This window comes from Empedobacter sp. GD03739 (assembly GCF_029843245.1).
In the GTDB taxonomy this organism is placed as follows: Bacteria; Bacteroidota; Bacteroidia; order Flavobacteriales; family Weeksellaceae; genus Empedobacter; species Empedobacter falsenii_B.
Genome location: NZ_JAOCHX010000001.1, coordinates 1 through 57,671 on the forward strand (window position 1 = coordinate 1; position 57,671 = coordinate 57,671).

Consider the following 57,671-nt stretch of genomic DNA (forward strand, 5'->3'; position numbering starts at 1 on the left):
CAATTATATCAGGATAAGCTGCTAATCTCTTCTTTTCTTGCTCTGATAACAAGCTTTTCCCTTCATATTCAACTTTATAATTTTGAGCGAATAATGAAACAAATGGTAATAAAAAAAGTATAAATATCTTCATGATTGATTCTCTTGATGTTATGTCTATATTTAAATTTATAAAATCAATTTCATTAATCCTAATTTTATTTTACGACTTACTATAACAATCAGAATATTACAATCAAAGGAAATTAAAAATAGATTTGAAGTTCGATTTGAAAGCCTTAATTTTGTGCAAAATCATTTTTAGTGAACGTTTATCAATCCTTAGAAGAAATCAAACCAATCAAACGTCCTGTCCTTACTTTAGGCATGTTTGATGGTGTGCACATTGGACACCAATCTATTCTAAAACAACTCAATACAATTGCAAAAGAAATTGATGGAGAAAGTGTTTTGATTACTTTTAATCCACATCCCAGAATGGTTTTACAGCCAAATTGTGATCTTAAATTTTTGAACACTTTAGAGGAAAAAGAAAATGTTTTACGTCAATTTGGGTTAGAACATTTGATTATTCAAGCGTTTACAAAAGATTTTTCACAAGTAACTTCTGTAGAATTTGTCAAAAATTTATTGGTTGATAAAATCAATATTGATACGTTAGTCATTGGTTACGATCATCATTTCGGGAAAAATAGAGAAGGAAATTTCGAGCAATTACAAGTTCTTTCGAAAGAATATGGTTTCAATTTGATTCAATTGCAAGCTGTCGAAGAAAATGATGTGGCGGTGAGTTCTACAAAAATTAGAAATGCACTTATCGAAGGAAATATCGCATATGCGAACAAAGCGTTAAACTATCATTATCCACTTTCTGGAGAAGTTGTTCATGGTGATAAAATTGGGCGTACACTTGGTTTTCCTACCGCTAATTTACAAGTTGATCCTAATAAATTGATTCCAAAAGATGGTGTTTATGCGGTTGATGTTTTTGTAGATAATCAAAAATATTTAGGTTTATTAAGTATCGGATTTAGAGAAACGGTTACCAATTCTCGCGAACATCGAGTAGAAGTGAATATATTGGATTTTGATCGAGAAATTTATGGAGAAACAATTCGCCTTGAATTTTTAGGTCATTTGCGAGATGAAAAGAAATTTGATTCTTTAGATGATTTAATCACCGCGATGAATCAAGACAAAGAAAATGCAATAAAATTATATGGAAATAATTAAAAAAAGGTTCGCTAAAAGCGAACCTTTTTTTAATCTCTATTTATTATAATATTTAAATATTTCTTTTTTATTTTTTTCCAAAACTCCCAAAAGCGTTGCATCAACCTTTGGTTCGTTTGTTGTTAAAACAATTTTATCATTTACTTTTTCGAATGTAATGACAAGATTATTCGTTGTACTTTCAAACGAAATTTTATTTTTTGATTTCTTTTGTAATTTAAAATTAGTACGTAGAATATCCGATTTTACTGTAAACTTTAAAGGTTTATAAACAATTGCATATTTGTCAATTTCAGATTTTTTTGGAGAAACATCCATCATCGAAGCTGTTTCTAACGAAGCATTTGCAGCTCGTGTTTCTGCAACAACCGTCATTTTCATCACATCAGAAGTATCTTTCATTTTAGAAACACCCCTAATCACGACACCTGAAGCTTTTCCTGCTAACTTATCTGAGATAGCAGAATCTTTCAAATATCCCAAATTTTGACTATTTGCTTTAGCATATTGACCTTCTTTTTCTATCGAATCTAAAACCTTAGAACGAGCTTCCATTGCTTGCGGTGCTGATAAAGTAACTGGAGCATTTGGAGCGGACGCTTTAGATAATTGAGGAAAATATCCTTTATCATCAATTGCACCAGCAGAATGCCCTTCCATTACTTTATAAACAGGCTCTTTTGTAACTTTATCATTCTTTACTATTTCTAGAGGTTTTTCCAAATCTTTATCTTTCGATTCTAAAACCACTATTTCTTCTTGTTCAGGAGGTGATTGCTCAATAACTGGGACATTTGTTTTAACAATTTCAAGTGAATTTTCTCTATTTTCAGTATTAATATTCTCGATAAAAAGTACAAAGTAAGGAATCGCAATCAACGCGAAAACTGCAGCAGAAAACCATACACTTGAAACAAATTCGCGAATAGGTTTCTTTTTCTTTTCCTCGTTCTGCAAACCAGATTCAATACGTTTCCACACCAAATCTCTCGGCTTTTCGCCGACAGTTTCGGTACTTCTTGATCGAAATAAATCTTCTATTGGATCGTTTGTGTTCACGATAAACTTGATTTTATATTTTCATTCTTACTTAACATTTCCTTCAATTTCGTCTTCGCTAAATTAAGTTGCGATTTCGATGTTCCTTCTGTAATGCCCAAGCTTTCGGCAATTTCTTTGTGTTTATACCCCTCAATAACGTAGAGGGTAAACACGAGACGACAGCCTTCGGGTAGATAATCGAGGAGTTTCATCACATCATCTTCTTCTATTTGTTGCGAAGCTTCTTGGTTAGATGAAATGGAAGAGGAGTAATCGTCAACATTGAGATGAAAAATTTTATTTTTCCGCAACTCCATCAAACATTCATTAATCATAATTCTTCGCATCCATCCTTCAAAACTTCCTTCGAACGAATAATTCTCAAGATTCTGAAAAATTTTCAAGAATCCTTTTACCAACGCATCTTCCGCTTGTTGTATATCGGTAAAATAACGTTTACAAACCGCAAAAAATCGCGCATCATATTTTTCATAAAGCAGCCGCTGTGCTTTCGAATCATTGCTGATACAAGCTTTTATGAGTTGTTTTTCGTCCAAAATACTTTTTCTTTCTTATTATTTAGATGCGAAAATTACGCTTCTGGTTGCTTTGATAGCGTAAAATATTTGTTAAAGTTCTGAAAACTTATTCATTAAACATAAAAAAAAGTCGCTACAAGAGCGACTTTATATTCATTTTTAATTGATTTTTTTATCCAACTAAATTATGTTTTACTAGATATTCAGCAATTTGAACTGCATTTGTAGCTGCACCTTTGCGTAAATTATCTGCAACAATCCAACAATTTAATGCATTTGGTTGAGATAAATCACGACGTATACGTCCTACAAAAACATCGTCTTTTCCTTCTGAATAGAAAGCCATTGGATAAGTATTTGTGTCTGGATTATCTTGTACTGTTACACCTTCCTGTTCTGCTAATAATTTGCGAACTTCGGCTAAATCAAAATCATTCTCAAATTCAATATTCACCGACTCCGAATGTCCTCCTTGCACAGGAACACGAACCGCAGTAGCAGTGATATTCATTTCGTCCACACGCATAATTTTACGAGGCTCACGCGTTAATTTCAATTCTTCTTTTGTATAACCTGTTTCTTCATCAAAAACATCACAATGAGGCAATGCATTTTTGAAGATTTGATATGGATAAACTTTCGCAACATCACGTCCTTCAATTTCTCCATTCAATTGTTCAACTGCATCTTTACCAGTTCCTGTAACCGATTGATACGTAGAAACAACAACACGTTTAATTCCATATTTTTTATGCAAAGGATTTAACACCATTACCAACTGAATTGTAGAACAGTTAGGATTTGCGATAATTTTATCATTTGTTGTTAAAATATCTGCATTGATTTCTGGTACAATCAACGGACGATCTGGATCCATTCTCCAAGCCGATGAATTGTCAATTACAGTTGTTCCGACTTCTGCAAACTTAGGCGCCCACTGTTTGGAAGTTTCTCCACCTGCTGAAAAGATTGCGATATCAGCTCGCATTTCTACAGCATCCTGCATTGATACAATTTTGTATTCTTTTCCTTTGTATTCAATAGTTTTTCCTATTGATCTTTCTGATGCTACTGGTATAATTTCAGTGATTGGAAAATTTCTTTCTTCCAAAACTTGGAGCATAACTCTGCCGACCATTCCGGTAGCGCCTACGACTGCTATTCTCATTTGTTTATTAAATAATATATTAAAAAATTTCGAATTGCTAATTTACAGATTATTTTGATACATTTTTCTCTATTTCATAGGTTTAGCAATCAATTTGATATGATATATTTTATGTTATGATGTTAATTCAGGTTTTTAAACTTTTCCTCGAATTAAAATTTATAAAACTCTTTTTTATAAGAATTTTGAACACAAAAAAAGTGGAACAAATTGCTCCACTTTTTAAAATATTTTTGAAATAACCTTCAAATTTAGTCTTAAGCAAACTCGTTGTAAGCTGCTTTTAAGTTTTCTGCAATAGCTGCTGCAGAGTGCCCTTCGATGTGGTGACGCTCTAACATATGTACTAATTCACCATCTTTGAATAAAGCAACTGCTGGAGAACTTGGAGGAAATGGAGCAAAAAATTCACGTGCTTTTGCTACAGCATCTTTATCAAATCCTGCGAAAACTGTTGTTAAGTGTGTAGGAACTTTATCATTATCTAATGACATTACAACTCCTGGTCTTGCAGCACCTGCAGCACAACCACAAACACTATTTACCATTACCAAAGTTGTTCCTTCTTGTTTTATTGCTGCTTCTACTTGTTCTGGAGTAGTTAAATCTTCAAAACCATTAGAAGTCAACTGAGCCTTCATTGGCATTACTATTTCTGCTGGATACATATTGTTCTTTTTTTGTTTTAAATAAAAATAAATTATTTTCAAAGTTACATAATTCTAAAACTTTTTAGAATACTTACTTTTGCAGCAACAAATTTACATAGAATTTTGCAATATGAAATTGACTTTTGGTAAGAATGAGAAACTTAAAAGCAGAAAAGCATTCGATGAATTGTTTTCTGATGGAAAAACATTTGTTTCTCATCCGATTAGATTTGTCTACAAAATCAAGCCGAAAGCGGATTACAATATAAGGGTAGGAGTAAGTGTTGGAAAGAAAAAATTTAAATACGCAGTTGACCGAAATTTATTGAAACGCCGTGCTAAAGAAGCTTACAGATTAAATAAATTGTTACTTGAACCTAATGAAAACTATTCGGTTGATTTAGTGATGATTTATACTTCTACAAAACATCAACCTTTTGAAGTAATCGAACAATCTGTCAAAACTTTATTAGAAAAATTAAACGAAGCGATACAAACAAAAAAAGATTAATCCGAGGATTAATCTTTTTCATTTATTATAAGTTGTAAAACTGTTTATTTCTTAAGATTTGCCTGCAATCTGAAAAAACTAAAGTATACAGATACTAAAATTAATCCACAAACCGATGCTCCAATTCCTAAAACGCTACGAAAGTTTTCTTCAGCCATAAAACCAGCTTTATAATCCATCTCATATAGGTTGTAACCTAAACCTATCAACAAAACGATTGTCGCGATATAAATATATGTTTTCATTAGATAATGAATTTTTAAATTTTAATTTCATTCATAAACAATGCACCGATATTTGACGTGAATAATTTGATTGCGATTGACAATAAAATTACTCCAAATACTTTTTTCAGCACCGATAAAACGCCAGGTCCCATCCATTTTTCGAGTTTTCCTGCGAATTTCAGCACCAAATATACGATTAACATATTTAATATAATCGCAATCACAATGTTAATATCTGCAAACTGCGAACGAAGCGAAAGTACAGTTGTCAACGAACCTGCACCCGCAACTAACGGAAACGCAATAGGAACGATGGATGCAGAGTTGGATTCGACTCCTTTCTGGATTTCAATTCCCAAAATCATTTCGATAGCGATGATAAAAATCACAAAAGCTCCAGCAACGGCAAACGACTGAACATCAACACCAACTAATTTCAAAATTTTTGTTCCGAAAAATAAAAACGAAATCATCAAGATTCCTGCTGCGATAGACGCTTTTTCAGACTGAATATGCCCAACTTTGCTTCGAATTCCTACAATAATTGGAATACTTCCTAAGATATCGATAACTGCAAAAAGTACGGCGAAAGTTGTTCCGATTTGATTGAAAGAGAATTTCTGAAAAAATGATATTATATTTTCCATTCGTATTTAGTGATAATTAATTGGTTGATGCAAAAATAAAAGTTTTTATGAACAAATTTTCATAAAAAAGCAAGAAATCAATCTTAATCCAACCAATTCTTAAAATCTGTCACTTTTTCGCGACTCACAATCATATCTTGTTCGTTGTAAGTATTTAAAATTATTTTTAATCTAGAATTAGAATACATTGTAATTTCTTTAATCGAATCGATTTGAATAATTTGACTACGATTAATTCTAAAAAACTTTTTCGGGTCGATTTGTTCTTCCACTTTATCCAACGAAAAATCTACCAAATAATTTCGATTTTCTTTTGTATGAATATATGTTGCTTTGTTTTCACTAAAAAAACATTCAATATTATCGATTTCTATAATTTTGATTGATGTTCCGATTTTGATCGAAAAACGTTCTTTAAATTTTTCGGTTTGATTATTTGAAAAAAAATTTTTCAATTCATTTAGATTAAAACTTGAAGATGCTTGCTGAAATTGTTTTTCAAATTTTTCAATTGCAAACTTCAATTCCTCTTCATCAACAGGTTTCAACAAATAGTCAACCGAATTTAATTTAAACGCTTTCAATACATATTCGTCATAAGCCGTCGTAAAAATAATCGCAGACGAAACATTAACTTGATTAAAAATCTCAAACGACAAACCGTCTGATAACTGAATATCCAGAAAAATTAAATCTGGATTTGGATTCGTTTTCAACCACGCTACACTTTCTTCTACAGAATGCAACATTTCATGTATTTGATAACCCAATTTTTCTACACGTCGCTTTAATAAACGCGCAGCAGGCTTTTCATCTTCTATAATTAATATTTTCATCTTTTTTTAAGTTAGTTCACGAGTCGGTTTTCTCATAAAAATTTTATTCCAAACAAATAATAAAGCAAGTATAATGACAAAAATGATCAATGTTGCGAGATTTGTTTTTGCCATTAAAGCATGAATTGTTGCTGGAACAATAATCGATTTTGTTCGAATCGTTGAAAAGGTTAATACAAAAGAAAAAACAATGCACAATAACATGAAAATTCCAAAACCTCCAAATTGATCGAAATCTTTAAAAATTAGTAAATGCCAAACAGCCCAAAATACTCCTGTTACAATGCTTTTTATTATCCAAAATATATTGCCTAAAACATCGTTCAAATAACCTCGTCAAGTATATTCTTCCATTATATCATAAAGCAACGTCACAGAAATAAAAATCGCTGCCCACAAATGTTTATTAATTCCGTAATCGTTATTTATCCCATAAATTGAATAACCAACGAGTAATATAAATGGAAAAATCAATGTTTTTAAACTTTCTTTTCCCAAAAGAGAAACTTCTTTTTTAACTTTAGAGAATTTATAGAAAAGTAAACTAATTAGAAAAATAATCAACCCATGATTCATATTCCAAGGCAGTTGAAAATCGACTAAACCTCCAAAAATCAATTGTAAAAAATTAGGACATTTACGAATCAGAAAAGTTCCGATTAATATCAATCCATAAAAAATAATTATTCTAACCCAATTTGTTTGCTTTATTTGATTTATAAAATTCATTTATTGCCACTTTTTATTTTGCTCTTTTTCCAAGATTTCTTTGGCTTTATTCTCTTCCCAACCAGAACCATACGCAAAAACTTTTACAGCATTTAGTGCAACGCCCAATCCCCAACCTAAAACTGGCCAATAAAACCACCAATGTCCATTATTTGTAACTAAATTCAGAATAAAAAAGAATAAACTCATTACAACATAAGTTCCTAAATGCGCATAAAACTTTTTCAATTCTTTTGCACGCTCTATTGCACGTAAATAAGCTTGTTGTTCGTCAAAATTTTGTGTATTCATAGTTGTATTTTTTTGTGTTAATATGGGAAGTTCTACACGAAATAGTTGTTCATTTTTTTCGATGTTCACTTCTCGGTTAGAAATTAATTGATAACGATTAATAATATTTTTCAGCCCAATTCCTGTCGAATCTTTAATGGTTTCTTTTGGTTGAAAAGAGTTTTCAATTATCAAATAATTATCTTTTTTATAAATTTTAATTTTCAAAGGTTTTTGATCAGATACAATATTGTGTTTAATCGTATTTTCTAATAAAATCTGCAAAGAAAGTGGCACAATAAATTCGGTTTCAGAGAAAGTTATTTGTTCAATTTCGAAATCGATGCTATTTTCAAATCTTAATTTTAGAAGGTTGACATAGGTTTTTGCAAAATTTATTTCTTCTTGAATCGACACAACTTCTTTGTCTTTTTGTTCTAAAACATATCGATAAATCTTAGAAAGCGATGTTGTAAAATCTATCGCATTATCTGGATTTTCTTCAATCAAACCAGTTAAAACATTCAAACTATTGAATAAAAAATGTGGGTCTAATTGATTTTTTAAAGTTTCGAATTGTGCCGTTGCTGTTTCTGCTTTTGTTGATTCTATGACAATTTTACGTTCTAATTTATTTTTCTTTCGATCGATAATAAAGAATAAAAACAAAAAGAAAACCGTGATAACTGCAACTAAAAGATAATTGATCGATTGATCGTAAAAAATATATTTCTGCAAAAGGAGATTCGCAAACTCCACGAATACATAATACAATACCAACGTATAAATAATAGAACGTAAAAAATACTTTCTTAAAACTTTTTCTGGTTTAGGCGAATCTGGTACATCTGTTCTATATTCATTAAAAACGCTTGTATTCACAAAAGATGCTGCAACACTGAACGAAAAATATCCGATAAAATATTTGATAGCTTCTGGATGAAAAAATTGATTGAATGATACATTTGGAGATGTAAAAAATATCACGCTATAAATCAAAACATTGATTACAAATAGAATCAAAATATTACGAACAATTAACTTTTTGTCAGAAACAATAATTCCTTCTAAGAATTTTAAAAAGACCAACCCTAAAGCAACAAATTTTAGAAAGTTTCCTGTTAACAAGCCTACTTCTACACCTAAATCAAAATTTGAATTATTTTGAAAATTAATTGTACTAAAATCAAATACATATACTAAAATTGCAAATGAAAATACAAATGAAAATAATCTCAAATATCCTTTATAATACTTATCCATATCAAGCAATCAAATTAATTAACCAAAAAATAATTTCGTGAATAAATTGTGCAACTAAAGCTATCATTATAGTACGTTTTTACATTCGTTATTCAACAAGGCTTCGGCACGATTTTTTCCCCATATCGGTTCATTATTTTTTGGCTTTTCAGCATTAAATAAAGCTAAAGATTTTTTTACATTTTTACAATCTTGTGTAATATCCATTCCTCTATATTTTGCAGCATTGATATTAAACTCAGCCAAACCTAAAACAGAACGCGGATTAGTTGGATTTAACATCAACGATTTTTGATAGATTTGTACTACTTCTGGATAATAAATTGCTCCATTTTGCATTGGATTCTGCACAATTTCTGCTGTTAAATACAAGGCTTTCAAATTGAGAATTTCTACATTTAATGGATTATTTCTGACTAAATCATCGATTTGAGTTTTTACATTCAAAAGAATTTTTTCATTTTTAGTAATATCTTTTGATTCGAACGTTTTCAAAACTTCAGAAAAAGTCAAGTAATATTTTGGTAACCATTCATTTGGATAATCATTTATTAATTGCTTAAAATTAGCTTCAGAAGAATGATTTCCTTTGTTCCATTCCGTTAAAGTTTTATTCATATCTGATTCAAAATTCTTTTGTGCAAAAGTTGATACAGTGAATAAAATTGCGATTGTTAAGAAAATTGTTTTCATCATTTGTGTTTTTTTATTTGTTGAGTCAAAGTTCTTACAAACACTTTTCGTTTGAAATTATATGTTACCGAATTGTCAATTTTTGAGGATGAGTTGTAAGAGCAAAAATAAAAGGGACAACTCAAAACTGAGATTGTCCCTTTTACTATCTAAAAAACTTGAAATTTATTTTCGTAATAATTCTTCGGAAATATTTTGCGTAGCTTCGAAAACTTCTTCTAAATTTTGATGCAAACCACCAAAGGCATATTTAGCTTGTCGTGCGTTGTTCAGCAACAATTTCCATTGTTCTACGGCTAATTCACTAACACCATTTTCGATCAATTTATTTGCAATCACCTCGTCAGAAAAATGAGCTAAATCTGTATTCGTTTTTAATAGCGCGGCATTACACAAAATATTTTCTTGTAATTGATAAAAATCTTTTTGGTCTTCAACGTTTATTTTTTGCTTCAATTCATCTAATTCAGCAGAAATTTGACTTGAATTTATCGTTGGTTTTTCAACCAAAGTAAACTTTTGGGTTTCTGTTTTTGGTTGATATGATTCAAAATTATTTTGCTCGTTAAGAGGTTTTATTTTTGGTTCAATTTTTTGTTTTTGTGTCGGGTTATTTTTCTTTCTCATCAAAAATAAACTTCCGGCACTCAATGCAATTACACCACCAGTTAACCACAACCAACCGCTTTTTCCTTCTTTCACATCGTTCGTCATTTCTTCTATTTTATCAGATATTGTCGAATCTGGTGAATTAGAAGCCACAGCCGTTGCAGAAGAAGTTTTAGAACCTGAAACAGACAAATTAATCGAATCTGATTTCAAGGTTACATATTTCTCTTTAACAGGATCGAAATAACTAAATTCTACAGGCGAAATCGTATATTCTCCTCCAAAATTTGGGACAAGAACTGTTTGCTCAGCAACTTTTCCTTTCATTCCTGTATCATAGGTTTTATATGCATCGCGTTTTTTCGGTGCGAATTTTTCTAAATTTTTTGGCGTCGTAATTTCAGGTAAATTAATCGTATTAAAGTTTCCTGTTCCAATAATTTCAACATCAAAATTTACACTTTCATTGGTTGCAACTTCTTTTTTATCAACCGAAGCGTTCATTTTAAATTGACCAACTGCACCGCTAAAATTCTTTGGCTTTCCTTCTTCTGGAAGTGCTTTTGCATTAATCACAACTGGATTACTACGCACTTCTACAGGCTCCGCTCCATACGTTGTTGGCAACACCACATCTACCGAAAACGGATCGATTTCTATCTTTCCTGGTTTTTGAGGAAAAACATAATAACGTGCAATTTCTTCGGAGAAATATTGTTTTCCTCCAACAATTTCTTGCTTGATATTTTCGGGAGAGCTTTTTACAATTTTTGGGCTTAATCCGTCTAAATTTCCTTGACGAAAGTTTTGTTTACGATTAAGATAAGATAAATCTTTTACGTATAATTTTACTGATAAACCAACTTGTTCGTTTACATAAGGATTCGTTTTCGAAACTTTACTTTGCAGAAAGACTGGTTGAGAAGTATTACTTCTAAAATTATTGTGCGTCAATCCTGTTCCTTTCACTACAACATCGACAGGTTTCGATGTATAGGTTTTTCCATTAATCACAATCTTAGCAGCTCCAATGCGATATTTACCCTCTTTTTCAGCAACAAAAGCAAGGATAATTCCTTCTTCTATCACTCCTTTTCCATTCACATAAGAAACATTTTGCGAGTGTTGTTCACCTACAATTTGTAATCCATTATGTGGAGGATATTTCATTGGTTGATCAATCGAATAACTATCTGTATTAGATTCGATAAAAAAGCCCACGCTAAATGCTTCTCCTAAACTGACCTGTGTTTTATCTGCATCAGATTTAAAAGAAATTTGTTGTGCTAACGCTGTGATAGACGTTAAGGCAAACACTAAAAAGCTATTTAAAACGCTTGTCGTTGTCATTACCAATCCTTAGATGTTGTTGTTCGTTGTTTTTCTGCTTTTTGTTGAATAATTTTTCGTTGGGTTTTGGCTTCCTGATTTTGCAATGCTTTTAGCAAACCGTCTCCCAAATTATTCTTTGCATTATCTTGTTCTTTTCCGTCTCCATTATTTCCTTGTTTGATTTCTGGAGATTGATTATTTCCTTGTCCTTTATTGTTTCCATTTTCACCACCAGCTTTCGGGTTTCCTCCTTGATTTTGCTGTTTCTGCTGATCAGATTGTTGTTGTTGAGATTGATTCTGATTCTGATTTTGCTTTTGGTTATTTTGGTTTTGTTGATTCTGTTTATTTTGCTGCTGTTGTTGTTTTTGCTGATTATTTTGATCTTGTTTGTTTTGATCTTTATTATCCTTATTATTTTGATCTTTTTGTTTCTCACGTTCTTTTTCTAACATTTTTTTTGCTAATGCATAGTTGTAACGTGTTGCATCATCTTTTGGATCATTTCGTAAGGCTTGTTTGTAATTATCAACAGCATTTTGATAATCTTTTTCCTGCATAAAAGCATTTCCTAAATTGTGATAAGCCAAATGTTTATCATTATTCGTTTTAGATACTTCAGCAGAACGTTTGTAATGCGCTATACTTTCTTTGTAACGTTTTTGTTGAAATAAAGCATTTCCTAAATTGTAATTTGCTTTGACAGAAGTTGGATCTTCCATGGTAGCTTTCTTGTAGGCAACTTCTGCATTATCAAATTTTCCTTTTTGATAATACTCGTTTCCTTCAATAATGTAGCTTTTCGCTTTCGATTGACTATAACCAAAAACGGATAAAAGCATTATTCCTAAAAATCCTATTTGTTTTAAAAAGTACATCATTTTACCATACAAACTTACTATTTCTTTTTGTTAAAAATCTTATATTCAGATGTTAATAATTCCACAAAAAGTAAACAAACCGCAACCGCTAAAAACCACTGATAAATATGATTCATATCTCTTGTTGTAGAGTTAGCAATTTCGTTTTTATCTAATCGGGCTTTATACATTGATAATGCGGATAATGCATCTTGCGTATTATCCAAATGAATGTAAGTTCCGTTTGTATCTTGTGCCAATTTGCGAAGATTTTTATCTTCTAATTTTGTAATAACTATAGAACCTGTTTCGTCCTTTTTATAGTCTTCGGCGTAGCCATTGTAGTACATCGGAATTGGAGCTCCTTTATCTGTTCCAACACCAACTGATACAATATGAATTCCGTTATCTTTTGCTATTTTAGAAGCTTGATTAACTGTATTTTCGTTGTCTTCTCCATCCGAAATTAGTACAATTAATTTACTTGTATTCGCCGATCCTTTGAATGTTTTTGCAGCTTCCTGAATCGCATTTAAGTAATTTGTTCCTTGACTCGAAATTAACTCAGTATTAACATTTTGCAAATAACTTTCGATTGCAGCATAATCATTTGTCAATGGAGAAATGGTATAAGCATTCGCCGCAAACGCAACCAAAGAAGCTCGATCTCCACCTAATTGATGTAATGTTTCTGTGATTAATTTTGTTGCTTTTTCTAATCGAGAAGGAGCAACATCTTGCGCATTCATCGAACTTGATAAATCTAACAAGAAAACCATATCAATTCCTTCGCGCTTTACTTGCACATCTCGTTCACCATAAAGTGGATCCATCAATGCAATCACCATTAAAAATAAAGCCACACAAAATGCAATGATTTTGAAGCCATAACGCTTTGAAGATGTGATTGGAAAAACAAATGGAAATAATTCTTTATCTGCAAATGTTTTCTTTACACGTTCGCGCCATTGAAATACTGTTATCGATAGAAAAATAACGACAAACAATAAAATCATCAACCAAATATTATGTAATTCTCCCCACTGCATTAGATTAATTCTTTAAAAACGGTTCTTCGTAAAATGGCTTCTAATACCAAAAGGATGAATGCAGGTAATAAGAATCGTGCAAACAATTCGGTATAATTATAATATTTGACTTCGTTAATTTCTGTTTTTTCAAGTTTATCAATTTCGTTATAAATATTTTTCAAACTTTCATTATTCGTTGCTCGGAAATATAAACCTCCCGTTTTATCAGCAATTTGTTCTAACAATTTTTCATCAATTTGTACAGGACGCATATCAAAAACATAATCACCTAACATATCGTAACCATAAGGCATAGGTGCCATTCCGTTTGTCCCAATACCGATTGTATATACTTTAATTCCCTTTTCAGCTGCAATATCAGCAGCTTGTCTTGGCGAAACATACATTAAATCTCCAGAAGGATTTACACTTTCAACACCATCTGTAATCAAAATAACTACTTTAGATTTTGCCTTACTATTTTTGAGATGATTAACAGCTGTTGCTAAACCAACTCCAATTGCTGTTCCATCAGCTAAACTACCTGAATGTAACATTTCGATTTCTTGCGTCAAAACATCACGATCTGTTGTTAATGGAACACGTGTCAAAGCTTCTCCAGAATATTCGACCAAACCAACTCTGTCCGTTTTTCTTCCAATTGAAAAGTCTTTTGCAACTTCTTTTAACGCTGTTAAACGATCTGGTTTCAAATCGCGTGCTAACATACTCAACGAAGTATCTACAGTCAATAAAATATCAACTCCTTCGTCCGATTTTACTTTTGTTGTAACATCTACATAACGTGGACGAGCCAAGGCAACAATGCACAAAGCCATTGCGATAATTCGCATCAAAAATAAAAGTGGTTTGTACGTCGCTAACGAACTTTTTGCACCTCCAAATGCTTTGAGCGAAGGTAATTTTAAGGATGCTTTTTTCTGGCTCGTTTTGCGAATTTCTCTGAAAATAAAGAAAGGCAAAGCAAGCAATAAGAGTAAGATCCAAGGATTTTGAAACTCAAAATTTAGCATTCCTAATTGTTATTAAACTGTTTATATTTTTCTCCCGTCACTTGATCTTTTTTCAAATCTTCGTTCTCCGGAATTTCTAATGGTTTTACACGATCTACAAATTCATCTACCCAATTTCGGTGCGAAATATTTGTTGGTTCATCAAATTCTTGTTTGGCGAATTTTACCAAATCAGCATCGAACAAAAATTGTTTAAATTTCTGTACATCTTCTGGTAAAACATCTGGTTTTGTCGCAACATATTTTACTAAATCATCCGACAAAATTTCTAATGCAGAAAAGTTATAAATACGTCCTAAATATCGTCTTACAATAAATGATAATTGCGTGTAATATTCTTTTTGTTCGCCTCGTTTCAAATATTTCTTGGCATCCAACGCTTTTAAACTTGCTTTCGCTTCGTCATAAGGCGTTTTGTACGAATCTTTGCCAGATAATTTCGATTTTGCGCGAACATATAATACAACCAAAACAATTCCGATGATAAATAAAATCAACGCAATAATGCCGTACAACCAATATTTATTCCAATAATCTCCAATAGAATATTCTTCTTCCATCACAGGTTTTATCGGGAAAATTGCATTTTTCGTTGTATCAATTGCAATATCTTGAATATCAATTTCGAGTTGTTTTGTTGTTAAATCTTTTCCATTTTTCTGAATGATAAATGATGGAATATTAAATTTCCCTGCATCATATCCAGTCAATTCTAAATGTTGAACAATTTCAGATTTTCCATCCGTTTTTACCGTGTCAATTTTTTGACCTAAAACTTCGATGTGATGATTAATTGAATCTGAAATCGTAGGAAATACAACTTTATCTCCATCTTTGTAATCAATTTTTACTTCATATTGGATTGGCTCGCCAATTTTGATTGTCGTGCGATCTAATTTTGGCGTAATTTCTTGCGCAAACGAAAATTGAAGGATAAAAAAACTTACTAAAAGCAATAAATTCTTCATTAGGCTTTATGACTTTTAAAGTAGTTTAACAATGGGCGAACATAATCTTCGTCGGTACGAATACTGATTGCGCCTGAATGATTTTTCTTGAAAATAGATTGATAACGTTGATCTAAATCACGATAATATTGCGCATATTGTTGACGCAATTTCTTCGATGAAGTATCTATCAAGCGGATTTCGCCTGTTTCGTTATCTTGCACATGAACCAAACCTACATCTGGAAAAGATTGTTCTTTTTCATCATAAACTCTAATTCCAGTCACATCATGTTTTTTTGCTACGATTCGCAACGCTTTTTCATAATCAGACGAATCAATAAAATCTGAAAGAATAAAAACATTTGATTTTCGGCGAACCAAATTCATAAATGTTTCCAAAGTCTCTGCTAAATCAGTTTTCTTACTTTTTGGCTCATACGAAACAATTTCTCTCACCAAACGCAACACATGTTGTTTTCCTTTTTTGGGTGGAATAAATTTCTCCACTTGATCCGAATAAAATATCAAACCAACTTTATCATTATAAGTAATTGCCGAAAAAGCCAATGTAGCGCTCAATTCAGCAATTGTTTCCATTTTAATTTGTTTTCGTGTTCCAAAGTTTTCAGAATTCGAAACATCAACCAATAAAAACATGGTTAATTCTCGTTCTTCTTCAAAAACTTTTACATAAGGTTCGCTGTATCGAGCCGTTTTATTCCAGTCGATATTACGAACGTCATCACCGTATTGATAAGGACGAATTTCACTAAAAATCATACCTCTTCCTTTGAATGAACTGTGATATTCACCCATAAAAAGGTTGCTCGCTTTGCGCTTGCTTTTTAGCTCAATACGTTTTACACGTTTGATGATTTCTTTTGCATCCAAAGTTTAAATGATTTTGAATAGTGGTTTAAGGAACTGGAACAACATTAAGAATATTGTCGATAATTTCTTCTGGCGTAACATTTTCTGCTTCTGCTTCGTAGCTAATTCCGATACGATGACGCAACACATCTTTTGCCATTGCACGCACATCATCTGGAATAACATAAGCGCGTTTACGTAAAAATGCATACACTTTAGAAGCTTGTGCCAAATTGATTGATCCACGAGGTGAAGAACCAAACGAAATCATTGGAACCAATTTTTCTAATCCAACTTTTTCTGGAAAACGAGTTGCGAAAATAATATCCAAAATATATTTTTCAATTTTTTCGTCCATATAAACTTGTTTCACCATTTCGCGCGCATCCAACAATTCTTGAATAGAAATTACTTTCTCAATTTTTGGAAAAGATTGATTAATCGAATTTCTTAAAATCAAACGTTCTGCTTCAAATTCCGGATAAGTAATTACAGTTTTCAACATAAAACGGTCAACTTGCGCTTCTGGCAAAGGATAAGTTCCTTCTTGTTCCACTGGATTTTGAGTTGCCAAAACCAAGAAAGGTTTTTGTAACGGATACGTTTCATCACCAATTGTTACTTGACGCTCTTGCATTGCTTCTAACAAGGCAGATTGTACTTTTGCAGGCGAACGGTTAATCTCATCAGCTAAAACAAAATTGGCGAATATTGGTCCTTTTTTGATTCTAAAATCGTTTTCTTTTACATTGTAAATAAGTGTTCCCACAACATCGGCAGGTAACAAATCTGGTGTAAATTGTATACGAGAAAAAGATCCATCAACAGCATCAGATAATGTTTTAATCGCCAATGTTTTTGCTAATCCAGGAACACCTTCTAATAAAACGTGTCCATTTCCAAGTAATCCGATTAATAGACTTTCAATCATTTTTTCTTGTCCAATAATCGCTTTATTTATTTCCGATGTCAACCTTGCAATGCTTTCGCTTTTTGCTTCTATTTGTTGGTTTAGTTGTTGTATATCCAAAATTTCGTTGAAATTAATGTTTATGTTATTGATTCAAATTTCCTCTAAAATTAACAAATACAATTGATTTAGAAATTAAAACTTTCATACAATATTGTTAAACTTTGTTAAGACAAAAGTAGTGTACCAAACGTTTTGATTATTATTTTCAGTAAAATTTTTCCAAGACTTACAAACTATTTATAAACAATAAACGTTTCCAAATAATATTTCTTTAAATGATTATACAATAACTATTTAAAGAATATTTATATTTTTACTGAAAAACAATACTGTATGAAGAATTATTTACTGATGATTTGCTTTATAACAAGCATTTTAACTTTTGCTCAAAAGATTCAGGTTGTATCTGGAAACACTGATTTTTTAAAAGATCAAAAAGAAATTAATGTTCAACTATTATTTGATGATGTTAAATTTTATGATGAAAATAAAACTGAAACTGAATATTTAGAGAAACGTGAAAAAGATGTTTTAAATAATCCGAAAAGAGGAGAAAATTATTGGAAACAATGGCTTGCAGATTGGAATGAAAATAGAAATGTTACTTTTTTGGATAAATTTATAAAAGGAACTACTAAATCTAAAAAATTAAATTTTGTAAAAAATCCAGCTGCAAAATATACTTTGATTATCAATTCTGAATGGATTTATCCTGGTTATCATGCTGGTATAGCTATTGAACCAGCAAAACTAAGCACAACTTTAAATTTTGTTGAAACTGCAAATCCTTCTAACATTTTACTTTCTATAAAATCGGATAAAGTAAAAGGAACTTCGGGTAAAAATGATTTTGTTATGGAATACGGTCGAATTGCTTCTGCTTACGAATCAACTGGAAAATTATTAGGAAAAGAATTGAAATAATTTTTCAAAAAAATACATCAAAATCCATTCGATAAAGAATGGATTTTTTTATTCAATAAATTTGACAACTTTGTTAAAAAATTTAATAAATCCTTGATTTCACCGATACTTAACACTCGTTTACCTCAATATTTTTGACGTCTTTTTTTTGTGTTGCAACTTTGTTTCAAGAAAAATGAAAAGAATATAATTCTAACATTTAGTTGTAAACAAAAACATAGATTATGAAAAAAGCATTTTTATTAGCAAGTATAATGATGGTTATGGCAGTTTCTGCTCAACAAAGACCACAACAAGGTGAACGATCTGGAAATAGAAAAGAGCAAAGAGAACGCCCAACTGTAGATCAACAATTAAAAAAATTTGATCAATATAATTTGAGTTCTACTCAAAAGAAAAAAGTAAAATCGTTGTTAGAAAGTAGAGATTCTGACATGAAAAAAGAATTTGCGAACAGAGACAAAAATTCTACTCAAAAAGGAGAAAGAGGTTCTCGACCAGAAAAAGGTACAAACGATTTTGATATTAAATTAGAGAAAATTTTAGACAAAAATCAGTTCAATCAATACAAACAAGATCGTGAAAAACGTATGAAATCTGATAAATTTAGTATGCACAAAAAACGTGATGCAAAAGGAAATAGACCTTCGTCTAAATGTGCATAAAATCATAAAAAATAGGGTTAACCTATAAATTTTGATGGTTAACCTCTATTAATTTAAATTTTGAAAGAATATTTTAAAATTTGTATGAGTTTTAAAATTATTATTGAATAGCACAATGTGTTATTTTATTTCATAAGTAAGTTTTTTTAAAGTAGTTTTTAAAATTCATTTTCATTCAATTATCAAGTGAAAAGCGAGCTAAATCGGCTCGCTTTTCTTTTTTTATTCTTCTGGCATTGCTTGCCATTTTTTATAAAGATTAATGATGAAATAAAAACTTATTAAATATAAAATTGGATTGATGTAAAGAAAAATTTTTGCAAATTCTTGTAACATCAATAATTCTTTATTTGTTTGTCTAAACTCATAAATATTCATATGTTTATTTGCTTCATATAACATTTCTTCACGCAAATCTGTGTAAAAACTAAGCATCACAATTCCAATAAAAATATTGGTCGCAACAAACCAATTAAGATTAACACCTGTCAAAACTTTATATTTTTTGGAACGTAAGCCAATTAGTGTAATCACTATAAATGCAATGTAAAAAACAAATAAAATAATATAAGGTGTGAATTGTGTATAACCAATACTCGCATCGATAGAAATTCCGAAAACGCTTCCTAAAATTGCCAAAATTCCTGCGCCAATTAATGAAATTAACCAAACTTTGAACGAACTAAATCTGAATGTAATGATAAGAACGGTAATAACTAAAGCGATTAGTAAATAATACTGAATATGTTCTAACCAAGTGGAACTATATTTCGAAAACTCAATATTTTCATACACTTTGTTTAAACTTGATTGGTTGATATAATCATTCAGTTTTTTATCTACAGTTTGATAAGGATCAATATAATTCAATTTATGATCAATGAAATAATATGGATATTGAGGCAAATAATCAATCCAATTTTTATGTTTGAACTGATAACCAATTTCTTGCTTTTTTAATAAATCGGTATAATTATTCAATAAATTTTCAATTACTTTTCGATCATTTTTTTGCAACAAAGCAATCCATTGTTCATCATAAAATTGATGATTTAAAGTAGAATCTTTCGGATTGTTAAAAACCAAAAAACTATAATTATACAAACTTGCTAAGTTGTAATAAACATCTGGTTTTCCAGCAGAATTTAATGATACTGCAGCAGAATCGACAACAGCATAAGTTGAATCTACAGCTGCTGTAGTAGGATAGTCCATTTCTTCTTGAAATGAATCTGTAGATGAATTATTCTTTTTTAGAGGTTGATACGTTTGATTAAAATTAATTTTAGAATAACTAAATCGCTCCGGAAAATAATCTCTTAATAAGGTTTCAAATTCAGGATTTCTGAAATACGGATCCAAAAAAGCATCATATGAGTATGTTGGATTTTTTCTTAAATATTCTCTCTTATTTTTTTCATATAATTCTCTTGTTTCTTTTTCCAAAACCAACGAATCAAAAGCTGGAACAGACAAATTTCTCGAATAATTATCGTATCCAAAATTTGGTTGCAACGTAAAACCTTGCGTTCTATTTATAATATCGATATCTTTCAAATATTGTTCTTCGCTCATATAATTTGAAACACGTAATTTAAGACCAGTTTTGAACGAATTTGGTACATAAAACATCAAAAATATAATGACGAAAACGGCTAAAAATTCTTTGAACAAATAATTTCTTGAGGTAGGGTAATTTGATTTGAAACGATTATTTTTAATATAGAAATACAGCCAAATAACGCAAATAATGACACCAATTAATAGATAATAAATTGCAATTCCTGAGTTGAAAAATACTTCGTAAAGTCCAGTTTCTTGCAGTTGAGATTTTTTAGTAAAAAACAAAAAACCATTGATAAATGCAATCAAGTTGAAAACTAAAACCGTCAACAAAATCCAAATAAATTTCAGATTCCAAATCAATGGATATTTGGTAATTAAAGTTTGATTTATTTTTTTGAACATAGTTGGTGGTTTTAATTGACAAAAAAGCGACGACTTGATTTCGAAATATCTCGAATGTATTTTACTTTCAATAATGATTTTCCGATTTCGGACAAAATCATATTCATCGAAATTTCATCATCAAAATATGCGATATATGATCCTCCATTGAATTTTATCTGTTTAATTTCGATGTTAGATAAAGCTGTTAATAACTCTTCTTTTGTGTTTTCAACATCAATTTCAACAATCGTAAAATCACCTTCCAAATCATTTGTATCTCCTTGTATTTTAAGCTTTCCTTGCTCTAAAAAGAGAACTTCTGTCGATACTTTTTCAACTTCGTACAATTGTTGAGAACTCAAAATAACACCAAAAGGATTGCGAATAGATTGCGATAAAAATTTCAAATCTTCGAGAATAATTTGTTGCGCCAAAATATCCAAATTCGCCAAAGGTTCGTCTAATAACAAGACTTTTGGACGACGCAATAACGTTCGCGCCAACTCGAATCGCATTTTATAACCAGACGACAATTGTCGCCATTGCAAATCCTTGTAAGGCCAAAGCCCCAAACGCGCCAACATAACATTCGCTAATAACCAATTTTCTTCGTTGTAAATATCATAACATGTCAAGGTAAATTGCAGATTTTCCATCAACGAACCATATAAAACTTCTATTCGTTGCGGCACATAAACTAATTTTGTTTTCAGCTCGAAACTAAATGTTTTTGCTTTAGAAAAATGATAAATTATTTCGCCAGAAGTTGGTTTCAATTCACCACAAATTAAACGTAATAAAGTCGTTTTTCCATTTCCATTTTCTCCAACTAATCCAACAACTTCTCGTGATTTCAAATCAAAAGTAATGGGATGAAGTTTAAAATTTCGACGATGATAAACTTTTTCAACATTGTTGGTTGATATCAATGTTTCTTCTTTTTGAAAGGGCGGAGGAGGAGCTTGTTTCAACTTTTCCACCAATTGTAAAGCTTGCGTTGTTTTATTTTCGTTCGTAGAATTCTCGTTGTAATAAAGATTCGAATAGGAGATAATCTCTTTGTAAAAAGATTTCTCACCCAAATCCAACACACAATCAATTAATCGACGATAACCCAAATCGAGATCATTGTGCTGCAAATGATTTTCTACTTCGTTTAGTCGTTGGTTAAATTCATTCATAGATTGATTATTAAATCATTACGAATATAACAATCCTTTTCTATAAATAAAATGGCTAATTGTAGGGAGATTTCAGTTTCAACAATTTTTAATAAACTATCTTAATTACTTTTTAATTCATTATTTATAAATGTTTTATAATTAACAATTTTAACTTTATTAAATCAATTTAGTTCTAAATTCATCATTATTCACAAGTTTTAATAAAGTCTATTCATAACTTCTTAATTCATTTATTTTGAATAGTTTACTATTAACAATATGAGTAATTAATCAAGCTGTAAACATTCTTTTTATAACTCAGTTGAAAAGCAGTTAATTTATTAAATAACAAGTGATTACTATTAACAATTTTAGAATCATTGAGATTCCTCCTAACGTCGGAATGGCAGAAAATTTAATGCTAAAAAAAATGTCATTCTAAACGAAACCACAGTAAAGTGAAGAACCTAATCATTAAGATGAGAAGTTGAAATAAATTCAACTCAACAATTAAGACAAAAAAAGTCGAGCAAATGCTCGACTTAATTTTTCTACTATTTTAAGTATTTTTTTCCCTTTCTTATTTTAAAATTGCGGCAACTCCTGGTAATTCTTTACCTTCTAAAGACTCTAACATAGCTCCACCTCCTGTAGAAACGTAGCTCACTTTGTCGTCGTAACCAAATTGTTTTACGAATGCAACAGAATCTCCACCACCAACAAGTGAAAAAGCGCCGTTTGCAGTAGCTTCAGCAATTGCATCACCTAAAGCGATAGTTCCTTTTGCAAAATTTAACATTTCAAAAACACCTAAAGGACCATTCCAAAGAATTGTTTTCGAATTGTTAATTACATCTGCAAAAACTTTTGACGATTTTACACCAACATCCATTCCCATCCAACCATCTGGAATTTGATCAGAAGAAACTGTTTGAGTATTTGCATCATTACTAAAATTATCAGCAATTACATTGTCAACTGGTAAATAAACTTTTACGTTATGTTTTTCACATTCAGCCAAAATTTCTTTCGCTAAATCTAATTTATCATCTTCTACCAACGAATTTCCGATTTTTCCGCCATTTGCTTTTACAAATGTATACGTCATTCCACCACCAATAATCAAGTTATCAATAACTGGTAAAATATTGTTGATAATCGTAATTTTAGAAGATACTTTAGCACCTCCAAGTACCGCTGTTACAGGTTTTTCTCCGTCTGATAACACTTTGTTAATAGCTGTTAATTCTTGTTCCATTAACAAACCAAAACATTTATTTTCTGGAAAAAATTCGGCAATAATTGCAGTCGAAGCATGTGCGCGGTGTGCTGTTCCGAAAGCGTCATTCACATAAATATCTCCAAATTGAGCCAATGCTTTAGCAAAATCTTTATCTCCAGCTTCTTCCTCATTATGGAAACGAACATTCTCCAATAATAAAACTTGGCCTGATTTTAGATTACTAACTTTTTGTTTCGCATCATCGCCAATAACATCATTCGCAACGATCACATCAACACCAAGAATTTCTGAAACTTTTGATGCAATATGTTTTAATGAATATTTATCATTGAATTCGCCTTTAGGACGTCCCAAATGACTCATTAATACAACAGCGCCACCATCTTTCAATATTTTGTCAATCGTTGGTTTTGCAGCTCTAATACGTGTATCATCTGTCACATTTAAATTTTCGTCTTGCGGAACATTGAAGTCAACACGAATCAATGCTTTCTTGTTTTCGAAATTGTAGTCGTTGATTGTTTTCATATTTTGATTTGAAATTTTGAACTACACAAAAGTAATCAAACTTTCATTTTGAGACTTAAAATCATTCAATACAATTTTCAACTATTAACAATTCATAATAATATATATAGTTTAATTAATTTTTAAATTTTAAAAAAAGAAAAAAATGTTACTATTATTAGCACTGTTAATATGTGGATAACTAAAGTGAGATAAATTTTATTTAATAGCAATTAACAAGCTATTATTTGTAATTTTGTTTTGTAATGAAAGAGTTAGATATTCTATCAACAATTTATCATTTTGGTTGATAAACAACTTTTGTTAAAAAGAAGTTTTGTGAAAACTATTCATAACGGTGTGTAAATCTTTTATGCCAAAATGAAAACTTTTACTTGACTTGTATTGATTTATTTCTAATTGATTTTTTGAATCAGATTTCCAAATTTTTCTCTCGAAAAGTTATTAGTTTTATTCAATCATCTTTTAACAAGTTGTTACTTTTACTTAACATTTGATTTACAATTATTTAAACAAAAACAACAAAAACACCTGTTAATTAAATGAAAATTGCAATCGGAGCGGACCATGCTGGGTTCGATTATAAGGAGAAATTAGTACCCTTTTTAACAAGTCAAGGATTTGAGGTTGAGGATTTTGGTACGTTCTCAACAGCGAGTGTTGATTACCCTGATTTTGCACACCCAACGGCACAAGCTGTGGAAGATGGAAAAGCAGATTTCGGAATTTTGATTTGTGGTAGTGCGCAAGGCGTTACAATGACTGCAAATAAACACCAAGGAATTCGTGCTGCATTATGTTGGATGATGGATATTGCCAAGTTAGCTCGTCAACACAATAATGCAAATGTGTTAACTTTACCTGCACGCTTTATTGCGTATGAATATGCAGAAGAAATTGTGAATACATTTTTAGCAACAGAATTTGAAGGTGGTCGTCACCAAGGACGCGTAGATAAAATTGCTTGTTCATACAACGGATAATTTTATACATCTATTATAAGATATAAAATCGGTCAATTCGTTAGAGTTTACCGATTTATATTTTAAAAATTAAATTTAAAACTATTATAAAGTTTAAATAGTTAAGTATAAATAATATTTTATATTTAAAATTAAATATTTTTAAACCAATTTAAGTCAATAGTAAATTTATTTATTGTAGCTGTTCTACTTTTACATCAGTAAAAAAAACAAATTATTTAAAGATTAAAAGATGAGCAGAGCATTATTACGTAGAGAACAAGCAATCTCTTTTGTAAAAGAAGAATTTTCGAAAGGATTACAAAAAGAATTAAACATTATTCCAGTTTCTGGACCATTGGTAGTATTGGATGGAACGGGTATTAATGATGATTTGAATAGTATCGAAAGACCTGTAAAGTTCCCTATAAAATCTTTGAATGATAAAAATGCGGTGGTTGTACATTCTTTAGCAAAATGGAAACGTATCCGTTTGAAAGAATTAGAAATAGAACCAGGCGAAGGAATTATAACAGATATGCGCGCTTTGCGTCCAGACGAAGATTATTCTCCAATTCATTCTATTTATGTTGATCAGTGGGATTGGGAAAAAGTAATTGTTCCACAAGATCGCCAATTGGATTATCTTTTTTCGACAGTAAAATCGATTTATGAAGTTATTAAACAAACTGAGCAAAATGTAGAAGCAAAATATCCGCAATTGAAAGCTGTTTTACCAGAACAAATTACATTTATTTCGTCTGAAGATTTATTACAAAAGTATCCAACATTTACGCCGAAACAACGTGAAAATGCAATTTGTAAAGAATTTGGAGCTGTTTTTATTTACGGAATTGGAGGAGAATTGAGTAATGGTGAATTACACGATGCACGTGCCGCTGATTATGATGATTGGAGTACAGAAAACAGTGCTGGTTTTAGAGGTCTTAATGGTGATATTTTAGTTTGGAACCCTGTTTTAGAATCTGCTTTCGAGTTATCTTCGATGGGAATTCGTGTGGATAAAAAAGCTTTGACCAAACAATTAGAAATTAGAGATTTTTCGGATCGTAAAAATTTATTATTTCACTCGATGTTGTTAGATGACAAGTTAACAGAATCTATTGGAGGTGGAATTGGACAATCTCGTATGTGTATGTTTATGTTGAAATCTCGACATATTGGTGAAGTACAAGCAAGTATTTGGGACGGAAAAGTAAAAGAAAAATTAAAAGAAGAAAGCATCGAATTATTATAAATGAAAAAGCAGTTTCAAAGTCTTGAAACTGCTATTTTTGTATTTTATATAGAAATTAACAATGTTTATAACTGTTGATAAAGGCTGTTAATTTGTTTTAATTCAGATATTTAATATGTTTTATAATTGTTGATTAAGAAATACGTTCGTTTTTCTTCGAAATAAAACTATCATAGAATTTTTTGAAACCATGATGATTAATCAAATAGAAATATTTAGGAAATAATCGATTCAATTCGTATTGAATTTGTCGAGGAAATTTAGACTTTCTTAAACTGCGATCAATCTGAATTTGCGTTTCTACTGGAGCTGGTTTAACAAGCGATGGAAGAAGGTTGTAAATTCTCAAATCAAATTCCCAAGCATGCTGTAAATCACAATCAATAGGACGTTGAATTGTAGGAAGCGGCGTTTTAATTTTATTTAGAAATTTTTCTGCTGCTTTTCTTGTCCAAATGGCTGCAATTGTTGTGATTGGAATACTCGTTCCACAAGCTGCAATTATATATTTTTGGTCAACATCAGCTATTTTGATATGTTTTCGTTTTCCATTAAACAACTTCAAAACATCCCAATGATCTTTTACTTTTAAATCATTATATTGATTCATTGCTTTTTCTACAGCAGATTTAAAATCATTAACCAAAATAGCATCATCTTCTATAATTAAAGCAAAATCATTTTCAGAAGCCAAAAAAGTTTCTAGCGTTTTCACATGACTCAAATAACAACCAATTTCTCCAGGAACTAAATCGCGGTCATATTTATTTTTTACTTTATAGGTTGACGAATCCAAAGTTTTGGCATCTACAGCAGAAATTCTTTCGTAAGTAATCTCACATTTTTCGAATTCTTTTTGCATCAATTCAAGCCGATCCGTAGCTCGATCAAGGTTAATCAAGTAGGTTTGGTATAATGGTTTAGTTTTCATTCAATTAATTATCAATGCAAAAATAGTTTTTTTGGCTCAATTTTCGCAATAAATCAAAACGTTACAAGTAATCTTATCCTTTCCATAACATAGAATTGGCTGTAAATTGTTATTTTAGAAAAAGGATATATTACCTTTGCAGTGGTTATGTTGTTTATTAACATCTTATTAATAGTTATTAAAAATAATTTGATAATCAAATAATTAAGATGTTTATTTATTAACTATTTTAAAATAAATCTCTAAAAAACAAGAAGAGATTTGACAGAAAACAAATTATGCCAAGAAGAAATTTTAAAAATACAAAGGCGAAAAAAGACAAAAACATAACAAAGTTTACGAAGTCTATCATCGAAGTTTTATTTCAAAATCCGAATAAACCTTTAAATTATAAACAAATTGCAGCAGCTTTAAACCTAACAAATCGAATTGATACAGAATTATTGATTAAGAATTTGAATGTTTTATTAGCTGACAAAAAGATTTCTGAAGTAGAAAGAGGAAAATACAAAATCAATGCAACCAATGATTATATGGTTGGGATTGCGGATTTGACTTCTTCGGGAAGCGCTTATATTATGATTGATGGTCTTGAACAAGATGTCTTTGTACAAAAAGGAAAAACGCGAAATGCTTTAATGGGCGATACGGTTCGCGTATATGTTTATCCAAAAAAACATGCCAATCAATCGAGAGCAGAAGGAGAAATTGTAGAAATTATCGAGCGTAATAAAACTGAATTTACAGGAATTTTCGAGTTAGGAAAGAATGGAAATTTTGGTTTTGTAACGATGCAAAATGGTAACCACGATTTCTTTATTCCGAAAGAGAAAATTAAAAATGCTCAACCAGGAGAAAAAGTTGTGGTTCGATTAACAAACTGGCCAGAAGGATCTAATTCACCATTTGGTGAAATCACGCAAATTTTGGGTAGTCCAGACGATACGGATGTAGAAATTCATGCAATTTTGTTAGAATACGATTTGCCAGCTCAATTTCCAGAGGAAGTTGAAGAAGAAGCAAATCAGTTGGATACTTCGATAGATGAAGCCGAGGCAGCTCGTCGTAGAGATATGCGAAATATAACGACATTTACAATCGATCCGAAAGATGCAAAAGATTTTGATGATGCTTTATCAATACGAAAATTAGAGAACGGTAACTGGGAAATTGGTGTTCACATTGCTGATGTTACGCATTATGTTCGTCCAGGTTCGTTGATCGAGCAAGAAGCATACAAGCGTGCAACTTCTGTTTATTTGGTGGATAGAGTAGTGCCAATGTTGCCAGAAGTGTTGTCGAATGTTGCGTGTTCTTTGCGTCCAAACGAAGATAAATATACGTTTTCGGGAGTTTTTGAAATGGATGATAATGCGAAGATTGTAAAAACATGGTTTGGTCGGACAGTAACGCATTCGGACAGACGTTTTACTTATGAAGAAGCGCAAGAAATTATCGAAGGAAAAGATGGAGATTTTAAAGATGAAATTTTGACTTTAGATCGTTTAGCAAAAACAATGCGTCAAAAGCGTATGAAATATGGAGCGGTTAATTTTGATAAAGTTGAAGTAAAATTCGATTTAGATCAAACGCATAATCCGCAAGGAATTTTCTTCAAAATTTCGAAAGATTCGAATAAATTGATTGAAGAATTCATGTTATTATGTAACAAAAAAGTTTCTGAATTCATTAGTTTAGATAAACATGGAAAAGAGAATGCGAACACTTATATTTATCGTGTTCACGATGATCCAAATCCAGATAAATTATTAGACTTAAAGAATTTTATTCGCCAATTTGGGTATGAATTAGAGATTGGAGATCGTAAAACAACTATCAATTCTATGAATAAGTTGTTAGCAGAAGTGAAAGGAAAACCAGAAGAAAATATGGTTGAAACTTTGGCAATGCGAACAATGGCGAAAGCAAAATATACAACAGAGAATATAGGACATTACGGTTTAGCGTTCGATTACTACACGCATTTTACATCGCCAATTCGTCGTTATCCAGATATGATTGCGCACCGTTTGTTGCAAGATTATTTAGATGGTAAAAAATCTCCTGCAGCGGCTGTTTACGAAGACAAAGCAAAACATTGTTCATCTCGCGAAAAAATTGCTGCAGAAGCAGAACGAGAGTCAATCAAATATATGCAAGTAAAATATATGGAGCAATTTGTTGGCGAAACTTTTGATGCTTTTATTACAGGTGTACAAGATTATGGAATCTTTGTTGAAATTCCAGAAACGCGTTGCGAAGGTTTGATTCGTTCTCGTGCTATGAAAGGTGATCATTTTGTTTTTGACGAAAAAAATCATGCTTTAATAGGTAAACGCACACGTGTTAAATATCAGTTAGGAAGTCCGGTTAGAATCAAAGTTTTAAATGCTGATTTAATCAAGAAGCAATTAGATTTTGAATTAGTTGATGCTTAATTTTCATATTTTAGACTTATCTTGCAGACCTTAATTATGTTATGGAAATAATATTTTCGGCCATACTAATAGGTTTTTTGTTAAGTACAATTCTTATTGGACCTGTATTTTTCTTACTTATTGAAACCAGTTTGCGTAGAAGTTGGAAAACCGCTGTAGTCCTAGATTTGGGAGTTATTGCAGCTGATATTTTGTGTATTGCAGCAGCCTATTACGGAAGTAAAGATTTTACAGATTATGTGACCAATCATCCAAAGTTTTACCGCATTTATATCATTGCAGGTTTCTTTGTATTGATTTACGGAATTTTCATGTATTTCTCTAAACCAAAGCTACATATAGAAGGCGAAGCAGGATTTGTAAGCAACAATTATTTGAGAACGTTTATCAATGGATTCATCATGAATTTGTTGAATATTGGTGTCATTGTTTTTTGGTTTGTAATTGTCTCTTCAATTATGATCCAATATCCAAATCCAAGCGATTTTATGCTTTACATGGGAGTTGTTTTGACCACCTATTTTGTAATCGATTTGGGAAAAATATTTTTGGCAGGAAAACTTCAAAAACGTTTTACCGATCAAAAAGTATTTATGGTGCGAAAAGGAGTTGGTATTTGTCTTTTAGTCTTTGGATTAATCATTATCTTAAAAGGTTTCGGATTCTTTAAAGAAATTGATCAAAAGATAGAGAATCAGCTCATTAATCAAGAACAAACAAGTTAGAAATATAAACTCCCATCAAATTTTTTGATGGGAGTTTTTACTTAACATAAAAGGTGTTATAGTAAGGGTTTAATCATCAACTTCTTTATATACAATAATATTTCTTATAATTTTATTACTGTAATAATTTTTCTCTTCAGATGTAAAAATATCTTTACTACGATCATTATAGTATTTTATATCACTTTTTGGCAATTCCCCTTTCCATTCTATGACCATAAGAACTATATTATCTTTAAATGAATTCTGAGGTAATTCAAATTTAAAACGACTTGCAACAAAATGTTTTATAGATTTACCACTACTAGAAGGTGTTACCGTTTGTATTTTAATTTTATTCATATCATTTAATAAAACAGAAAAAGGTTTTCCTATATAATTCGTTTTATTAATTTCAAATTGTTTGACATAGGCTAAGGTATCTGTTTCTTGTGCACTTATTGTTTGCAATGAAAATAATAATATGATTAATTTTAAGTATTTCAAAACAGAAAAATTATTTGTAAACAAAAATATCTTGTATTATTTTATCTCCATAAAATTCTTTTTCTTCCTCTGTAAAATAAAATTTATTTTTTAGATACAAATATTTCACATCACTATAAGGAATAAAATCTTTCCAAGTAATTAATAATGTAATTGGCCTTCTAAAACTATTCTCTTTATCTGCAAATTTAAATTGAGAGTTTTTTACATTATTTTTATTAGGAAGTGGTGTAAACCAAACAGTTTTTGGTTTTATTTTCTTCATGTCATTTAGTAAAACAGAAAAAGGTTTACCTATATAACTCGCTTTGTTAGTTTCAAACTGCTTTATATAGTTTAAAGTGTCTAATTGTTTTTGTTGAGAAAAGCTAATAATACTCATAAGTAAGACTATTAGCAAAAAGGTTTTTTTATATAATGTTTTCATATTTTTGTTATTTTAAATTACAATTTTCTGATTCGGAAAATTCACTTTTTCCACTTCCTTGCTCTTTTGATTCATTAACAAAAGTGGAGTTAAAGTTTCCTTCACTGTCTTGTTTACTAATCCCAACACCCATATTATGTTTATTAGCGACAAAACTCATTGCTAAAAAATAAGCTTCATCATCTGATTTTCCATTAGCAAGAAAATTATTATAAGCATCAGTATAGTCTCTATATACAGAGGTGCCTTCTTTCCATCCTGAACCATTTAAATATGTGTCTTTAGGAAAATTCTGCTGAAATCTAATGAAATTATGATAATTAATTATAGATAAAACATAAACATCTCCATTAAAGGAAGTCGTGTACCAAAAAGAAAAACTAGGACTGTTCATATTTGCACCAGATAAAGTATAAAAATCTCCAGGCGAAGGTGTCGCGTAATACCCTTTTGTATGACTATGGACTCCGCCTAATATGTTATATGTATCACTTTGACCAACACTTATATTACCAGTATTACCAACATTTCCCTCAATAATAGGACTAGTTTTAATAAGTCCAGATTTATTATATTTTGCAAATATGAAATATTTTTCTTTCTCATCTAAAGGTAGTCCTTCTTTTAATTTATTTAGAATTTCCTTTACTTCAGGGTTTTCTAGATAATCTTTTGCTGTTAAATTATTTATTAGAAGTTCTAAACAAGGATTAAGCATAGGGGGAAGACCTCCACCACCGCTACCGCCAATATCATTATATATACAATCTACAAATTGATCACATCCTCCACCTGGATTCACAGGAGGGTTTGTTTGACAACCAACACAACCACCACTTGAACCACCACCACCTATGATAATAACATCATCTAATTCACATACATCATCACCATAGCCACATAAATCACTATTAGATTTATTGTTAATGGAATGATTAATTTGTCTGTCAAATTTTTCTTGAAATAATTTAACATTCTTAACGTACAATTCACTATCTTTTTTTACATAACGGAAAAATACATTGGTTCCGTTATCGGTATAACTTGCTATTAATAAATCTTCAACAGAATTATTCTTAATTTTAGGGTACATTACCCAAATGTCTCCATTTTCCTCAAAAATTGTTTGTGAATGTAATCGATTTTCAATATAAAAATCTCTACTTTCTATAATAATATTTTGTCGAGAATTCTTTTTATGTTCGACAATGTTAGTAGTGTTCACAAGACCAGAAATATTAGTCTTGTGAATACTGTCATACTTTTGTAATAAAACAGCAAAACCGTTTGCGTAATCAATAGTAGACTTACTGCTTTTCCCTCGAATACTTGAAGATTGGGAAAAAGTAACAAATGTGTTTTTTTCTTCTTTTCTCTGTGTTGTTTCAATTAGTTGATCATCAGTTGTACAACTGCTAATGACAAACAAACAAAAAATAAACATCAGTAGGTACTTTAGAGGGTGTTTATTCATAAATTTTAGTGTTTAATAATGCACTAAAATACAATAAATTATAAGAAAACCAAATAAATCTAACTTAACATAATGTTAATTATACACCTTTTTGAAATGAGTTAAATTATTGATTTTAAAGCAGTGCCGTTTTAGATAAATAATTCTACAATTAGGAATACTTTGTAACGCGCATTTTACCGTTGAAACAGCATATCCAAAGCAGACAAATCTTACTTCAATAACGACTTCCCAGAATCCTTATAATTCCATGTTTTTACTTTCATCAAATCAGCAATTGTAGAGGCAATTTGATTGAGATAAGTTTGTTTCTGTTTGAATTTTTTAGGATTAATCCCATTTCCAATCATCAAAATAAAACCTTCGTCTGATCCAGGAATTTCATCATAATGTTCTGGCCATTGTTTTCCATTTCCACGTCCGTGATCAGTTGTTACAATAATAGTTGTTTGATCTTTATAGAATGGATCGCTTTGTACATAATTCCATAATTCCTCAATCATTCTATCATTGCGATTTATTGAAGTAATATATTGATCGTAATCTTCATCATGTCCGTAATCATCAGCTTCTCCATAACCAATAAAAAGTAATTTTGGCTTTTGATTTTTCATCGCTTCTAACGCAAATTCGTGCGTAAAAATATCAAATCTTGTTGCCCACCATTGTTTTGGTGTTTCTAATTGAAAACGTTCGATAAGCAATTCTCGTTCAGATTTGTTTTGATTAAAACTATCTTGATATCCAGCATTTACAAACAATTTAGAACGTTCTTGATTGAAAATATTTGTATACATTCTCCAGCTTCCAAAAGCCATTACCTTATTGTTTAAATTCTTTTGTTGATTTGCAATTTCAAAAACTGAAACATTAGGATTCGGAATATCTTTGTTATTTTTAATTCGCTCATCATCAGCTTTTCCTGTAATAATTTCGTTGTATCCAGGATAAGACCATAATCTTTTGTTGGTCAAATTAACAAAGTTTTGTTCATCACGATTTCCTAAAATAACTCCTTTTTCTTTAATCGTTTTCCATGTAAATGGCATCAATAATTCGCGGCGTTTTATAGAATCTTCTGTCCAATATTTTTCATTAGTTTGAACAATAAGTGAGTTGTATTTTTTATTATTTAAAATTGATTTTTCAACTCCACGGAAAACTTCTTTCCAACGAACACCATCCAACGTAACCAAAATAACTTTCGGTTCTTGAGCAAATAAAAAATTTGAGAATAAGGCAAGAATAAGAAATGTATACTTCATGTGATTATAATTTCTTATAAAAATAGGAAAAGCATCGATATGATGCTTTTAAAAGTATTATTTTTCTAATTTATTGACGATTTGTTGATAAACATCTTCGGCACTCAAATTTTGAAAATAATCATAATTTTGAAACTTTTTTGGATCTTTTCCAAAGATAGAAGTTGGACGAATTTTCATCGTTTCGTCTTGTATCACATCATTCATAGATTGTCCATAACCTAAAAATCCAGCAAATGGATGCGTTCCACCCCAAATAGAAATTGTGCGTGTTCCCATCAACGAGGCTAAATGCATATTTGCGCTATCCATCGAAATCATTACTTCTAATTTGGCAATAGCTTGTAATTCTTCTTCAAAAGAGATTGTTCCAGCTAAAGATTTGATGTTTGGATTGAAATTTTCCCATGTTTTTAATTCATCAATTTCAGCTTTTCCACCGCCAAATAAATAAATTTTGTACCCATTTTTAGCTAATTTCGTCGCTACGATTTTCATCTTTTCGATTGGATACATTTTACTTGTGAAGGCTGCAAAAGGAGCAATTCCAATTGATTTTGGTTCCTTAATCGATTTTGGTTCGATTTTATGCTTTAAATTGACGTTAAAACCAAGTTGACGTAAAACATCAGCATAGCGTTCAGTTGTTAATTTTAATTGCTTAAAAACGCGATTTTCTTGATTGACTAAAGCTCTTTTCTCTGTACGACCTTTGTCTAAAGTGGCCGTTTTTGTTCCGTTAAGTTTGAATAAAGTTGTAATTACTTTTGATCGGATTACATTATGAAAATCAGCTACATAATCAAAATTATATTGTTTTAATTCTTTGTATAATTTGAACAAACTAAAAAAGCTTTTGTAGTCTTTGTTCAAATCAACCGAAATGAATTTAATTTGAGGAAATTGCTTGAAAATATTTCCCATAAAAGGGCGGGAAGCAACATAGACTTCGATATTAGGATTTTGCTCAATAAACTCTTGTAAAACAGGAGCAATCATTGTGACATCACCTAACGCAGAGAAACGTAAAACCAATAATTTTTTATGATTCGCTTTCTTCATTATGTCTATTGTTAATTTCTTTTGCAACCATTTTCATTTGTTTTTCGAATTCTAATTTTGAGGCTTCAAAATATTGATCTGAATTTTCGGCATGTTTCGCAATTTTACGTAACGATTTTCGGTCACTTTTTATAAAAATTTCTCCAACTTTTGATGCTTCTTCATACGAAAAACCATATTTCATCAAGATTTGTCTTCCTACGTAAACTGACGAGAAAAAGTTTTCGCGATACACTTCGTTTAAACCATCTTTCAGATAATTATATGCATAACTACGATTCTTTGCACGAACAATAATTTCGAGATTCGGAAAGTTTTTACGAACAATATAAACTAATTTTTGATTAATTTCTGGCGGATCCAAAGCAGCTACAAAATATTTTGCATGTTCAGCACCAGCCGATTTTAGTAAGTTAACATTTGTTGCATCGCCATAAAAAACATTAAAACCCTGCTTGCGCATTTTCTCTACACGCTCACTATCATTAACCAAAACAATCGATTTTATTCCAGTGCTTTTCAAGACACGACTAATTGTGTTTCCAAAATCACCAAAACCAGCAATAATTATTTCACCTTCTGCTGAATGTGGATTTATTTTATCGTTTTCAATGATTGTTTTTACTTTTGTTTTTACACCAAAATATTTTAGAATTAATTTTTCATTTAAGACTAAAAGTAATGGTGTTATTACCATTGTTATCGCTGTTGTAGCTAACATCAAATCGTACCATTCTTTGTTTAGAATATCTAAATTTCGAGTCAATGATAAGATAACGAAAGCAAATTCTCCGACTTGTGATAAAAGCAAAATGAACAACCATTTTTGATCAAAATCAAATTTATGTTTGATTCCAATAAACCATAAAACCAATGATTTTATTAACATTATTCCAAATGTTAATCCAAGAATCATAAAAGGTTTATCTGCAATTAATTTGAAGTTAATCGTTGATCCAACAGCAATAAAAAAGATTCCTAATAATAATGATTTGAATGGCTCAATGTCACTTTCTAATTGATGTTTATATTCGTTATTCGCCAAAACAACACCAGCAATAAATGCTCCCAAGGCAGGAGAAATTCCAACTTTTTGCATCAAAATTGAAACTCCAATGACTAAAAGTAGGGCAGAAGCGGTGTAAATTTCTCGAACTTGTAATTGTCCAACATACTTGAAATAAGGTGTAATAATGTATATTGCAATCACATAAATAAATGTAATTGCACCAAGAATAACCAAGGTTTTCATGAACGCTGGTCCACCAACTAACAAACTTTTAGAATCATCTCCAATGGACTGAATCAAGGAATCTCCAACTAAAAGTGGAATAATTGCTAAGATCGGAATTACCATAATATCTTGATACAACAAGACTGAAAAAGTCGATTTACCTATGCTTGTTTTGGTCAATCCTTTTTCGCTAAGTGTTTGCATAATAATGGCTGTTGAAGACATGGTTATTGCAAAAGCTATAGAAACAGCCAAAGAAAAATCCATTTTCAAGGCAAACATTCCGACTAAAGTTGCAATAATTATCGTCCCCAAAACTTGCATTCCACCAAGGTTGATGATTTTATTTTTCATCTTCCAGAATTCCTTTGGATCAAGTTCTAATCCGACCAAAAAAAGCATCATTACTACACCAAATTCTGTGGCGTGCATAATGTCTGTTCCGTCATTGCCAACAAATTTCAGCACATAAGGTCCAATTAAAACTCCAGCGATTAAGTAACCCAAAACCGAACCCATTCCTAATTTTTTGGAAATAGGAACGCAGATTACAGCGGAAAAAAGAAAAATAAATGCTTGGCCTAAAAAGTCGTTCATTATTTTATAAGGTTGATTAGATGATGCGTCTAACTATTATTTTGTTTTGATTGAAATGCAATTGCATAAAATTTGAATTGTTTTATCATCGCCAATAATCCGTTTGCACGTGTTGGAGATAAAAATTCTGATAAACCAATTTCGTTGATAAAATCTGTATCCGATTCTAAAATATCTTTTGGCGTTTGATGATTGTACATTCTCACCAATAATGCCGCAATTCCTTTTGGTAAAATAGCATTAGAATCAGCTTTAAATTCGATTGTATCACCGTCCAATTCTGCATCTAACCAAACAGAAGATTGACAACCTTTTATGATTTTATCATCTGTTTTTGCTTCTTCTGGTAAATTATTTAAGCTTTTTCCTAACTCGATCAAATATTCGTAGCGTTGTTCCCAATCATCAAAAAATGAGAATTCGTCTACTATTTCGTTTTGAATTTCTTTAATTTTCATATGACAAAGTTAGAAAGTTTTTGATAGTTTTTCCTCAAAAAAAGACGTTAAATAGCTTGATTCTTTTAGATTTCTTATTTTTGTGTTTTGATAAATTTCAATTCCCAAAAAATGAAGTACACTTTCATTGTTAATCCAAATTCTGGAAACGCAAAACACGATATTTCGCTCGATTTTTTACAATCAAAATTTGATTCTTCAGACGAAATTGTTTTGAAAGAAACTGCTTATCAATTTCATGCAAAAGAATTGGTGAAGGAGGCGATTGCAGAAAATTCGGATGTTATTGTTGCATGCGGTGGTGATGGGACAATCAATGAAGTGGCGAGTGCTTTGGTGAAAAAAAATATTCCGTTGGGAATAATTCCTGCTGGATCTGGAAATGGTTTGGCAACAAATCTTAATATTCCGAAAGATGCTAACAAAGCGATTGAAATTATCAAATCAAATGCTATTCACAAAATTGATGTTGGTAGAGTAGAGGACAAGTATTTTTTTAGCAATTTAGGTTTTGGGATTGATGCAGAAGTCATCAAAACGTATGAAGAGAATCAAAAGCGTACGATTACTGGATATGTTGATGCTTCTGTGAAAACCTTGTTGAATTATAAATCGAAATTGTTTCGTCTTTATATAGATGATGTAATTATCGAGAAGAGTTTTTATTATCTTTTCTGTTCTAATTCTAACATTGCTGGTTATGGGATCTCTTTTACACCCAAAGCTGATTTGTCTGATGGTGAATTGGATTTATTGATGATAGAAGATTTAGATGTTTTCGAGCAGTTTTATTTTTCGGTATTGGTTTTAGCCAAAAAGATTGATTTTTTGAACAAAGCAAAGTATCGAAAAGTTAAGAAATTTAAGATTGAAAGTTTAGATCATAATCCGATTACGTATCAGCTTGATGGAGAGATTCATAAAACCGATTCACTTCAAGTAAAAGTTAAGGTATTACCAAATGCTTTAAAAATCATTTTTTAAACCTTAATTATCTATTTAATTAACAATATAAATTGTACATTTTCAATCAATTAAAATGTTATTAACGTAGTTATAAACGATTTGTTTGTAACCAATTTCATCATCAATTTATTTATTAATCTTCGCATTCGTTGTAACTTTGATTAAAATTTTTGCAATGAATACGCCTTATAAAATTTTAGCAATCGATTCTAATCATGAATGTCTGAATAATGGACTTCGCGAAGTAGGTTTTATTGTTGATGAAGATTATACTTCGCCCAAAGAAATCATCGAACAAAAGATCAATGAATATGATGGAATGATTGTAAGGAGTAGATTTCCAATTGATAAAGATTTTTTAGCAAAAGCAACGAATTTAAAGTTTATTGGTAGAGTAGGGGCAGGCTTGGAGAATATTGACGAAGAGTTTGCAGCCGAAAATAACATTGTTTTATTCAATTCTCCCGAAGGAAACCGAGATTCTGTTGGTGAACATGCGATTGGTATGTTGTTGATGTTGATGCATCATTTGCGCAGAGCTGATAACGAAGTTCGTAATGGAATTTGGAAACGTGAAGAAAATCGTGGTGATGAATTGAAGGGAAAAACGGTTGGAATTATTGGTTATGGAAATATGGGAAATGCTTTTGCGAGACGTTTGCAGGGTTTTGAAGTTAATGTGATTTGTTATGATATTTTGCCAAATAAAGGAAATGAATTTGCGAAGCAAGTTTCGTTAGAAGAAATTTTTGAACAAGCTGATGTTGTAAGTTTACATACGCCGCAAACACCAGAAACGATGCAAATGATTAATGCAGAATTTATTTCTAACTTTAAAAAAACATTTTATTTTGTGAATACAGCGCGTGGTAAATCTGTTGTGACAAAAGATTTGGTTGAAGCAATGAAAACAGGAAAAATTTTAGGAGTAGCTTTAGATGTTTTAGAATTTGAAAAATCGAGTTTTGAGAAATTAGTTGCATCTGATTTACCAGAAGAATTTCAGTATTTAATTCAAGCAGATAATGTTGTTTTGGCGCCACATATTGCAGGTTGGACGCATCAAAGTAAAGTGAAATTAGCAGAGTTTATTCGTGATAAAATAATTGATTGGAAGAATAATCAGTAATGATTAATTGATATAAACTAAAAAGGTTCCGAAACTTCGGAACCTTTTTTCATTTTGTAAGTTTTTTGTAAACTTTATACAAAATAACTGCTACTATAATAACAAGAACGATTTGGAGTAGAATCCAAAGTATAACATTAAATGTTGATTCGCCTGAAATTGATAGCATATATATGTCTCATGTGTTAACTGAATGCTAAAATATAAATTATTTTTAACATTTTGTTAATAATTTAAAAAAAGTTTTATTCATCTTCTAGGTGTGTTAATTGATAACTTATCACATGTCAATAGATAAGTTTTTTTTGCACCCTAAATTTGTATAAAAATAAATTACTATGAATTACCAAATATTTAAATCAGAATCAAGAGGTGGAGGAAATCATGGGTGGTTAGACTCTAAACATTCTTACAGTTTTGCAAATTATTACGATCCAGCTCGTATTCATTTTGGAGCTTTGCGTGTCGTAAATGATGATATAATTACCGGAGGAATGGGATTTGGAAAACATCCTCATGATAATATGGAGATTATTACAATTCCTACAAAAGGAGGAATTTCTCACGAAGATTCAATGGGAACTGGTTCTGTAATTGAGTCTGGGGATGTACAAGTAATGAGCGCTGGTACGGGAGTTTTTCATAGTGAAATGAATGCTTATGAAAACCAAGAAGGACATTTTTTTCAGATTTGGATTATTCCAAATAAAATGAATGTTGAGCCTCGTTATCAACAAATTTCTGTTCGTGAAGTAGCAAAAGAAAATGAATTATATCAAGTTCTTTCTCCAAATGCAGATGATCAAGGAGTTTGGATTCATCAAGATGCATGGATTTTTTTAGGAAATTATACAGAAGATAAACAAGAAATATACAAAGTACAAAAAGAAGGAAATGGCGTTTTCTTTATGGTTGTGGAAGGAGAAGTTGAATTTGATGGAAACAAATTAGGACGAAGAGATGTCATCGAGATTAAAGATACAAACGAGTTTTCGTTTAATGTAGCAAAAGATTCTCGCTTGATGTTAATCGAAGTTCCTATGGATATTTAGAATTTTTTTCAAGTTTTAGTTGTTTTATATATAGAGCAGATTTCAGAAATGGAATTTGCTTTTTTTTGTTAAAAAATACCATTATCAACACAAGTATTTAGTATATTTACTGCTTATAAAACTTTAACTCAAAACGTATTAATCTATACTATATGAAACGTTTATTCATCATTGCCTCTTTCGCTTTAATGATTATCAGTTGTAAAAATGATAACATTGAAATTGATTCTACATCTGCGCAAACTTTTAGTGAAACGGTAGACAAAATTTCGAAGGCTTTGCCTGTTATGCAACAAGATAAATTTAAGGAAGCTTTACAGATTATTTTCGAGTATAACACAAGTCAATCAATGGATAATGAATCGCGTTGGGGAATTGTGCGTACGTTGTTAGATGGAAAAACGGTAGATGAGGTTTTTGATATTGCTGAAAAAGTCGCGTTACAAAATAAATTTACATGGAATAGAAATCAAGTTCCTTTGGTGAATGGAATTCCAAAATCAGGTGCAATTGAAACTGTAGAAACGCCTGCTGAACCGACTTCTAATGTACAACGTTTCGATTTTAGTTTAAAACAAGATGATACAGGAATCTCAATTTCTCCTTTTTTCTACAATGCACAAGGAGAGGAAATTCAGTTGGATAAAGCTGTAACGGCAACGATAGAAGTGTTTAATTCAGGTAGTATTGTGTACACATTTCGTTCTACAATTGATCCAAATTCTATGGATGATTTGTACAGAAAAAATACAATTAATATTAAATATTCGTCATTAGATGCTTCTAAAATTAAGAGTGATCGATTAGATATTTTGGTTCGAATTCCGAATTCTGAACGATATTTAACGAATCGTAAAGCGATAAAAGTTCCGTTGAATTTAGTTGGTGCTGCTGAGGTTGTAGATTCTCTTTTGGTTGAAAGTACGCCTGCACATGTAAGTAAAGAAGCTGGAATGGTAAAATCTCTTTCGAATCGTTTTATGACAAATTTATCAAAGAAAAATTATTCTGGTGCTTTTGCGTTGACAAGAAGTGGCGAATGGAATACTTTCCAAAAATTTTCTTCTGATGAATCAATTAAGAATTTAGAGCAAGCAACAATTAATGATGCAAAAGTGTTAGATGCAGATGAAAAAGTTGCATTGGTTGAAGTGAATGCAAATTTAAAAGACCAATCATCTAAGATATATCAAGTGACTTTAGAAAAGATCAATAATAAATGGTTTGTGGTTAATTTTAAATAATCGTAAACTTATTAAATATAAAAAAAAGCGTTCAAAATCTGAACGCTTTTCTTGTTTTATATTGAAATGAATTATTGTCCGTTTGCTTCTTTAGCAGCGTCCGCTTTCATTTTTGCATTTGCTGTAATCGCAATCTCTACACGACGGTTTTGAGCACGTCCTTCTGCAGTTGTATTATCAGCAATTGGCTCTTCTATACCTTTTCCAGTAGATGTTAGACGAGAAGATGCAATTCCTTTCGAAATTAAATAATCTTTTACAGATTGTGCACGTTTTTGAGATAATGGTAAGTTATAATTTTGAGAACCTACGTTATCAGTATGTCCAACGATTAATAAATCTGTATCAGGATATTCGTTGAAAACTTCTACTAATTTATCTAAATTAGATTTAGCAACAGCAGTTAAAGAAGCTTTGTTGTAATCAAAAGTAACTTTAGAGTTTTCATCTAAAATTAAGTTAATTCCTTCTTCAGTTCTTACAACTTCTGCACCTGGTAAAACTTGCTCAATTTTTTGCGCTTGTTTATCCATATTGTTACCAATAACACCACCAGCAGCTCCACCAACAGCAGCTCCGATTACAGCACCTAAAGCAGTGTTACCACCTTTACCGATATTATTACCTAAGATTCCTCCAATAACACCACCAGCAACAGCACCAATACCAGCACCTTTTTGTGTATTATTTGCATTTTGTACAGCTGTACAAGAAGACATCATAAATGAACCTCCTAATACAATCGCAGCTATTTTAGTATTTATTTTTTTCATAATTTCTAAGTTTTTTAAATTGTTGATTAACGTACGAAGTTATAAATCACTTGAGCAATTTTTCCGTTTGCATTGATATCTTGTACCAATTTCATTGAATTTGCATCAACATAATCTACACGCATTTTATATCCTGCTGTATTTTGTTTCGCTTTGATTCCTGTAACATCTTTGAAGATAAAGTAAGTTGTAGAACCATCTTGTTGTAAATCCCAAATAATATTTGCTGTTCCTGAAGGGCAATCTCCGCCAGCGTTATTAAATGTATATGTTCCTTTTTTGTTGTTTTGAACTAAGTTCCATGTAGAACCTTCATAACATTCTGGGTTTGCTGTGTCAAAAACTTTCGCAACTGCATCAGTAACTTTTACATTACCTTGTACCTCGTTGGTTGTTAAACCTTGGTAGTCTACATTTGTCAAAGTCCATGCACCTCTCACTTCTTTACCTGTTTGTATTTCTTGTTTTGCAACGGTTGTAGATGCACAAGAAGTTAAAAATGCTGAAGCGCATATCCCAAATAATAAAATACTTTTTTTCATAGCTATTTATTTTATCTATTATTAATCTTAAAAAACGGCTTCTATAAATTAGATTTAATAAAGTTTTAGAAAAAAAACGACTTCTAATACATCTGATTAGATAATCATTCTTTAAAAACGCTTATTTTAATTTTCAGCTTTAATAATATAGATTAAAGATGAATACTGTCCATTATTTTTAGCTAAATAATTTGACTTTAAAGCAACTTTTATTGCATTAAAGTAACCAAATTTATTTCCCTTGTATTTCTCTGAAAGTAAACTCACATAAAATGCGTCAAGTTTCATTGGACTAATCTTATCAATTTTCATACCAAAGTTACTAAGTAAATTACTCATACTTTTATCAGAGAAGTGCCAAAGATGTCTTGGTACATCATAAGCTGCCCAATATTTACCATAATATTTAGCATCATATGATTGATGATTGGGAACGGCAATTATTAATACTCCATTATCCGTTAAATGATTTTTTAATTCTCCAATAATCTCATTTAAATTAGGGATATGTTCCAAAACATGCCACAACGTGATGATATCAAATTTTTGATCATTATGTTCTAATTCTGTAGAAGTAACTTTTTCGTTTCCAATTTTAGATTGTGCAATTTTTCGTGCCGAATCATTTGGTTCCATTCCCAAAACATCATACCCATTTTTTTGTAGATGTTCTAAAAAATCTCCAACGCCGCAACCATAATCTAGAATCTTTTTACCATTTCCAACTTTATTAATCAATTCTAATTTATTATTTAGATTGATTGATTTTGCCATTTGATAAAAACGTTCGAAAATTGATTTCTTTCCATCGGTATGGGAAATGTAATTTTTACTTTCGTAATACTTTCCTAAATTTTCGATAGGCTGGGGGAGAGTGTACAAAACTTCGGTTTCTGAATCTTCGTAAATCTCGAACTTTTCTCCTGTTAAAAAATAATCTTTTAAATCTAATTTCTTAATACCAGAAAATCCTTCTTTTGAAGGATTTTCTTGAGATGTTTCACGTGGAACATTTTCCATATTATCTTCCCATGTAAATTAATAATACACTTATATCTGCTGGCGATACACCACTAATTCTTGATGCTTGTGCTACCGTTGCAGGTTTTATTTTTGTTAATTTTTGACGAGCTTCTATTGACATCGAACCAAAAACATGATAATCTATATCAGCTGGAATTTTTAGATTTTCCAAACGATGCAATTTATCTGCATTCTGTTGTTCTTTCTTAATATAGCCTTTGTATTTGATCTGAATTTCTGTTTGCTCTAATTCTTCTTGATCGTATTCATTCGTTTCAATAAACTCTTTCACACGATTCAATTTTGTGAAATCAGAAAGCTTTAATTCAGGACGAGAAATAACCGAAATCATTTTGTTTGGTTGTTTCAAAGGTGTTCCTTCGCGCTCTTCAATTACATCATTTATCTCTTGTGGCTTGATTGAATTCTCTTCGAAATAATTGACTAGTTTTTCAGCTTTGTCAAATTTTTCTTCCATTCTTCTCAAACGATCTTCTGAGGCTAAACCAAGTTCAAAACTTTTTCTTGTCAAACGTTCATCCGCATTATCTTGTCTCAATAGAATACGATATTCAGCACGAGACGTAAACATACGATAAGGTTCTTCTGTACCTTTTGTAATTAAATCGTCGATTAAAACTCCTATATATGCTTCGTTACGATTTAAGATAAATGGATCTTTTCCTTGAATTTTCAACACAGCATTAATACCCGCCATTAAACCTTGAGAAGCAGCTTCTTCATAACCTGTTGTTCCGTTAATTTGACCAGCGCAATATAAGTTATCAATTAGCTTCGTTTCTAAGGTATGTTTTAATTGTGTTGGTGGAAAATAATCGTATTCGATGGCATATCCAGGACGCAAAATTTTTGCATTTTCAAAACCAGGAACAGAACGTAAAGCTCTTGCTTGAATATCATCTGGCAAAGATGTTGAGAATCCATTTATGTAGAATTCCATCGTGTGCCAACCTTCCGGTTCAGCAAAAATCTGATGACGATCTTTGTCTGCAAAACGATTAATTTTATCTTCGATAGATGGACAATATCTTGGTCCTGTTGATTTAATTGTTCCGTTAAACATTGGAGAACGATCAAAACCTTCGCGCAATAAATCGTGAACTTCTTGATTCGTATAAGTAATCCAACAAGAACGTTGTTTTGTTAATTTTTGTGTATTTGTATATGAGAATTTTGAAGGATTTTCATCACCTGGTTGTTCAACCATTTTCGTATAATCGATAGAACGACCATCTACACGAGGAGGAGTTCCTGTTTTCATTCTTCCAGCTTCGAAACCTAAATCAACCAATTGTTCCGTAATTCCAAAAGCAGCAGATTCTCCCATGCGTCCACCTCCAAATTGTTTTTCTCCAATATGAATCAAACCATTCAAGAAAGTACCATTTGTAAGAACAACAGATTTTGAACGAATTTTCATTCCCATCGCTGTAATTACTCCACAAACTTTACCATTTTCAATGATTAAATTTTTAACCATATCTTGAAAGAAGTCAACATTCTCTGTTCTCTCTAAAGATAAACGCCATTCTTCTGCAAAACGCATACGATCTGATTGCGCACGAGGCGACCACATTGCTGGACCTTTTGATTGATTCAACATCTTGAATTGAATCGCAGTTTTGTCGGTAATAATACCAGAGTATCCACCTAAAGCGTCAATCTCGCGAACAATTTGTCCTTTCGCAATTCCACCCATAGCAGGATTACAAGACATTTGCCCGATTGTTTGTAAGTTCATTGTAACAAGAAGCGTTTTTGCTCCTAAATTTGCTGCTGCCGCTGTTGCTTCTGCACCTGCGTGACCACCACCAACTACAATTACATCATATTCTGATTGAAATATCATTTGATTTGTAAACTTATTTTTCTTGTTGAAATAATAAATGTTCCACGTGGAACATTATTGATTTAGATAGCTACTAAACGTTTCTAAATATTGATTTTCTTTAGCAGTCATCAATTCTTTGTCATCTGGTTCTTTGTCCATATAACCAGCAAAATGTAATATTCCGTGGATAACAACACGAGCCAATTCGTCCTCAAAAGAAACACCATTTTGCTCTGCATTATCTTTGATTCGTTCGACGCTAATAAAAATATCACCCATCAATTCGTCTTCAATAGAATTATCGAAACCGATAACATCTGTGTAATAATCGTGGTCTAAATATTGTCGATTAATTTGAAGTAAGTATTCATCATCACAGAAAATATAGTTTAAATCTTCTATTGTTTTCCCTTCATTCTTCATACTCTCTACGATCCAATCTATCCAAGTTTGAGCATCTTTTAGCTCAAAATCTGTTTCGTAAAATAATTCTATCATTGTTCTAAAACCAGTAACCTAAACTTAAATTAAATAATCCTTTTTTTGTGTAAGGCAAATAACTCCAAATGAAATTTAAAGGTCCTAATGGACTATCGTAGCCATAGGTAACGCCATACCCAAGATATTTGTAATCTGTTAAACTTAATTGCTCAAATCTATCTGTGATATTTGCAATATTCATAAATACACTTGTGTAATGATTTTTCAAAATTCGAGCTTGAATATGAGAGCCAAAAAGCAATTGATTGTCGCCAATCGCAGAGCCAAAAGGAAGCCCATAAAACTTGGTATAATTTAAAAAATCTTGTTCAACATAACCTCCGATATAAAACTTCTGAGGCATTGTTACATTATCGTTGAAAAAGGTTCCAAAGTTAGCAGTAAATCTGTAACTTAGGAAATTATTTAACGGAAAATTTGCCTCTAAACTCGATTCTAACAAATAGTTATTTTCAAATCCAGTTACATTAGAATCAAACAAATACTTAAAGCTTCCATCAAATTTTAAACCACTACGCGCAAAATTTGCATTATTTCGATTATCTGCTTTAATATATCCATACGCTTTCCAATAATAACCTTCGGATTTTGCAGGAAATTCGTCATTAGAAGAGATGAAATTATTCGTGAAAACTTTTGTGTATTGATGCTCCAATCCAACGCCAATCGCATATTTTTCTTTAATCGTTGATTGAATGTAGAGTTGATTGATGTATTCTCTAAAGTTATAATTTACTTTTTTGTAGATATTATCCTGACCAAAGAAGTTTCTTAAATCAATTTCTTTGTCAAAATAATGCGAAAAAGAGTTGAAACCAATACTTGGAAAATAACCATTATCAATGAAAAAATTGATGTTATATCGCGCATAATCTCCAACCACAACATCAGCAGATAGCACCGAGTTTTTGACGAATAAATTCTTTGAAGTGAAGTTTAAAAGTAATCCTGTTTTGAATAAATCATCGTAATGTAATCCAAAACGGATTGATTGTTTGGTCTTATTTTCTTGAACTTTTAACGTCAATAAATTCTCTTCATCGTTAATTTCTGAGATTTTATACGTGATATTATTGAAGTTTCCAGAAGCATATAGTTTCGAAATTCCAGCTTTTAAATCATCATATTTTATAATTTCAGGAGTACGAATTCTTAGCTTACCTTCGATATAATTTGTGTTGAAATTTTTCAATCCTTCAACTTCGATTTCTTTGACCAAAACATAATCATCAAGTTTGATTTCGTTTCGAGTTTTGTTCGAAGCATGCTGTTTTTTTGCAATTTCTTTGAGTTGATCATACACTTTTTCTGAAGCAATAAGTCCGCGATTATAAATAGAATCTACTTCATCAAAACTTGTAACTGCATATTCTTTTAGCTCTGGTTTAATCAATAAATCGACTAATTTCTTTTGTTCATCTGTTTTTTTAACGATACTCATCGTCATAATTTGACTCAAAATATCAATAGCAGAATTTAGATCATCACGTTTTTGTAAGCCATCACCCAGCTCAACACCGATAATAATATCAGCACCCATATCTTTCACTTCTTTCACGGGGAAATTGTTGACAACGCCACCATCAACATATATTTTACCATCAATTGTGACAGGATCTAACATCGTTGGATAAGCGCCAGAAGCCAAAATAACGCGAGGTAAGAATCCCGAACGAAAGACTTTTTCTTCTCCAGTTTCGAGATCAGTTCCAATACAAACAAAAGGCGTTGGAAGTTTATTGAAATCATCAATATCATGAACTGGACGCAATAAATAAGTCAATAAATCAAGCGGACCTTGACCTTTTGAAATGGCATTTGGAATCGTTAATTTGAACTTATCAAAAGGTAATTCTAAGATGTATTTTTCTTTGTATGCTTTCTCGAAAAAAGGAATCTCTGCACGATCTTTATTTTGCATAATCAATGAAGAAATGTCCAATTGATGCATGATTTTCTCGAGTTCGTCAGGTGTATATCCAGCGGCATATAATCCACCGATAATCGCACCCATACTTGTTCCTCCGATGTAATCAATTTTGATTCCAGCTTCTTCAATTTTCTTCAAAGCGCCAACATGTGCATAGCCTTTTGCGCCACCACCACTCAATACAACACCCACTTTTAGACGCGTTGAATCGTTCTTCGTTTCTTGTGCAAAAGAAATGGTTGAAATAATGAAAATGAAAGCAAAAAGACTGCGCATAAATTGATCTAAATTGAGGAATAAAGATAGCAATTTTGAATCTAAGTTGTAGAATTGTTTAACCTATTCTACATTATTTTCATAACAACTTAAATAATATGAAAATTTCGAAAAGTCTGCAGAAAAAGCTTTATTTAGTTTTAGAAAAGGCTTTAGTTTTTCTATTTGTGAAACAGAAAGTGGATATGAATCATAAATTTCTGTTGGATAATCATCCTCATTTAAGATAAAATCATTTAAATAAAAAAGAATCTGTTCAGATGTTATTTCTAATTCGAATTCATTGTTCAGAGAATCGTCAGAATTACTATACTCTTCAATTAATCTAATTATTTTATCCATTTATTTTTTTTTAAATTACAAAAAAAGAGCTACTTTTCTGTAACTCTTTCAATAAATTATTCTTTGTAATAAACGCGTTTTATACGTTGGGAAACCGAAGTTAAGACTTCATAAGGAATTGTTCCTAACCATTCGGTAACGTTAGCTAAAGTTGGCGAGTTTCCAAAAATAGTCACTTCGTCACCTTCTTTACATGGAATATCGGTAACATCAACCATCATCATATCCATACAAATGGTTCCGGTAATTGTAGCCAAATGTCCATTAATACCCACTTTTCCTTTTCCGTAACCAAGCGAACGACGAATTCCGTCTGCATAACCTACAGGTAAAGTTGCAATTTTGGTATGACGTTCCGCTGTAAAGCGACGACCATAGCTTACAGTTTCGCCTTTTTCAATCTCAGAAATCTGAGAGATTACCGTTTTGAAACGCACAACAGGTTTCAAATATTTCTCCATAAAATCGGTATATTCAGAGTAGCCATACATCCCGATTCCTAAGCGAACCATGTCATATTGATGCTCTCCATATGCTACAATTCCAGGAGAATTTAACGCATGTTTGATTGGTTTTATGTTTAACGCAGTTGTAATTGCCGCATAACTATTGTCAAAACGATTCAATTGGTATCTCGCATAATCTTCCTCCTCAGGCATATCAGCAGTTGCTAAATGCGTGAAAATAGAGCGAACATAGACATGCGAATTATCTTTTAGAATGGCAATTAGCTCTTCGAAATCATCTTCATGAAAACCAAGACGATTCATACCCGTTTCCATTTTTAGGTGAATTGGATAAGGCGAAGAAATCTGTTTTTCTTGTAGTTTCTGAATGAATAATTTCAAGACGCGCAAACTATAGATCTCTGGTTCCAATTGATAATCGATAACAGTAGAGTAACTACTTTGTTCCGGGTTCATGACGATAATTGGAACGGTAATTCCAGCCTCGCGCAATTCTTTTCCTTCGTCTGCAATCGCTACGCCCAAGAAATCGACACCGTTATTTTGTAAGGTATTTGCCACCTCAAAACTTCCTGTTCCATAACTATTCGCTTTTACCATGCACATCAATTTTGTGGTAGGTTTTAGCAATGAGCGGTACACATTTATATTTTCGATAAGGTGTTGCAAATTAATTTCGAGAACAGAATCGTTGGAACGTGTTTCTAATTCACTCGAAATTTTTTCTAATTTGAACGGACGAGCGCCTTTTAATAAAATAGCTTCGTTGTCGACGTTTTGATGACGGAACTGCTCTAAGAATTCTTCAGTCGAATTGAATGAACGAACATAGGATTCAAATAAATGTTTGAACTGAGAAATTTTTTCACCAATTAAAACTATCTCATCAAAATGATAAGGATTCACTAAATCGGCAGCTTGTTGATATAAATCTTCGTCAGATAAATTACTTTGTAAAATATCCGTCAAAACCAGCGATTTTTTATCGCGTGGTTGTTGATTTAACACATTTAGACCAATTTTTAATGAATTTAGATCAGAATTGAATGTATCATTAATTAAAATTGAATGATTAATCGCTTCTTTAATTTCCAAACGCATTTCGATTGGTAGAAGTTGACTAAATTCGTTTTTAAGTTGTTTATAATCAATATTTAAACTAATTAAAGTCGTTAAGCAAATTAAACTATTTTTAATCGAAGCATCATCGATAAAAGGAATCGAATAGGTGAATTCTTGTTGATTATGTAAAATAGAAATTTGCGTATTAGTCTGATTACTTTGTATTTGCTTGATCTGTACAGTGGCAGAATTGGAGTAACCGTAAGTATATTTATCTGTTTTTGCTAAATGAGCGTTTTCAAGAATAGCTTGATGAACTTTTTCGTTTTCGATATTGAAAACTAATTTATCAACATGAGAAAATAGTTTCAGTTTTTCCTGAATCAATTCATCTTGATTTTTAAAATTCTCTAAATGCGCTTCTCCGATTTTTGTCAACACACCTATTGTTGGTTGAATAATTTCTTCGAGATTTTGCATTTCATTTGGCATCGAAATTCCAGCTTCGAAAATACCCAAATCGTTTTTCTCTTCCATTTGCAAAACAGAAAGTGCTGCTCCAAATTGAGAATTGTAACTTTTTGGACTACGAACAATCGAGAATTTTTTCCATAACAATTGATTCAACCACTCTTTGACAATCGTTTTTCCATTGGAACCGGTAATTCCGATCACAGGAAAATGAAATTGTTTGCGATGAATTTTTGCCCAATTTTGCAAAGCAAGTAGCGGATTTTCAACCTCGATAAAATTTGCATGAGGCAAATTTGTCAACGCTTTTTCTACGACAAAATTTCGAATTCCTCTTTGATAAGCATCTTGCAAAAACAAATGTCCGTCTTTTTGGTTTCCGTGAAAAGCAAAGAAAATTCCGTGAATTGGATTGACAATCATGCGCGAATCAAAGAAAATTTGATTGATGATTTCGTCTCCATTTCCAATCAAAGTACCGTTGATGATACTTGCAATTTGATTTAGATTATAAGTTTTCAACTTTATGTTTGTTATGTTCTTCCCAGAAAGCAACTCGGCTTAATGGTTCATATTCTAGTACTTCGCCAAGTTCTACAAGACGATCACTGTCAATTTTTCGGTGCGAATAATTGGCTAAATTTCCTGTACGAACGCAGATTGCATGCACTTTTGTTACATACTCGGCAGTCGCCATTAAATTGGGCATTGGACCAAAAGGACGACCTTTGAAATCCATATCCAAACCAGCAACAATAACGCGTTTGCCTTCGTTTGCCAATTGATTGGCTACGTCTACAATTCCTTCATCAAAAAATTGTGCTTCATCAATCCCTACCACATCGCAATCATCAGCCAATAATAAAATTGCTGAAGAATACTCAACTGGCGTTGATGTAATAGAATTTTGATTGTGTGAAACGACTTCGCGGTCCGCATAACGCGTATCTATCGTAGGTTTGAAGATTTCGACACGTTGTTTGGCAAATTCGGCACGTTTTAGACGGCGTATAAGTTCTTCGGTTTTACCAGAAAACATTGAGCCACAGATGACTTCTATCCATCCACTTTTTTTGTTATGATTAAAGGTATTTTCGAGGAACATAGTTCAAATAATTTAGATTAAAATGTGAGAACAAATTTACGGAATAAATTAGTTGAATGAAGTAAAAAATTAAATGAAGATAGAGATATAAGAAAAGTTAAATAAATGCGTTCTAAACTTTAATGTTATAACAACAACACTTATTTATTTTATGGAAACTCAACAAGAAAATAATAATCAAGAAATTGATTTGGTTTTTTTAGCGAAGAAAATTAAAGGTTTTTTTCTATCAATAGGTTTTTTAATCCTACGATTAATCAACTTTATTATTCGAAACAAAATAATAGTAATTATCTTGTTCATTTTAGGTATATCTCTTGGGGTTTATTTTGATAAAAAATCAAAAAATAATTTTAAAACAGAAGTTGTTGTTGTTCCAAATTTTGATAGCGTCGATTTACTTTATTCAGAAGTAGAAAATTTTAAATCGAACTTAAATTCGAACAAATCTAAATATGACTTTTTGAATGATGTTGTAGATTTAAGAATAGAATCTATAGAAAATATAAATAGTATTCTTACAGATAAGGATAATTTGGAAATTTTTAAAGTATTAACATCAAATGGACAAGATTTATCTAAAATTTTGAAAAATGAAGAGTTTAAAAAGAATTATAAATATCATTTAATCACGTTGAAAACAAATTCATCGGTGAATTCTCAAAAAATCATTGATTTTTTATTAAATACTATTAATTCTAAACCATATTATAAACAAAGGTCTGCTTTCGCAATTAAAAATCAAACTAATGCTAAACAACAAGCAGAAAAGAGTATTGAACAAATTAATAAGATTCTAGAAAATTTAGGAAATGGAAGTGTTTCTGTTGTTGGTAAAGATTTGAATATTAATAGTTATGATCAATTATCTAATGTAATTGAGATGAAAGATTATTATATGAAAAAATTAGTTGATATTAATACTAAGTTAATTGAGTATAAATCTACTATTTATCCTGTTAATACATCTTTTAACAATAAAATACACCAAAAGATATATGAAAAAATGGTAGTTATTTTACCACTTTTTTTGATTGGTTTCTACTTGTTTTTGTCTTATATCAAATATTTGTATGCGAAGTACAATAATCTATACCAAAAGACAAAAATTACAAATGCTTGAAAAGAGCAAAAATATTATCAAAAACAAGGAAATTAAACAAGGTTTAATCACACTTTTTTTAAGAGGAATTGGTGTATTGACGTTATTTGGTTTTACTATTTTTTTTAATCGAAATTTTGATTCTTCTGTGGTGGGCGATTACGAGTTTACTCGTATGTTTTTACTCGTATCAGGAAGTATTTGTTTGTTCGGCACAGATATCTCTATTTTATATTTCGCAGGAAGATTGAAAAGCGAAGAAAGATTTTATGAACTAAAAAAATTGTATTATAAAATATCAATTCTAAGTTTTCTTTTTTGTTTAATAATAGGACTTATTTTTTTTATTTTTTTTGATTCAACTTTTATTAATTCTTTTTTTGGTTCGGAAAACTCATATAAAATAACATCTTATAGTATATTGTTTTTATTTTTTAATGTTTGGACTCTTTTTAATACGGAGGTTTTGAGAGCTCTTGACCAAATTGTTTGGTCTGAATTATTTCGAAATACATTCAAGTTCTTTCCTGTTATCTTTGGCGCAATCATTTTATATGGAAGTGAAAAAGAGGAAAGTATTGTCTTTTATTATATTTTAGGTTTTGTAATTCTAGGTCTTATTACTTCAGTTTTTGTATTAGTCCTTTTGAGTAAAATTCCGAAATCAAAACATAATTATTCATCAATAACTTATCGCGAAATAATAGATTATTCTTTGCCAATGGGAATAAGTAGCTTTGCAGTTTATTTATTTTCTACAATTGATATTATTATTTTGAGAAACTATTTTTCGAGTTCAGATGTGGCTTTATACGCTTTGGGAATAAAAATAATGGCAATTTTGAGTATGGTAATTTTAAGCATCAATGTTAATCTTTCGCCACAGATAGCTGAACTTTATTTGAAGAATGAGTTAGACGAGTTAAAGAAGGTTTTAAGACATTCGAGTCGATTTATTTTTCTGTTAAGTGTAACAATAGGCTTAATAATTATTTTATTTTCTGATTACATTTTACCAATATTTGGAGCAGAATATATTGCAGCGAAAACAGCTTTATTAATTCTTGTTATTGGACAAATTTTAATTTCAAGTTTAGGAAGTTCGGCTGCTTACTTGAATATGACAGGAAGACCAAAAGTTTTTCGTAGTTTTCTATTGATTGCTTTGCTAATTAATCTTTCCTTGAATTTAATTTTGATTCCTAAATTTGGAATAATAGGAGCGTCTATAACGTATGTTTTAACAATTCTTTTTTGGAACTTATGTGCTGTTATATATATTTACCAAAAGGATAAAATAAAAATTTATATCAATTGAAATGAGAGTTACTCTACAAAAAAATAAGTTAACATTTATACTTCTTTTTTTATTGTCAATTCTTATCGCATTGATAGGAGAGAAAGTATTGCCACAGAAGTTCTTTATAGATGCTAATACAATTGTTTTTGATTATTATAATGAAGCAGGTTTCAAAGGAAGTTATCCGCTTACAATGTCTTTTTATAAATATACTCAGTTAGGTAAATTACCTTTTAATGTAGTAGGTGTTTTTCAGTTGTTTTTTTATTATATTATTTTATTCAAAATAGGTGTACCAAAGGATTTTCATATCCTTACTATAAAAAATATAATTGTTTACTTAGCTTTTTTGATGATAGGAATTTTTATCTCAATGCCTTCAAAAGAGTTTATTACATTTCTATTTATTTCACAAATTGTTTTCTTATTTCAATCTAAAAAAATAGGGTTTGATTTATCACTTTTATATTCTTTTTTAATATTAATAATATTTGGAATATTCTTCAGGTCTTATTTTGCATTAATACCTGTTATATCTATTTTATTATACTTTATTTCGAAAATAAAGTACACAAACAGGACATTCGGAATAATAATAATAAGTGTATTAGTAATAATTCTATTTTCAGCGTTACATTATTTAGCAAAGGGAGAATTTTTTTCTGATTTAGCAAGAAATTCTGTAAATGAAGTTAGACAAGGCTCTGAAGATGCAAACTCTATGATAATTCCTCCATTAGAACCTACAGGATTATTAGCAGAGTTAGTGAATACTTTTTATAGTTTTTTATCAGTTAATTTCCCAATTGTAGAATATAAGCATTTATTATCACCTCGAATTTTTCTATTTATTATTTGGCAGATTTTATTTACAATAATTTTTATAGTTCGTTTTTCGTGGGCCATAAAAGATCCGATAAAGAATAATAGAATATTATGGATATTTTATTTTCTGTTTTCTTATCTAGCAATCCAAAGTGTTTTTGAGCCAGATTTAGGTTCAGCAGTTAGACACAAAATTGGAATTTTACCATTGTTTTATTACGTTTTCTACTATGATAGTTTCTCTAAAAAAGTATAATCAAATTAATCAGTTATTGATCATACTAATTGCATGTACAATTGTTTTTAGGAGTATTTGTACACCTATTATTATACTTTTTTTAGTGTTTAATTTACTTCATTATAAGTTTATCATTATTGAAAAAAAACATTTTAAAGATATTCTAATCATAAGTTCTCCGTTATTAATTAGTTTACTGTTTTTTTTCAATAATGATACAATTTCAGGAGGATTCAAATCTGTAGAAAAATTATTGACATTAATTATTTTTCCAATTTTTGTTTTAACGAATAAAAACTTGAATATCAATTTTATTCTAAATCAATATAGGATCTGGTTTCTCGTTATATTATTAGGGTTTTTAGTAAGATTTGTTTTAATTTTTCCTGAGAAAATAACGAAATATATTAATGGAATTGATTTGATAGAAATTGGTTATCAATTTGCAATTTCATTAGGCTCGCATGCACCATTACTTAATTTACAGGTTGGATTTTTGAGTGTAGTTCATTTTTATTTTTTGATTCAATCAATTGTAAATAAACAATTTTATAGAATGTTTTTTAACATCATTCTATTTTTCCTTTCCTTTTGTTTAGTCCTAATTGTCAATACTCGTGTCACGTTATTAGCTGTTATTATTTGCGTTGTTATTATTTTGGTAAGAGAACTTATTTCTATATTTTCATTAAAGAAAACAATGATTGGTTTATTCGCAGGGTTAATGATAACTACCACAATAATAGGAGGTTTTGTTAAACTTAATCCTTATATGTACGAGAAATACTCTTCGGTTACTTTTATACATATGGATAAAGTTGGAAAGCTAGATGAAATTAAAAATCCAGAAATTGTAGTGTTTAATGCTTTGGTGACAAGAGTCTCTATTTGGAAAGCATCTGTAGAAGTCGCAAAAGAAAATTTACCTTTTGGAACAGGAGCAGAGATGGGTAAAAAAGAACTTTTTGATTATTATAAAAAGACAAATCAACATTTCTTAGCTAAGTACGAATTTCCAGTTCATAATCAATTCTTAGATTTCTCAATAAAATTTGGAGTTATAGGCTTTATAGTTTGTTGTATTTATATATTTTTTCCGTTTTATAAAAGCATAGATTTACTTAATTTCAAATCACTATTTATTTGTTTTGGAACGTTGTTCTTTATTTCGAATTTAACGGATGATTTTTTAATTCGATTTGATGGAATTGTTTTTAGCGGATTATTTTATTCATTGTTTAGTAGTATTTCAACCTTTAAAAAATAATAAATGAAAAAAGCTATAATTATTGATTGGCTTGATAAATACGGAGGTGCAGAAAGAGTAATCGCAAAGCTTAATCAAATTTTTCTTTTTGACGAAGTGTATACTTTGACTAATATTATGAAAAAGGAGGAGTTTTTGGAAATTTTTCCTCAAAAAAACATACAGGTTCACGATACTTTTCTTAGAATTTTAAAAAATAAATTTAGATTTCTTTACTTCATTTTCTTTTGGGTAATAAACCGAATGAAAGTTTCTCCAGAAGTTGATTATTTTATTTCTTCTTCTCATTCTATAGCGAAAGGCGTTACAAAATCTCGAAAAGACCAAATTCATATAAGTTATTTTCAGGCGAGAAATTCAAATTATATCTGGGACGAAATAGACCTATACTTTGGTAAAAGTAAATATCTATTCTTTCCATTATTATTAATTCTTAGAAAAATTGATATTAAACAAGCTCAGAAACCTGATTATATAATTTCTAACTCTAAGTTTGTTCAACAATGGGTAAAAAAAACATATAATAGAGAGTCTATTGTAATTTATCCACCCGTTAATTTCGAAAATTTTGAACTTGTAAAACATAAGTCAGATTATTACGTTATTGTAGGTAGAATGGCTTCAATAAAAAGATTTGATGTTGTTATAAAAGCATTTAATCAAAACAAAAAGAAGTTAATAGTTATTGGAGATGGAGAAAAGTTAGATGACCTAGTAAAGCTATCGACCTCAGATAATATCCATTTTTTTGGTTTTTTAGAGTCGAAGTTAGTAGGCGAATATATCTGTAAGGCAAAAGCTTTTATACAAGTTGGTATAGAGGGGTTTGGAATAGCTCCATTAGAAGCGCAAGCTTGTGGTACACCAGTTATTGCTTTTGCGAAAGGAGGTGTTGTGGAAACTGTAATAGATAAACAAACAGGTGTTTTTTTTGATGAACAAACTGAAG

General features: G+C 30.7%; 55 protein-coding genes (1 of these 55 running past the window's edge). 17 read left to right on the forward strand and 38 right to left on the reverse strand.

The features are described 5' to 3' along the window. The first annotated feature begins 303 nt into the window (after positions 1-303). Positions 304-1,233, forward strand: a complete 930-nt coding sequence (locus N5E64_RS00005; RefSeq protein WP_280034966.1) for a bifunctional riboflavin kinase/FAD synthetase — start codon at positions 304-306, stop codon at positions 1,231-1,233. A 36-nt stretch (positions 1,234-1,269) separates the two neighbouring features. Here the strand turns inward: N5E64_RS00005 and N5E64_RS00010 are convergent, their stop codons facing one another. From N5E64_RS00010 to N5E64_RS00025, 4 genes are all read right to left on the reverse strand, one after another. Then, positions 1,270-2,292 (reverse strand): hypothetical protein, encoded by a 1,023-nt coding sequence (locus N5E64_RS00010; RefSeq protein ID WP_280034967.1) that lies wholly within the window; start codon positions 2,290-2,292, stop codon positions 1,270-1,272. Next, positions 2,289-2,831, reverse strand: coding sequence for an RNA polymerase sigma factor (locus tag N5E64_RS00015; protein ID WP_038336150.1), 543 nt, complete (start codon positions 2,829-2,831; stop codon positions 2,289-2,291). Before N5E64_RS00015 ends, N5E64_RS00010 begins: the two co-directional genes overlap by 4 nt. 154 nt (positions 2,832-2,985) lie before the next feature. Next, positions 2,986-3,981: an aspartate-semialdehyde dehydrogenase gene (locus N5E64_RS00020; RefSeq protein ID WP_038336152.1), complete on the reverse strand. Its 996-nt coding sequence runs from the start codon at positions 3,979-3,981 to the stop codon at positions 2,986-2,988. 257 nt (positions 3,982-4,238) lie between these two features. After that, positions 4,239-4,649, reverse strand: coding sequence for a BrxA/BrxB family bacilliredoxin (locus N5E64_RS00025; RefSeq protein ID WP_038336154.1), 411 nt, complete (start codon positions 4,647-4,649; stop codon positions 4,239-4,241). A gap of 112 nt (positions 4,650-4,761) precedes the next feature. On the opposite strand from N5E64_RS00025, the gene rnpA reads away from it, so the two are divergent. Continuing rightward, entirely contained in the window at positions 4,762-5,142 is a 381-nt protein-coding gene (gene rnpA, locus N5E64_RS00030) for a ribonuclease P protein component (RefSeq protein ID WP_038336156.1), read from the forward strand. Positions 5,143-5,186: 44 nt separating this feature from the next. Here rnpA and N5E64_RS00035 read toward each other — a convergent pair whose 3' ends face one another. From N5E64_RS00035 to N5E64_RS00100, 14 genes are all read right to left on the reverse strand, one after another. Beyond that, a complete protein-coding gene (locus N5E64_RS00035) occupies positions 5,187-5,387 on the reverse strand; it encodes a hypothetical protein (protein WP_125350576.1) in 201 nt (66 codons plus the stop codon). 14 nt (positions 5,388-5,401) lie between these two features. Beyond that, on the reverse strand, positions 5,402-6,016 hold the full coding sequence (locus tag N5E64_RS00040) for a MarC family protein (RefSeq protein WP_114998639.1): 615 nt from the start codon (positions 6,014-6,016) through the stop codon (positions 5,402-5,404). An 83-nt stretch (positions 6,017-6,099) separates the two neighbouring features. Continuing rightward, on the reverse strand, positions 6,100-6,852 hold the full coding sequence (locus tag N5E64_RS00045) for a LytTR family DNA-binding domain-containing protein (RefSeq protein ID WP_114998638.1): 753 nt from the start codon (positions 6,850-6,852) through the stop codon (positions 6,100-6,102). Between the two features lie 6 nt (positions 6,853-6,858). Further along, a complete protein-coding gene (locus N5E64_RS00050) occupies positions 6,859-7,179 on the reverse strand; it encodes a type II CAAX prenyl endopeptidase Rce1 family protein (protein ID WP_244957984.1) in 321 nt (106 codons plus the stop codon). A gap of 9 nt (positions 7,180-7,188) precedes the next feature. Continuing rightward, complete coding sequence (locus N5E64_RS00055; RefSeq protein WP_280034976.1) at positions 7,189-7,581, reverse strand: hypothetical protein; 393 nt, start codon at positions 7,579-7,581, stop codon at positions 7,189-7,191. Further along, positions 7,582-9,114, reverse strand: coding sequence for a histidine kinase (locus N5E64_RS00060; RefSeq protein WP_280034977.1), 1,533 nt, complete (start codon positions 9,112-9,114; stop codon positions 7,582-7,584). A gap of 66 nt (positions 9,115-9,180) precedes the next feature. Further along, positions 9,181-9,810 carry a hypothetical protein gene (locus N5E64_RS00065; RefSeq protein WP_280034979.1) on the reverse strand — a complete coding sequence of 210 codons (630 nt, stop codon included), beginning with the start codon at positions 9,808-9,810 and terminating at the stop codon, positions 9,181-9,183. Positions 9,811-9,972: 162 nt separating this feature from the next. Next, positions 9,973-11,766, reverse strand: coding sequence for a BatD family protein (locus tag N5E64_RS00070; RefSeq protein WP_280034981.1), 1,794 nt, complete (start codon positions 11,764-11,766; stop codon positions 9,973-9,975). Further along, entirely contained in the window at positions 11,766-12,629 is an 864-nt protein-coding gene (locus N5E64_RS00075) for a tetratricopeptide repeat protein (protein ID WP_114998633.1), read from the reverse strand. Before N5E64_RS00075 ends, N5E64_RS00070 begins: the two co-directional genes overlap by 1 nt. Positions 12,630-12,646: 17 nt before the next feature. After that, positions 12,647-13,657, reverse strand: coding sequence for a VWA domain-containing protein (locus tag N5E64_RS00080; RefSeq protein ID WP_125350569.1), 1,011 nt, complete (start codon positions 13,655-13,657; stop codon positions 12,647-12,649). After that, the gene (locus N5E64_RS00085; RefSeq protein WP_114998629.1) at positions 13,657-14,673 is read right to left on the reverse strand and encodes a VWA domain-containing protein; all 1,017 of its coding nucleotides are present in this window, start codon (positions 14,671-14,673) and stop codon (positions 13,657-13,659) included. Before N5E64_RS00085 ends, N5E64_RS00080 begins: the two co-directional genes overlap by 1 nt. Positions 14,674-14,675: 2 nt before the next feature. Next, entirely contained in the window at positions 14,676-15,641 is a 966-nt protein-coding gene (locus N5E64_RS00090) for a BatD family protein (protein ID WP_280034984.1), read from the reverse strand. Then, positions 15,641-16,513 (reverse strand): DUF58 domain-containing protein, encoded by an 873-nt coding sequence (locus tag N5E64_RS00095; RefSeq protein ID WP_280034985.1) that lies wholly within the window; start codon positions 16,511-16,513, stop codon positions 15,641-15,643. Before N5E64_RS00095 ends, N5E64_RS00090 begins: the two co-directional genes overlap by 1 nt. Positions 16,514-16,538: 25 nt before the next feature. Further along, positions 16,539-17,540 carry an AAA family ATPase gene (locus N5E64_RS00100; RefSeq protein WP_038336178.1) on the reverse strand — a complete coding sequence of 334 codons (1,002 nt, stop codon included), beginning with the start codon at positions 17,538-17,540 and terminating at the stop codon, positions 16,539-16,541. 258 nt (positions 17,541-17,798) lie between these two features. Here N5E64_RS00100 and N5E64_RS00105 point away from each other — a divergent pair, with 258 nt between their 5' ends. Both N5E64_RS00105 and N5E64_RS00110 read left to right on the forward strand, forming a co-directional pair. Next, the gene (locus N5E64_RS00105; RefSeq protein ID WP_221855673.1) at positions 17,799-18,389 is read left to right on the forward strand and encodes a hypothetical protein; all 591 of its coding nucleotides are present in this window, start codon (positions 17,799-17,801) and stop codon (positions 18,387-18,389) included. A 224-nt stretch (positions 18,390-18,613) separates the two neighbouring features. Further along, complete coding sequence (locus tag N5E64_RS00110) at positions 18,614-19,054, forward strand: hypothetical protein (RefSeq protein ID WP_125350800.1); 441 nt, start codon at positions 18,614-18,616, stop codon at positions 19,052-19,054. Positions 19,055-19,276: 222 nt separating this feature from the next. Here N5E64_RS00110 and N5E64_RS00115 read toward each other — a convergent pair whose 3' ends face one another. The 3 genes from N5E64_RS00115 to N5E64_RS00125 all read right to left on the reverse strand — a co-directional run bounded on the left by N5E64_RS00115 (position 19,277) and on the right by N5E64_RS00125 (position 23,938). Beyond that, positions 19,277-21,022 carry a hypothetical protein gene (locus tag N5E64_RS00115; RefSeq protein WP_280034988.1) on the reverse strand — a complete coding sequence of 582 codons (1,746 nt, stop codon included), beginning with the start codon at positions 21,020-21,022 and terminating at the stop codon, positions 19,277-19,279. A gap of 11 nt (positions 21,023-21,033) precedes the next feature. Beyond that, positions 21,034-22,185, reverse strand: a complete 1,152-nt coding sequence (locus N5E64_RS00120) for an ABC transporter ATP-binding protein (protein WP_280034989.1) — start codon at positions 22,183-22,185, stop codon at positions 21,034-21,036. 562 nt (positions 22,186-22,747) lie between these two features. Beyond that, positions 22,748-23,938 (reverse strand): phosphoglycerate kinase, encoded by a 1,191-nt coding sequence (locus N5E64_RS00125; protein ID WP_038336191.1) that lies wholly within the window; start codon positions 23,936-23,938, stop codon positions 22,748-22,750. 542 nt (positions 23,939-24,480) lie between these two features. On the opposite strand from N5E64_RS00125, the gene rpiB reads away from it, so the two are divergent. Continuing rightward, complete coding sequence (rpiB, locus tag N5E64_RS00130; protein ID WP_038336192.1) at positions 24,481-24,921, forward strand: ribose 5-phosphate isomerase B; 441 nt, start codon at positions 24,481-24,483, stop codon at positions 24,919-24,921. 232 nt (positions 24,922-25,153) lie between these two features. After that, on the forward strand, positions 25,154-26,158 hold the full coding sequence (asnA, locus tag N5E64_RS00135) for an aspartate--ammonia ligase (protein ID WP_280034991.1): 1,005 nt from the start codon (positions 25,154-25,156) through the stop codon (positions 26,156-26,158). Positions 26,159-26,291: 133 nt separating this feature from the next. Here asnA and N5E64_RS00140 read toward each other — a convergent pair whose 3' ends face one another. Then, entirely contained in the window at positions 26,292-27,089 is a 798-nt protein-coding gene (locus tag N5E64_RS00140; protein WP_280034993.1) for a glycosyltransferase family 25 protein, read from the reverse strand. A gap of 278 nt (positions 27,090-27,367) precedes the next feature. Between N5E64_RS00140 and rnr the strand changes: the two genes are divergently transcribed. Together rnr and N5E64_RS00150 are read left to right on the forward strand one after the other, a co-directional pair. Continuing rightward, a complete protein-coding gene (gene rnr / locus N5E64_RS00145; RefSeq protein ID WP_280034994.1) occupies positions 27,368-29,527 on the forward strand; it encodes a ribonuclease R in 2,160 nt (719 codons plus the stop codon). Positions 29,528-29,568: 41 nt separating this feature from the next. Further along, the gene (locus tag N5E64_RS00150) at positions 29,569-30,252 is read left to right on the forward strand and encodes a LysE family translocator (protein WP_125349109.1); all 684 of its coding nucleotides are present in this window, start codon (positions 29,569-29,571) and stop codon (positions 30,250-30,252) included. Between the two features lie 69 nt (positions 30,253-30,321). On the opposite strand, the gene N5E64_RS00155 is transcribed toward N5E64_RS00150, so the two are convergent. The 7 genes from N5E64_RS00155 to N5E64_RS00185 all read right to left on the reverse strand — a co-directional run bounded on the left by N5E64_RS00155 (position 30,322) and on the right by N5E64_RS00185 (position 37,255). Then, entirely contained in the window at positions 30,322-30,738 is a 417-nt protein-coding gene (locus N5E64_RS00155; protein WP_280034998.1) for a hypothetical protein, read from the reverse strand. A gap of 10 nt (positions 30,739-30,748) precedes the next feature. After that, the gene (locus N5E64_RS00160; protein ID WP_280034999.1) at positions 30,749-31,165 is read right to left on the reverse strand and encodes a hypothetical protein; all 417 of its coding nucleotides are present in this window, start codon (positions 31,163-31,165) and stop codon (positions 30,749-30,751) included. Positions 31,166-31,172: 7 nt separating this feature from the next. Further along, positions 31,173-32,639, reverse strand: a complete 1,467-nt coding sequence (locus N5E64_RS00165) for a hypothetical protein (RefSeq protein ID WP_280035002.1) — start codon at positions 32,637-32,639, stop codon at positions 31,173-31,175. 212 nt (positions 32,640-32,851) lie between these two features. Beyond that, positions 32,852-33,904, reverse strand: a complete 1,053-nt coding sequence (locus N5E64_RS00170) for an alkaline phosphatase family protein (protein WP_280035003.1) — start codon at positions 33,902-33,904, stop codon at positions 32,852-32,854. 57 nt (positions 33,905-33,961) lie between these two features. Continuing rightward, the gene (locus N5E64_RS00175; protein ID WP_280035004.1) at positions 33,962-34,966 is read right to left on the reverse strand and encodes a glycosyltransferase family 9 protein; all 1,005 of its coding nucleotides are present in this window, start codon (positions 34,964-34,966) and stop codon (positions 33,962-33,964) included. Continuing rightward, positions 34,947-36,797, reverse strand: a complete 1,851-nt coding sequence (locus N5E64_RS00180; protein ID WP_280035005.1) for a monovalent cation:proton antiporter-2 (CPA2) family protein — start codon at positions 36,795-36,797, stop codon at positions 34,947-34,949. The genes N5E64_RS00175 and N5E64_RS00180 overlap by 20 nt, the downstream gene beginning before the upstream one ends. 29 nt (positions 36,798-36,826) lie before the next feature. Beyond that, positions 36,827-37,255, reverse strand: a complete 429-nt coding sequence (locus N5E64_RS00185; protein WP_280035006.1) for a SufE family protein — start codon at positions 37,253-37,255, stop codon at positions 36,827-36,829. 111 nt (positions 37,256-37,366) lie between these two features. Here N5E64_RS00185 and N5E64_RS00190 point away from each other — a divergent pair, with 111 nt between their 5' ends. From N5E64_RS00190 to N5E64_RS00205, 4 genes are all read left to right on the forward strand, one after another. After that, positions 37,367-38,239, forward strand: a complete 873-nt coding sequence (locus tag N5E64_RS00190; protein WP_125349113.1) for a diacylglycerol kinase family protein — start codon at positions 37,367-37,369, stop codon at positions 38,237-38,239. Between the two features lie 157 nt (positions 38,240-38,396). Beyond that, positions 38,397-39,350, forward strand: a complete 954-nt coding sequence (locus N5E64_RS00195; protein ID WP_280035007.1) for a 2-hydroxyacid dehydrogenase — start codon at positions 38,397-38,399, stop codon at positions 39,348-39,350. A 338-nt stretch (positions 39,351-39,688) separates the two neighbouring features. Then, positions 39,689-40,402 (forward strand): pirin family protein, encoded by a 714-nt coding sequence (locus N5E64_RS00200; RefSeq protein WP_280035008.1) that lies wholly within the window; start codon positions 39,689-39,691, stop codon positions 40,400-40,402. Positions 40,403-40,554: 152 nt separating this feature from the next. Further along, a complete protein-coding gene (locus N5E64_RS00205; RefSeq protein ID WP_280035010.1) occupies positions 40,555-41,646 on the forward strand; it encodes a hypothetical protein in 1,092 nt (363 codons plus the stop codon). Between the two features lie 71 nt (positions 41,647-41,717). On the opposite strand, the gene N5E64_RS00210 is transcribed toward N5E64_RS00205, so the two are convergent. The 9 genes from N5E64_RS00210 to N5E64_RS00250 form a co-directional block, all read right to left on the reverse strand. Then, positions 41,718-42,419, reverse strand: coding sequence for an OmpA family protein (locus tag N5E64_RS00210; protein ID WP_280035011.1), 702 nt, complete (start codon positions 42,417-42,419; stop codon positions 41,718-41,720). A gap of 26 nt (positions 42,420-42,445) precedes the next feature. Next, complete coding sequence (locus tag N5E64_RS00215; RefSeq protein WP_114998594.1) at positions 42,446-42,961, reverse strand: lipocalin family protein; 516 nt, start codon at positions 42,959-42,961, stop codon at positions 42,446-42,448. A 126-nt stretch (positions 42,962-43,087) separates the two neighbouring features. Further along, a complete protein-coding gene (locus N5E64_RS00220; protein WP_280035013.1) occupies positions 43,088-43,981 on the reverse strand; it encodes a bifunctional 2-polyprenyl-6-hydroxyphenol methylase/3-demethylubiquinol 3-O-methyltransferase UbiG in 894 nt (297 codons plus the stop codon). A 1-nt stretch (position 43,982) separates the two neighbouring features. Continuing rightward, a complete protein-coding gene (gene mnmG, locus N5E64_RS00225; protein WP_185144108.1) occupies positions 43,983-45,854 on the reverse strand; it encodes a tRNA uridine-5-carboxymethylaminomethyl(34) synthesis enzyme MnmG in 1,872 nt (623 codons plus the stop codon). Positions 45,855-45,908: 54 nt separating this feature from the next. Beyond that, positions 45,909-46,334 carry an rRNA maturation RNase YbeY gene (gene ybeY, locus N5E64_RS00230; RefSeq protein WP_280035017.1) on the reverse strand — a complete coding sequence of 142 codons (426 nt, stop codon included), beginning with the start codon at positions 46,332-46,334 and terminating at the stop codon, positions 45,909-45,911. 4 nt (positions 46,335-46,338) lie between these two features. After that, positions 46,339-48,543, reverse strand: a complete 2,205-nt coding sequence (locus tag N5E64_RS00235) for a patatin-like phospholipase family protein (protein WP_280035018.1) — start codon at positions 48,541-48,543, stop codon at positions 46,339-46,341. 63 nt (positions 48,544-48,606) lie between these two features. Next, complete coding sequence (locus tag N5E64_RS00240) at positions 48,607-48,885, reverse strand: hypothetical protein (RefSeq protein WP_280035019.1); 279 nt, start codon at positions 48,883-48,885, stop codon at positions 48,607-48,609. Between the two features lie 56 nt (positions 48,886-48,941). Further along, complete coding sequence (locus N5E64_RS00245) at positions 48,942-51,407, reverse strand: bifunctional UDP-N-acetylmuramoyl-tripeptide:D-alanyl-D-alanine ligase/alanine racemase (RefSeq protein ID WP_280035020.1); 2,466 nt, start codon at positions 51,405-51,407, stop codon at positions 48,942-48,944. Next, positions 51,394-51,990, reverse strand: coding sequence for a thymidine kinase (locus tag N5E64_RS00250; protein ID WP_038336222.1), 597 nt, complete (start codon positions 51,988-51,990; stop codon positions 51,394-51,396). Before N5E64_RS00250 ends, N5E64_RS00245 begins: the two co-directional genes overlap by 14 nt. Before the next feature lie 151 nt (positions 51,991-52,141). On the opposite strand from N5E64_RS00250, the gene N5E64_RS00255 reads away from it, so the two are divergent. The 5 genes from N5E64_RS00255 to N5E64_RS00275 form a co-directional block, all read left to right on the forward strand. After that, the gene (locus N5E64_RS00255; protein WP_280035021.1) at positions 52,142-53,113 is read left to right on the forward strand and encodes a hypothetical protein; all 972 of its coding nucleotides are present in this window, start codon (positions 52,142-52,144) and stop codon (positions 53,111-53,113) included. Next, entirely contained in the window at positions 53,106-54,410 is a 1,305-nt protein-coding gene (locus N5E64_RS00260; RefSeq protein WP_280035022.1) for an MATE family efflux transporter, read from the forward strand. The genes N5E64_RS00255 and N5E64_RS00260 overlap by 8 nt, the downstream gene beginning before the upstream one ends. Position 54,411: 1 nt before the next feature. Next, positions 54,412-55,473, forward strand: coding sequence for a hypothetical protein (locus N5E64_RS00265; RefSeq protein ID WP_280035024.1), 1,062 nt, complete (start codon positions 54,412-54,414; stop codon positions 55,471-55,473). A 538-nt stretch (positions 55,474-56,011) separates the two neighbouring features. After that, positions 56,012-56,722, forward strand: a complete 711-nt coding sequence (locus N5E64_RS00270; protein ID WP_185144112.1) for an O-antigen ligase family protein — start codon at positions 56,012-56,014, stop codon at positions 56,720-56,722. Between the two features lie 3 nt (positions 56,723-56,725). Beyond that, on the forward strand, positions 56,726-57,671 hold the 5' portion of the coding sequence (locus N5E64_RS00275) for a glycosyltransferase (RefSeq protein ID WP_280035026.1). It continues 143 nt past the right edge of the window; 946 of the gene's 1,089 nt are visible here — the first part of the coding sequence; the start codon lies at positions 56,726-56,728; the stop codon falls past the right edge of the window.

Bases quoted from the DNA above. Each gene is read 5' to 3' on its own strand.
- N5E64_RS00160 (WP_280034999.1), bottom strand. From the start codon at position 31,165: ATGAAAACATTATATAAAAAAACCTTTTTGCTAATAGTCTTACTTATG.
- N5E64_RS00205 (WP_280035010.1), top strand. From the start codon at position 40,555: ATGAAACGTTTATTCATCATTGCCTCTTTCGCTTTAATGATTATCAGT.
- N5E64_RS00115 (WP_280034988.1), bottom strand. From the start codon at position 21,022: ATGTTCAAAAAAATAAATCAAACTTTAATTACCAAATATCCATTGATT.
- rnpA (WP_038336156.1), top strand. From the start codon at position 4,762: ATGAAATTGACTTTTGGTAAGAATGAGAAACTTAAAAGCAGAAAAGCA.
- N5E64_RS00260 (WP_280035022.1), top strand. From the start codon at position 53,106: ATGCTTGAAAAGAGCAAAAATATTATCAAAAACAAGGAAATTAAACAA.
- N5E64_RS00065 (WP_280034979.1), bottom strand. From the start codon at position 9,810: ATGATGAAAACAATTTTCTTAACAATCGCAATTTTATTCACTGTATCA.
- N5E64_RS00265 (WP_280035024.1), top strand. From the start codon at position 54,412: ATGAGAGTTACTCTACAAAAAAATAAGTTAACATTTATACTTCTTTTT.
- N5E64_RS00080 (WP_125350569.1), bottom strand. From the start codon at position 13,657: ATGCAGTGGGGAGAATTACATAATATTTGGTTGATGATTTTATTGTTT.
- asnA (WP_280034991.1), top strand. From the start codon at position 25,154: ATGAGCAGAGCATTATTACGTAGAGAACAAGCAATCTCTTTTGTAAAA.
- N5E64_RS00215 (WP_114998594.1), bottom strand. From the start codon at position 42,961: ATGAAAAAAAGTATTTTATTATTTGGGATATGCGCTTCAGCATTTTTA.
- N5E64_RS00085 (WP_114998629.1), bottom strand. From the start codon at position 14,673: ATGCTAAATTTTGAGTTTCAAAATCCTTGGATCTTACTCTTATTGCTT.
- N5E64_RS00220 (WP_280035013.1), bottom strand. From the start codon at position 43,981: ATGGAAAATGTTCCACGTGAAACATCTCAAGAAAATCCTTCAAAAGAA.
- N5E64_RS00200 (WP_280035008.1), top strand. From the start codon at position 39,689: ATGAATTACCAAATATTTAAATCAGAATCAAGAGGTGGAGGAAATCAT.
- N5E64_RS00035 (WP_125350576.1), bottom strand. From the start codon at position 5,387: ATGAAAACATATATTTATATCGCGACAATCGTTTTGTTGATAGGTTTA.
- N5E64_RS00110 (WP_125350800.1), top strand. From the start codon at position 18,614: ATGAAAAAAGCATTTTTATTAGCAAGTATAATGATGGTTATGGCAGTT.
- N5E64_RS00190 (WP_125349113.1), top strand. From the start codon at position 37,367: ATGAAGTACACTTTCATTGTTAATCCAAATTCTGGAAACGCAAAACAC.
- N5E64_RS00170 (WP_280035003.1), bottom strand. From the start codon at position 33,904: ATGAAGTATACATTTCTTATTCTTGCCTTATTCTCAAATTTTTTATTT.
- N5E64_RS00120 (WP_280034989.1), bottom strand. From the start codon at position 22,185: ATGAATGAATTTAACCAACGACTAAACGAAGTAGAAAATCATTTGCAG.
- N5E64_RS00090 (WP_280034984.1), bottom strand. From the start codon at position 15,641: ATGAAGAATTTATTGCTTTTAGTAAGTTTTTTTATCCTTCAATTTTCG.
- ybeY (WP_280035017.1), bottom strand. From the start codon at position 46,334: ATGATAGAATTATTTTACGAAACAGATTTTGAGCTAAAAGATGCTCAA.
- N5E64_RS00165 (WP_280035002.1), bottom strand. From the start codon at position 32,639: ATGAATAAACACCCTCTAAAGTACCTACTGATGTTTATTTTTTGTTTG.
- N5E64_RS00175 (WP_280035004.1), bottom strand. From the start codon at position 34,966: ATGAAGAAAGCGAATCATAAAAAATTATTGGTTTTACGTTTCTCTGCG.
- N5E64_RS00070 (WP_280034981.1), bottom strand. From the start codon at position 11,766: ATGACAACGACAAGCGTTTTAAATAGCTTTTTAGTGTTTGCCTTAACG.
- N5E64_RS00185 (WP_280035006.1), bottom strand. From the start codon at position 37,255: ATGAAAATTAAAGAAATTCAAAACGAAATAGTAGACGAATTCTCATTT.
- N5E64_RS00075 (WP_114998633.1), bottom strand. From the start codon at position 12,629: ATGATGTACTTTTTAAAACAAATAGGATTTTTAGGAATAATGCTTTTA.
- N5E64_RS00055 (WP_280034976.1), bottom strand. From the start codon at position 7,581: ATGAATTTTATAAATCAAATAAAGCAAACAAATTGGGTTAGAATAATT.
- N5E64_RS00140 (WP_280034993.1), bottom strand. From the start codon at position 27,089: ATGAAAACTAAACCATTATACCAAACCTACTTGATTAACCTTGATCGA.
- N5E64_RS00240 (WP_280035019.1), bottom strand. From the start codon at position 48,885: ATGGATAAAATAATTAGATTAATTGAAGAGTATAGTAATTCTGACGAT.
- N5E64_RS00105 (WP_221855673.1), top strand. From the start codon at position 17,799: ATGAAGAATTATTTACTGATGATTTGCTTTATAACAAGCATTTTAACT.
- N5E64_RS00125 (WP_038336191.1), bottom strand. From the start codon at position 23,938: ATGAAAACAATCAACGACTACAATTTCGAAAACAAGAAAGCATTGATT.
- rnr (WP_280034994.1), top strand. From the start codon at position 27,368: ATGCCAAGAAGAAATTTTAAAAATACAAAGGCGAAAAAAGACAAAAAC.
- N5E64_RS00195 (WP_280035007.1), top strand. From the start codon at position 38,397: ATGAATACGCCTTATAAAATTTTAGCAATCGATTCTAATCATGAATGT.
- N5E64_RS00210 (WP_280035011.1), bottom strand. From the start codon at position 42,419: ATGAAAAAAATAAATACTAAAATAGCTGCGATTGTATTAGGAGGTTCA.
- N5E64_RS00040 (WP_114998639.1), bottom strand. From the start codon at position 6,016: ATGGAAAATATAATATCATTTTTTCAGAAATTCTCTTTCAATCAAATC.
- N5E64_RS00150 (WP_125349109.1), top strand. From the start codon at position 29,569: ATGGAAATAATATTTTCGGCCATACTAATAGGTTTTTTGTTAAGTACA.
- N5E64_RS00020 (WP_038336152.1), bottom strand. From the start codon at position 3,981: ATGAGAATAGCAGTCGTAGGCGCTACCGGAATGGTCGGCAGAGTTATG.
- N5E64_RS00025 (WP_038336154.1), bottom strand. From the start codon at position 4,649: ATGTATCCAGCAGAAATAGTAATGCCAATGAAGGCTCAGTTGACTTCT.
- N5E64_RS00045 (WP_114998638.1), bottom strand. From the start codon at position 6,852: ATGAAAATATTAATTATAGAAGATGAAAAGCCTGCTGCGCGTTTATTA.
- N5E64_RS00235 (WP_280035018.1), bottom strand. From the start codon at position 48,543: ATGCGCAGTCTTTTTGCTTTCATTTTCATTATTTCAACCATTTCTTTT.
- mnmG (WP_185144108.1), bottom strand. From the start codon at position 45,854: ATGATATTTCAATCAGAATATGATGTAATTGTAGTTGGTGGTGGTCAC.
- N5E64_RS00255 (WP_280035021.1), top strand. From the start codon at position 52,142: ATGGAAACTCAACAAGAAAATAATAATCAAGAAATTGATTTGGTTTTT.
- N5E64_RS00270 (WP_185144112.1), top strand. From the start codon at position 56,012: ATGTTTTTTAACATCATTCTATTTTTCCTTTCCTTTTGTTTAGTCCTA.
- rpiB (WP_038336192.1), top strand. From the start codon at position 24,481: ATGAAAATTGCAATCGGAGCGGACCATGCTGGGTTCGATTATAAGGAG.
- N5E64_RS00060 (WP_280034977.1), bottom strand. From the start codon at position 9,114: ATGGATAAGTATTATAAAGGATATTTGAGATTATTTTCATTTGTATTT.
- N5E64_RS00250 (WP_038336222.1), bottom strand. From the start codon at position 51,990: ATGTTCCTCGAAAATACCTTTAATCATAACAAAAAAAGTGGATGGATA.
- N5E64_RS00180 (WP_280035005.1), bottom strand. From the start codon at position 36,797: ATGAACGACTTTTTAGGCCAAGCATTTATTTTTCTTTTTTCCGCTGTA.